This window comes from Ruegeria sp. BA2 (genome assembly GCF_056539605.1).
The window spans coordinates 1-56,222 of the sequence record NZ_JBQFVE010000018.1; the positions used below are offsets into that span (position 1 = coordinate 1).

The 56,222-nt window shown below is 57.5% G+C and carries 55 protein-coding genes and 2 tRNA genes (1 of these 57 running past the window's edge); 20 read left to right on the forward strand and 37 right to left on the reverse strand.

Going from position 1 to position 56,222, the window contains the following annotated elements:
• Positions 1–230 precede the first annotated feature (230 nt).
• The 3 genes from msrQ to ACR0NN_RS22920 all read right to left on the reverse strand — a co-directional run bounded on the left by msrQ (position 231) and on the right by ACR0NN_RS22920 (position 2,420).
• Positions 231–848: a protein-methionine-sulfoxide reductase heme-binding subunit MsrQ gene (gene msrQ / locus ACR0NN_RS22910; RefSeq protein ID WP_170727130.1), complete on the reverse strand. Its 618-nt coding sequence runs from the start codon at positions 846–848 to the stop codon at positions 231–233.
• Between the two features lies 1 nt (position 849).
• Positions 850–1,749: a protein-methionine-sulfoxide reductase catalytic subunit MsrP gene (gene msrP, locus ACR0NN_RS22915; RefSeq protein WP_170727134.1), complete on the reverse strand. Its 900-nt coding sequence runs from the start codon at positions 1,747–1,749 to the stop codon at positions 850–852.
• A gap of 131 nt (positions 1,750–1,880) precedes the next feature.
• On the reverse strand, positions 1,881–2,420 hold the full coding sequence (locus ACR0NN_RS22920; protein ID WP_170727141.1) for a winged helix-turn-helix transcriptional regulator: 540 nt from the start codon (positions 2,418–2,420) through the stop codon (positions 1,881–1,883).
• A 40-nt stretch (positions 2,421–2,460) separates the two neighbouring features.
• Between ACR0NN_RS22920 and ACR0NN_RS22925 the strand changes: the two genes are divergently transcribed.
• Positions 2,461–2,838: a VOC family protein gene (locus tag ACR0NN_RS22925; protein WP_170727144.1), complete on the forward strand. Its 378-nt coding sequence runs from the start codon at positions 2,461–2,463 to the stop codon at positions 2,836–2,838.
• Positions 2,839–2,913: 75 nt separating this feature from the next.
• Here the strand turns inward: ACR0NN_RS22925 and clpB are convergent, their stop codons facing one another.
• Both clpB and ACR0NN_RS22935 read right to left on the reverse strand, forming a co-directional pair.
• Positions 2,914–5,532, reverse strand: a complete 2,619-nt coding sequence (clpB, locus tag ACR0NN_RS22930) for an ATP-dependent chaperone ClpB (RefSeq protein WP_170727147.1) — start codon at positions 5,530–5,532, stop codon at positions 2,914–2,916.
• Between the two features lie 127 nt (positions 5,533–5,659).
• Positions 5,660–5,980: a hypothetical protein gene (locus ACR0NN_RS22935; protein WP_170727150.1), complete on the reverse strand. Its 321-nt coding sequence runs from the start codon at positions 5,978–5,980 to the stop codon at positions 5,660–5,662.
• Positions 5,981–6,112: 132 nt separating this feature from the next.
• Between ACR0NN_RS22935 and pyrF the strand changes: the two genes are divergently transcribed.
• Complete coding sequence (pyrF, locus tag ACR0NN_RS22940) at positions 6,113–6,817, forward strand: orotidine-5'-phosphate decarboxylase (protein ID WP_170727153.1); 705 nt, start codon at positions 6,113–6,115, stop codon at positions 6,815–6,817.
• A 256-nt stretch (positions 6,818–7,073) separates the two neighbouring features.
• Here the strand turns inward: pyrF and ACR0NN_RS22945 are convergent, their stop codons facing one another.
• Positions 7,074–7,481 carry an NUDIX hydrolase gene (locus ACR0NN_RS22945; protein WP_170727157.1) on the reverse strand — a complete coding sequence of 136 codons (408 nt, stop codon included), beginning with the start codon at positions 7,479–7,481 and terminating at the stop codon, positions 7,074–7,076.
• Between the two features lie 89 nt (positions 7,482–7,570).
• Here ACR0NN_RS22945 and ACR0NN_RS22950 point away from each other — a divergent pair, with 89 nt between their 5' ends.
• Positions 7,571–8,824 carry a DNA polymerase IV gene (locus ACR0NN_RS22950; protein ID WP_170727159.1) on the forward strand — a complete coding sequence of 418 codons (1,254 nt, stop codon included), beginning with the start codon at positions 7,571–7,573 and terminating at the stop codon, positions 8,822–8,824.
• A 1-nt stretch (position 8,825) separates the two neighbouring features.
• Here ACR0NN_RS22950 and ACR0NN_RS22955 read toward each other — a convergent pair whose 3' ends face one another.
• Positions 8,826–9,698: an N-formylglutamate amidohydrolase gene (locus ACR0NN_RS22955; protein ID WP_170727162.1), complete on the reverse strand. Its 873-nt coding sequence runs from the start codon at positions 9,696–9,698 to the stop codon at positions 8,826–8,828.
• Between the two features lie 149 nt (positions 9,699–9,847).
• On the opposite strand from ACR0NN_RS22955, the gene ACR0NN_RS22960 reads away from it, so the two are divergent.
• From ACR0NN_RS22960 to ACR0NN_RS23000, 9 genes are all read left to right on the forward strand, one after another.
• Positions 9,848–9,922: transfer RNA gene (locus ACR0NN_RS22960), tRNA-Val, on the forward strand.
• A 90-nt stretch (positions 9,923–10,012) separates the two neighbouring features.
• A complete protein-coding gene (gene ykgO / locus ACR0NN_RS22965; RefSeq protein ID WP_005648635.1) occupies positions 10,013–10,138 on the forward strand; it encodes a type B 50S ribosomal protein L36 in 126 nt (41 codons plus the stop codon).
• A 207-nt stretch (positions 10,139–10,345) separates the two neighbouring features.
• Positions 10,346–10,888 (forward strand): 3-hydroxyanthranilate 3,4-dioxygenase, encoded by a 543-nt coding sequence (locus ACR0NN_RS22970; protein ID WP_170727164.1) that lies wholly within the window; start codon positions 10,346–10,348, stop codon positions 10,886–10,888.
• A gap of 22 nt (positions 10,889–10,910) precedes the next feature.
• Complete coding sequence (locus ACR0NN_RS22975; protein ID WP_170727168.1) at positions 10,911–11,885, forward strand: TRAP transporter substrate-binding protein; 975 nt, start codon at positions 10,911–10,913, stop codon at positions 11,883–11,885.
• 63 nt (positions 11,886–11,948) lie between these two features.
• On the forward strand, positions 11,949–12,482 hold the full coding sequence (locus tag ACR0NN_RS22980) for a TRAP transporter small permease subunit (protein ID WP_170727171.1): 534 nt from the start codon (positions 11,949–11,951) through the stop codon (positions 12,480–12,482).
• Positions 12,479–13,741: a TRAP transporter large permease gene (locus ACR0NN_RS22985; RefSeq protein ID WP_170727173.1), complete on the forward strand. Its 1,263-nt coding sequence runs from the start codon at positions 12,479–12,481 to the stop codon at positions 13,739–13,741. Before ACR0NN_RS22980 ends, ACR0NN_RS22985 begins: the two co-directional genes overlap by 4 nt.
• 265 nt (positions 13,742–14,006) lie before the next feature.
• Positions 14,007–15,023, forward strand: a complete 1,017-nt coding sequence (locus ACR0NN_RS22990) for a Fe(3+) ABC transporter substrate-binding protein (RefSeq protein WP_170727175.1) — start codon at positions 14,007–14,009, stop codon at positions 15,021–15,023.
• A 118-nt stretch (positions 15,024–15,141) separates the two neighbouring features.
• Positions 15,142–15,696 carry a helix-turn-helix transcriptional regulator gene (locus ACR0NN_RS22995; RefSeq protein WP_170727178.1) on the forward strand — a complete coding sequence of 185 codons (555 nt, stop codon included), beginning with the start codon at positions 15,142–15,144 and terminating at the stop codon, positions 15,694–15,696.
• Positions 15,693–16,211 (forward strand): GNAT family N-acetyltransferase, encoded by a 519-nt coding sequence (locus ACR0NN_RS23000; protein WP_170727182.1) that lies wholly within the window; start codon positions 15,693–15,695, stop codon positions 16,209–16,211. The genes ACR0NN_RS22995 and ACR0NN_RS23000 overlap by 4 nt, the downstream gene beginning before the upstream one ends.
• Before the next feature lie 464 nt (positions 16,212–16,675).
• On the opposite strand, the gene ACR0NN_RS23005 is transcribed toward ACR0NN_RS23000, so the two are convergent.
• Positions 16,676–16,930 carry a BolA family protein gene (locus ACR0NN_RS23005; RefSeq protein WP_170727186.1) on the reverse strand — a complete coding sequence of 85 codons (255 nt, stop codon included), beginning with the start codon at positions 16,928–16,930 and terminating at the stop codon, positions 16,676–16,678.
• A 107-nt stretch (positions 16,931–17,037) separates the two neighbouring features.
• Between ACR0NN_RS23005 and ACR0NN_RS23010 the strand changes: the two genes are divergently transcribed.
• Positions 17,038–17,661 (forward strand): DnaJ domain-containing protein, encoded by a 624-nt coding sequence (locus tag ACR0NN_RS23010; protein WP_010441101.1) that lies wholly within the window; start codon positions 17,038–17,040, stop codon positions 17,659–17,661.
• 27 nt (positions 17,662–17,688) lie between these two features.
• Here the strand turns inward: ACR0NN_RS23010 and dld are convergent, their stop codons facing one another.
• The 3 genes from dld to ACR0NN_RS23025 form a co-directional block, all read right to left on the reverse strand.
• A complete protein-coding gene (gene dld, locus ACR0NN_RS23015) occupies positions 17,689–19,371 on the reverse strand; it encodes a D-lactate dehydrogenase (RefSeq protein ID WP_170727188.1) in 1,683 nt (560 codons plus the stop codon).
• A gap of 13 nt (positions 19,372–19,384) precedes the next feature.
• Positions 19,385–21,451, reverse strand: a complete 2,067-nt coding sequence (locus ACR0NN_RS23020; protein ID WP_170727190.1) for a TRAP transporter large permease subunit — start codon at positions 21,449–21,451, stop codon at positions 19,385–19,387.
• 128 nt (positions 21,452–21,579) lie between these two features.
• Entirely contained in the window at positions 21,580–22,632 is a 1,053-nt protein-coding gene (locus ACR0NN_RS23025; RefSeq protein ID WP_170727192.1) for a TRAP transporter substrate-binding protein, read from the reverse strand.
• A gap of 330 nt (positions 22,633–22,962) precedes the next feature.
• Between ACR0NN_RS23025 and ACR0NN_RS23030 the strand changes: the two genes are divergently transcribed.
• Complete coding sequence (locus tag ACR0NN_RS23030; protein ID WP_170727195.1) at positions 22,963–23,736, forward strand: FadR/GntR family transcriptional regulator; 774 nt, start codon at positions 22,963–22,965, stop codon at positions 23,734–23,736.
• 79 nt (positions 23,737–23,815) lie between these two features.
• Here ACR0NN_RS23030 and ACR0NN_RS23035 read toward each other — a convergent pair whose 3' ends face one another.
• The 10 genes from ACR0NN_RS23035 to ACR0NN_RS23080 form a co-directional block, all read right to left on the reverse strand.
• Complete coding sequence (locus tag ACR0NN_RS23035) at positions 23,816–24,559, reverse strand: hypothetical protein (RefSeq protein ID WP_170727197.1); 744 nt, start codon at positions 24,557–24,559, stop codon at positions 23,816–23,818.
• Between the two features lie 142 nt (positions 24,560–24,701).
• Positions 24,702–25,295: a GNAT family N-acetyltransferase gene (locus ACR0NN_RS23040; RefSeq protein WP_170727198.1), complete on the reverse strand. Its 594-nt coding sequence runs from the start codon at positions 25,293–25,295 to the stop codon at positions 24,702–24,704.
• The gene (locus tag ACR0NN_RS23045) at positions 25,288–25,686 is read right to left on the reverse strand and encodes a ketosteroid isomerase-related protein (RefSeq protein ID WP_170727199.1); all 399 of its coding nucleotides are present in this window, start codon (positions 25,684–25,686) and stop codon (positions 25,288–25,290) included. The genes ACR0NN_RS23040 and ACR0NN_RS23045 overlap by 8 nt, the downstream gene beginning before the upstream one ends.
• A gap of 2 nt (positions 25,687–25,688) precedes the next feature.
• Positions 25,689–26,141 carry an arsenate-mycothiol transferase ArsC gene (locus ACR0NN_RS23050; RefSeq protein ID WP_170727200.1) on the reverse strand — a complete coding sequence of 151 codons (453 nt, stop codon included), beginning with the start codon at positions 26,139–26,141 and terminating at the stop codon, positions 25,689–25,691.
• A gap of 3 nt (positions 26,142–26,144) precedes the next feature.
• A complete protein-coding gene (locus ACR0NN_RS23055) occupies positions 26,145–26,624 on the reverse strand; it encodes a UPF0262 family protein (RefSeq protein WP_170687483.1) in 480 nt (159 codons plus the stop codon).
• A 98-nt stretch (positions 26,625–26,722) separates the two neighbouring features.
• A complete protein-coding gene (gene hisD / locus ACR0NN_RS23060) occupies positions 26,723–28,024 on the reverse strand; it encodes a histidinol dehydrogenase (protein WP_170727201.1) in 1,302 nt (433 codons plus the stop codon).
• A 60-nt stretch (positions 28,025–28,084) separates the two neighbouring features.
• On the reverse strand, positions 28,085–28,606 hold the full coding sequence (locus ACR0NN_RS23065) for a GNAT family N-acetyltransferase (RefSeq protein ID WP_170727202.1): 522 nt from the start codon (positions 28,604–28,606) through the stop codon (positions 28,085–28,087).
• Positions 28,603–29,079, reverse strand: a complete 477-nt coding sequence (locus ACR0NN_RS23070) for a DUF2948 family protein (protein ID WP_170727229.1) — start codon at positions 29,077–29,079, stop codon at positions 28,603–28,605. Before ACR0NN_RS23070 ends, ACR0NN_RS23065 begins: the two co-directional genes overlap by 4 nt.
• Positions 29,076–30,344 carry a UDP-N-acetylglucosamine 1-carboxyvinyltransferase gene (gene murA / locus ACR0NN_RS23075; protein WP_170727235.1) on the reverse strand — a complete coding sequence of 423 codons (1,269 nt, stop codon included), beginning with the start codon at positions 30,342–30,344 and terminating at the stop codon, positions 29,076–29,078. The genes ACR0NN_RS23070 and murA overlap by 4 nt, the downstream gene beginning before the upstream one ends.
• Before the next feature lie 6 nt (positions 30,345–30,350).
• Entirely contained in the window at positions 30,351–30,506 is a 156-nt protein-coding gene (locus ACR0NN_RS23080; protein ID WP_170727239.1) for a hypothetical protein, read from the reverse strand.
• Between the two features lie 83 nt (positions 30,507–30,589).
• On the opposite strand from ACR0NN_RS23080, the gene ACR0NN_RS23085 reads away from it, so the two are divergent.
• Positions 30,590–30,664, forward strand: a tRNA-Thr gene (locus ACR0NN_RS23085).
• Between the two features lie 111 nt (positions 30,665–30,775).
• Here ACR0NN_RS23085 and ACR0NN_RS23090 read toward each other — a convergent pair.
• The 5 genes from ACR0NN_RS23090 to ACR0NN_RS23110 are packed head-to-tail and all read right to left on the reverse strand — an operon-like array spanning position 30,776 to position 36,527.
• On the reverse strand, positions 30,776–31,786 hold the full coding sequence (locus ACR0NN_RS23090; RefSeq protein ID WP_170727241.1) for an Ldh family oxidoreductase: 1,011 nt from the start codon (positions 31,784–31,786) through the stop codon (positions 30,776–30,778).
• Between the two features lie 13 nt (positions 31,787–31,799).
• Positions 31,800–32,429: a DUF3726 domain-containing protein gene (locus tag ACR0NN_RS23095; protein ID WP_170727244.1), complete on the reverse strand. Its 630-nt coding sequence runs from the start codon at positions 32,427–32,429 to the stop codon at positions 31,800–31,802.
• Entirely contained in the window at positions 32,426–34,063 is a 1,638-nt protein-coding gene (locus ACR0NN_RS23100; protein WP_170727407.1) for a hypothetical protein, read from the reverse strand. Before ACR0NN_RS23100 ends, ACR0NN_RS23095 begins: the two co-directional genes overlap by 4 nt.
• Positions 34,064–34,107: 44 nt before the next feature.
• Positions 34,108–35,085, reverse strand: a complete 978-nt coding sequence (locus ACR0NN_RS23105) for a membrane dipeptidase (RefSeq protein WP_170727247.1) — start codon at positions 35,083–35,085, stop codon at positions 34,108–34,110.
• Positions 35,085–36,527, reverse strand: coding sequence for an aldehyde dehydrogenase family protein (locus ACR0NN_RS23110; RefSeq protein WP_170727249.1), 1,443 nt, complete (start codon positions 36,525–36,527; stop codon positions 35,085–35,087). Before ACR0NN_RS23110 ends, ACR0NN_RS23105 begins: the two co-directional genes overlap by 1 nt.
• Positions 36,528–36,627: 100 nt before the next feature.
• Between ACR0NN_RS23110 and ACR0NN_RS23115 the strand changes: the two genes are divergently transcribed.
• On the forward strand, positions 36,628–37,500 hold the full coding sequence (locus ACR0NN_RS23115) for a LysR family transcriptional regulator (protein ID WP_170727252.1): 873 nt from the start codon (positions 36,628–36,630) through the stop codon (positions 37,498–37,500).
• Positions 37,501–37,518: 18 nt separating this feature from the next.
• Here the strand turns inward: ACR0NN_RS23115 and ACR0NN_RS23120 are convergent, their stop codons facing one another.
• The 5 genes from ACR0NN_RS23120 to ACR0NN_RS23140 all read right to left on the reverse strand — a co-directional run bounded on the left by ACR0NN_RS23120 (position 37,519) and on the right by ACR0NN_RS23140 (position 44,699).
• On the reverse strand, positions 37,519–37,764 hold the full coding sequence (locus tag ACR0NN_RS23120) for a MoaD/ThiS family protein (RefSeq protein ID WP_170727254.1): 246 nt from the start codon (positions 37,762–37,764) through the stop codon (positions 37,519–37,521).
• On the reverse strand, positions 37,757–40,015 hold the full coding sequence (locus ACR0NN_RS23125; RefSeq protein WP_170727265.1) for a xanthine dehydrogenase family protein molybdopterin-binding subunit: 2,259 nt from the start codon (positions 40,013–40,015) through the stop codon (positions 37,757–37,759). Before ACR0NN_RS23125 ends, ACR0NN_RS23120 begins: the two co-directional genes overlap by 8 nt.
• Complete coding sequence (locus ACR0NN_RS23130) at positions 40,015–40,494, reverse strand: (2Fe-2S)-binding protein (RefSeq protein WP_170687471.1); 480 nt, start codon at positions 40,492–40,494, stop codon at positions 40,015–40,017. Before ACR0NN_RS23130 ends, ACR0NN_RS23125 begins: the two co-directional genes overlap by 1 nt.
• Positions 40,491–41,357: an FAD binding domain-containing protein gene (locus tag ACR0NN_RS23135; protein ID WP_170727271.1), complete on the reverse strand. Its 867-nt coding sequence runs from the start codon at positions 41,355–41,357 to the stop codon at positions 40,491–40,493. The genes ACR0NN_RS23130 and ACR0NN_RS23135 overlap by 4 nt, the downstream gene beginning before the upstream one ends.
• Before the next feature lie 129 nt (positions 41,358–41,486).
• On the reverse strand, positions 41,487–44,699 hold the full coding sequence (locus ACR0NN_RS23140) for a reductive dehalogenase (RefSeq protein WP_170727274.1): 3,213 nt from the start codon (positions 44,697–44,699) through the stop codon (positions 41,487–41,489).
• Positions 44,700–44,776: 77 nt separating this feature from the next.
• On the opposite strand from ACR0NN_RS23140, the gene ACR0NN_RS23145 reads away from it, so the two are divergent.
• Positions 44,777–45,679, forward strand: a complete 903-nt coding sequence (locus ACR0NN_RS23145) for a LysR family transcriptional regulator (RefSeq protein ID WP_170727276.1) — start codon at positions 44,777–44,779, stop codon at positions 45,677–45,679.
• Here ACR0NN_RS23145 and ACR0NN_RS23150 read toward each other — a convergent pair.
• The gene (locus ACR0NN_RS23150; RefSeq protein WP_170727281.1) at positions 45,670–46,521 is read right to left on the reverse strand and encodes a LysR substrate-binding domain-containing protein; all 852 of its coding nucleotides are present in this window, start codon (positions 46,519–46,521) and stop codon (positions 45,670–45,672) included. The genes ACR0NN_RS23145 and ACR0NN_RS23150 overlap by 10 nt on opposite strands.
• Before the next feature lie 97 nt (positions 46,522–46,618).
• Between ACR0NN_RS23150 and ACR0NN_RS23155 the strand changes: the two genes are divergently transcribed.
• A complete protein-coding gene (locus ACR0NN_RS23155) occupies positions 46,619–47,326 on the forward strand; it encodes an SDR family oxidoreductase (RefSeq protein ID WP_170727304.1) in 708 nt (235 codons plus the stop codon).
• Between the two features lie 2 nt (positions 47,327–47,328).
• Here ACR0NN_RS23155 and ACR0NN_RS23160 read toward each other — a convergent pair whose 3' ends face one another.
• From ACR0NN_RS23160 to ACR0NN_RS23170, 3 genes are read right to left on the reverse strand one after another with little or no spacing between them, the layout of a single operon-like run.
• Positions 47,329–48,600: an NAD(P)/FAD-dependent oxidoreductase gene (locus tag ACR0NN_RS23160; protein WP_170727307.1), complete on the reverse strand. Its 1,272-nt coding sequence runs from the start codon at positions 48,598–48,600 to the stop codon at positions 47,329–47,331.
• 41 nt (positions 48,601–48,641) lie between these two features.
• A complete protein-coding gene (locus ACR0NN_RS23165) occupies positions 48,642–49,676 on the reverse strand; it encodes an ACP S-malonyltransferase (RefSeq protein ID WP_170727311.1) in 1,035 nt (344 codons plus the stop codon).
• Positions 49,673–51,865, reverse strand: coding sequence for a thiamine pyrophosphate-dependent enzyme (locus ACR0NN_RS23170; protein WP_170727312.1), 2,193 nt, complete (start codon positions 51,863–51,865; stop codon positions 49,673–49,675). The genes ACR0NN_RS23165 and ACR0NN_RS23170 overlap by 4 nt, the downstream gene beginning before the upstream one ends.
• 214 nt (positions 51,866–52,079) lie before the next feature.
• Between ACR0NN_RS23170 and ACR0NN_RS23175 the strand changes: the two genes are divergently transcribed.
• Positions 52,080–52,973, forward strand: coding sequence for a LysR substrate-binding domain-containing protein (locus ACR0NN_RS23175; RefSeq protein ID WP_170727315.1), 894 nt, complete (start codon positions 52,080–52,082; stop codon positions 52,971–52,973).
• 7 nt (positions 52,974–52,980) lie between these two features.
• Here the strand turns inward: ACR0NN_RS23175 and ACR0NN_RS23180 are convergent, their stop codons facing one another.
• A complete protein-coding gene (locus tag ACR0NN_RS23180) occupies positions 52,981–53,733 on the reverse strand; it encodes a nuclear transport factor 2 family protein (protein ID WP_170727321.1) in 753 nt (250 codons plus the stop codon).
• A 209-nt stretch (positions 53,734–53,942) separates the two neighbouring features.
• The gene (locus ACR0NN_RS23185) at positions 53,943–55,100 is read right to left on the reverse strand and encodes an acyl-CoA dehydrogenase family protein (RefSeq protein ID WP_170727324.1); all 1,158 of its coding nucleotides are present in this window, start codon (positions 55,098–55,100) and stop codon (positions 53,943–53,945) included.
• A 254-nt stretch (positions 55,101–55,354) separates the two neighbouring features.
• Here ACR0NN_RS23185 and ACR0NN_RS23190 point away from each other — a divergent pair, with 254 nt between their 5' ends.
• On the forward strand, positions 55,355–56,222 hold the 5' end (the start) of the coding sequence (locus ACR0NN_RS23190; protein ID WP_170727327.1) for a heavy metal translocating P-type ATPase. The gene runs 1,607 nt beyond the window's last position; 868 of the gene's 2,475 nt are visible here — the first part of the coding sequence; the start codon lies at positions 55,355–55,357; the stop codon falls past the right edge of the window.

Consider the following 56,222-nt stretch of genomic DNA (forward strand, 5'->3'; position numbering starts at 1 on the left):
CAACCGCCTCAGCAGCGCCGGTGAAGGGCGTTCTAAGTATAACCAATCATATCCGCAAGCAGAAAATTCAAGAAAACAAAGAAAAAATGGGAGAACTTCATTAAATCATTATTTAACAATCATTTACGTTAATATCCGCTGGCGAAATCCCCGCATTCGCGCGGATCCTCAACCATGATTTGATGCTTAATGCACCTATCCAGATGTTTACCCACAGACTCGGCTGCGGTTCAGGCGGAATCGACCCGCCGGGTACGGAACAGAATGGATGAGACTGGCAGGCGTACCACCAAAAGCCCGAGAATGATCGCAAGGTAAACCAAGGGCTCGATCTGAAAGCCCTTCGCCAACATCACATAATGCACAGCCCCAAGAATCGCGGCTGGGTAAACCAAGCGATGTAATTTGCGCCATCGAGGGCCAAGGCGGCGAACCGACCAGTTGTTGGACGTGATCGCAAGAGGCAGCATCAGGACAAACGCAGCCATGCCAACTGTGATGTAGGGCCGCTTGATGATGTCCGCCCAAATCTGACTGGGGATCTGAACATCCAGAATGAGCCAAACCAATAAATGAACAGCCACATACAAGAATGTCAGAACACCTATGGCACGGCGGAATTTCATCAGATTTATTCCACCGAACCGGCGCAAAGGTGAAATCGCGAGACCGAGAATCAATAGCTGTAATGCGAGCTCCCCAAATTCATGCTCCAGCGCCTCGATAGGTTCAACCCCAAGCCCACCAGTGATGCCCTGATAGAATAACCACGGCGCAGGCAAGGCCCCCAGAAGGTAGACGGCCCAGACAGGAACCCGTCGCAAGAGATCGTTGAGGCGCTGAATCATCTCAGTAGTTCTTTGCCAGGTCCATACCTTCGTAAAGGCTGGCAACCTCGTCCTCATAGCCGTTGAACATCAGCGTCGGAATTCGCTTTGCAAACAAACCTCCGCCGATTTGGCGTTCCGAGGCCTGGGACCAGCGCGGATGATCCACATTGGGGTTCACATTGCTGTAGAAACCATATTCCCGCGGACCTGCCATGTTCCAGCTGGTTGGGGGCTGCGTGTCCGTCAGAGTGATACGCACAATCGATTTGATCGATTTGAAACCGTATTTCCACGGAACAATCAGCCTCAACGGGGCACCATTCTGGTTAGGGATCGTTTTTCCATAGATACCAGTTGCCATAATGGTTAAAGGATGCATAGCCTCATCCAGCCGCAAGCCTTCGCGGTAGGGCCATTCGAGCACCGGATATGCAACACCCGGCATCTCATCCGGGCGATATGCGGTCTCGAAGGCGACGTATTTCGCGCCTTCCTGAACCCCGGCCATATCAAGCAAATCCGCCAGTTCGAACCCGTTCCATGGGATGACCATCGACCATGCCTCGACACAACGGAAACGATAGATTCGCTCCTCAACGGTCATTTCGGACATGATATCTTTGAAGTCATACTCTCCCGGACGATCCACCAGCCCATCGATGGTAACGCTCCAGGGCTCGGTCACCAGAGTGTGAGCATATTTGGCGGGATCGTCCTTACGAGTCCCGAACTCATAATAGTTGTTGTACGAGGTGATCTCTTCCCATGTGTTCGGCTCTAACGTCTCGGCCGTCGCAGGTCGCGCAAGGCCCGCCAGCCCAACACCCGCCAAACCGGCCATGACCTGCCGCCGGTTCAGGAACGCCGCCCTTGGGGTGACGTCTGCATGCGTCAGTTTGTTGGTCCAGCGATGCGCCATTTGGTTCTCCGTCGTTCGTTGTCCTCGAAAGTGAGGTAAGGCCTGATAACACAGAGCCAAGGAAACAGGCGTAACGATTGAGCGAACGGATTGTAACGTAAACCGGTCATGCTTTGGCGCGGGAATAGCAGTCACACGATATTCAAGCCGACAACACGGTTTATTTCGCAGCCTAGATTGACCGCCTGATAGGTCGGAAAAGGCAACCGGGCCGAAGTTTCGATATCGCGCCGCACCCAGTCCTGCGCTTCTAATTGCTTGAGCGAGGATGACAATGCACGATCAGTAATCACCCGGAGATCTGACCTAAGACCTGAAAAGCGCCGGGGTTGGCGAGTCAACGCCAGAATAGGAATCGTCCAACTGCGGCGCAGTAACTTCAATTCAGTATCATCTGGCACCAAAGCCACGATCTCTGCTGCTACTGCCGCCGCCTGAACCCCGATTTTGGTCAAACGGAATTCAGGTCGCAGAGGGTGGCCGTGGCCCGGGTTCCGTTCAAGCAAGCCAAGGCTGACCAGATGTTCAAGACTTGCCGCAAATGCTGTCCGGCTTGCGCCGATAGCGGCGAGCAATGGGGCCTGCCTGCCGGGAACCCCTTGGTGTAGCTGCGCGAGAATGTTCAGCGACCAGGCCCGAGAGGTAAGCTTGACAAGTAGCTTTATGTCCATAATGTATAGTTACTTTATTTTAGGACAAAAGGAAAGTTCCATGTCTCTCGTTTCCTTAGAAAACACCATCACACTCGCAATCTCGGTCAAAGACCGCCACGCAAGCGCGAAGTGGTATAATGAGAAGCTCGGGTTCGAATTGCTCCATCATTTTGATGAAGCTGGGTGGAGCGAGATGTTGACAAAAACCGACGGCGTGACCCTTGGCCTTGGCGAGCAAGCCGAGCCTGCGCCGGGCAATACCGTCCCTGTATTTGGTGTTTCAGATATCGTCATCGCACGCGGCGCCTTGGAAGGGGCTGGCGTCCGATTTGACGGAGACACCGAGACAATTGAAGGGATGGTCAGCACAGCGACGTTTTATGATCTTGATGGCAATGCCATGATGTTGGCTCAAGACTTGTCAGGGCAGGCTTGATCTATGGCATTTCAGCGTTGTGCTGTCATACAAAGAGACCCGCCAGTTTTGGCGGGTCTTTTCATTTTTAGCGCTTTAGTGAACCACTGCATCGTCCGGTCGCGGACGCTCAGAAGTTCCCAATCGGTCTCCGATGATTAAACCCTCAGTTCCGGCTGTCACTGGAACGGTTTCGCCATCCTTGATCTCGCCAGCCAGCAAGGCTTCGGCCAGCGGGTTCTGCAACGCGCGCTGGATCACCCGTTTCAGCGGACGCGCACCAAAGACCGGGTCATAGCCTTCGTTGGCCAGCCATTCCTTGGCGCCATCATCCAGCGCAAGCTCGATCTTGCGGGCGGCCAGACGTTTCTGCAGACGTGCCATCTGGATATCGACGATGCCATCCATATCGGCCCTCTTGAGACGGTCGAAGATGATGGTTTCGTCCAGACGGTTCAGGAATTCCGGCCGGAAATGCGCCCGGACCGCATCCATCACATCGCGACGCGCTTGCGCGCTGTCGGCACCTTCGGGCAGTTGGCTCAGCGCCTGAGACCCGAGGTTCGACGTCAGGATGATCAGCGTCTGTTTAAAGTCCACGGTGCGGCCTTGACCATCGGTCAGCACACCATCGTCGAGAACCTGCAGCAGCACGTTGAACACATCCGGGTGCGCCTTTTCGACCTCGTCAAACAGCACGACCTGATAGGGCCTGCGCCGCACGGCCTCGGTCAGCACGCCACCTTCGTCATACCCGACATAACCCGGAGGGGCACCGATCAGACGAGCAACCGCGTGTTTCTCCATGAACTCGGACATGTCGATGCGCACCATCGCATTGTCGTCATCGAAAAGGAAATTCGCCACGGCTTTGGTCAGTTCAGTTTTACCCACACCAGTCGGCCCGAGGAACAGGAATGAACCCAGCGGGCGGCCTTCGTCATTCAGGCCCGCACGCGCCCGGCGCACGGCGTTGGCGACAGCAGTCACTGCCGAATCCTGACCAATCACGCGGGAATGCAGCTCATCTTCCATGCGCAGCAATTTCTCGCGCTCGCCTTCCAGCATTTTTGAGGTCGGAATACCGGTCCAGCGTTCGACAACGCTGGCGATCTGTTCCGGACGCACCGTTTCCTCGGCCATCATGGAGTTGCTTTCGGCGTTCTCGGCCTCGGTCAGCTTTTTCTCAAGCTCGGGTATGACACCGTAAGACAGCTCACCCGCTTTGGCCAGATTGCCTTCGCGCTTGGCGATTTCCAGATCAGCGCGCGCCTTGTCGAGCTGCTCTTTCAGATCACGCGCACCCGCAAGTTTGTCGCGTTCGGCTTGCCATTGGGCGGTCATCTCGGCGGATTGCTCCTGCAGGTCGGCCAGATCCTTTTGCAAGGTCTCCAGTCGGTCCTTCGAGGCCGCGTCGTCCTCAAGCTTCAGCGCTTCTTCCTCGATCTGCATCTGCAGGATCTGGCGATCAAGCTGATCGAGTTCCTCGGGCTTGGAATCCACCTCCATCCGCAAACGCGACGCTGCTTCATCGACAAGGTCGATGGCTTTGTCAGGCAGGAAGCGGTCGGTGATGTAGCGATGCGACAGTGTTGCCGCCGATACCAGCGCCGAGTCGGAAATCCGCACGCCATGGTGCAACTCGTACTTTTCCTTGATGCCACGCAGGATACTGATCGTGTCCTCGACGGTGGGTTCAGCCACCACAACAGGTTGGAACCGGCGGGCGAGGGCCGCGTCCTTTTCCACGTATTTGCGGTACTCATCCAGCGTGGTCGCACCGATACAATGCAGCTCACCCCGGGCAAGCGCAGGCTTGATCAGGTTTGCTGCATCCATCGCGCCATCGGACTTACCGGCGCCAACCAGAGTGTGCATTTCGTCGATGAACAGGATGATCTCGCCGGCGGCCTCGGTCACCTCGGTCAAAACGGCCTTGAGGCGTTCTTCGAACTCACCACGGTATTTCGCGCCAGCGATCAGCGCACCCATGTCGAGCGCAAGCAGCTTCTTGTCTTTCAGCGACTCCGGCACGTCACCGTTGACGATGCGCAGGGCCATGCCCTCGGCGATTGCGGTTTTACCGACGCCGGGTTCCCCGATCAGAACCGGGTTATTTTTGGTCCGCCGCGATAGAACCTGCATCGAACGGCGGATTTCCTCATCGCGTCCGATGATTGGGTCGATCTTACCTTCGGCGGCGGCCTCGGTCAGATCGCGCGCGTATTTCTTGAGCGCATCATAGCCCTCTTCCGCCGATGCGGTGTCAGCGGTGCGACCCTTGCGGATATCGTTGATCGCTTCGTTCAGCTTCTGCGCAGATACGGCACCAGCTTCCAATGCTTCTTTGGCTTTGGATTTCACCATACACAGCGCCATCAACACACGCTCGACCGGCACAAAACTGTCGCCCGCCTTGGTGGCGATCTTTCCGGCCTCGTCCAGCACCTTGGCCGTCTGGCCATCCATATAAATCTGGCTCGCGTCACCGCTGACCTTTGGGATCTTGCCCATCGCGGCGTCCAGAGCCTCAACCACGCGGCTTGGCGCACCGCCCGCGCGTGTGATCAGGTTGCTCGCCAGCCCCTGATCGTCGTCCATCAATGCTTTCAGTATATGTGTGGGTTCCAGCCTCTGGTGCCCCTCACGCAGCGCAATGGTCTGCGCCGCTTGCACAAAGCCTCGTGCCCGCTCGGTGAACTTGTTCAAGTCCATAGCATTCTCCTTTTCTTAAGCGCCCGGTTTGGATGCGCCCGCTTGGCGGCACGTATCGGTCTGGGCCTCACATTCAATCTGGGAAATATCTTTGCCCATTCAAGGGGCTGCACGGAGAATTCCGCCGTTAGCCGCGCGGGATCGAATAGACCGAATATCCACCTGTTTCCGCCATCTTTTGGGCATTATACATCTCAAGCAGCGATTGCTCGGCGCTACTACCTGTAGGGCACGAGACAAGATCGGCGGTATGGTCCAGAAACTCGACGGTAAAGGCGCTTTCACCGGTGAGCTGACACCAATCATCTTCGGACCGGTAGCCTCGGACAAGTGGCAGGTTGTCATTGGTCGGGGCAGGGGCAGCGCCGGTTTCGGGCGGGGTGCTTGGTGGGGTTTCCTCGCAGGCGGCCAGCATCAGCACTGCGCCAATCGCAAACATCTTTTTCATAACTCTATCCCTCGGCTTGAATGACCGCACCATAGCACAATCGGGGAAATTCTGCGTGACATGCCTCACCCAGATGGACAGAGCGTGCCGAACCCGTTACGACGCAGACGTTTGCCAAAAAGGAGCGCCCCCATGTCCGATGACCGTTTGATTGTAGCCCTCGATGTCCCGAACGCCCTGCAGGGGCTGGCCATGGCCGAGCGGCTGGGCGATGCTGTGTCGTTTTACAAGATCGGGCTGGGCATGCTGACGGGTGGTGGGCTGGCGCTGGCCAATGAGCTGAAGCAGGATCACGGCAAGCGCATATTCTTGGACATGAAGCTGTTCGATATCGGCAATACGGTGGAAAATGCCGTGCGCGGGCTGGCGCAGTTCGATCTGGATTTTCTGACCGTGCATGGCGATCCGCATGTGGTGCACGCCGCGAAAGAAGGTGCTGCGGGCAAAGACCTGAAAATTCTGGCGGTGACGATCCTGACCTCGTTGAACCGGGACGATCTGGATGCCAGCCTGCTGAAATCGGGCGACGTGCAAGAGCTGGTGGTCGAACGGGCCGCCAAGGCATTCGAGGCCGGAGCGGATGGGGTCATCGCTAGCCCGCAAGAGGCTGCCTTGATCCGCGCTCTGCCCCAGTCCGAGGGCCGGTTGATCGTCACCCCAGGCGTCCGCCCGGCAGGTGCCGCTATGGGCGATCAGAAACGGGTCGCCACCCCGGCCAGCGCAATTGGGGATGGCGCGGATCATATCGTTGTGGGCCGTCCAATCTATCAGGCGGATGATCCCAAAGCAGCGGCTCAGGCCGTTTTGAATGAGTTAAATTCTTTGACACGTCACTAGCCAGCCTCCGGGAATCAGGCGGAAATTGTGGCAAGAACAACGCGCAAACAGTTGACGTTAGGTCAATTTCCCGACTGACCGCGCCATAATGCCCCTGTGCCCCAAAACACACATTCAAGATGTGAGTATTGACACGCCCGGCTTACACCTATCGAAACAAGCCGTTTTGCGCGATTCTGTGGGCGAGACACTCCCCAACGGATCGCGTCTTCCTGAGATCCGTTACTTCCCCCCGCAAGCGCGGGGGGTTTTCTTCTTAAACAGCGCTGAACGAATTTGCCTCGGACAAATAGTCTTGCAGGCGGTTTACGAAGTTCGGGATCGCCAGCGGATGAGACAGGTAATCTAGCGGAGATATCAGCTTCCACCCCTGCCCCTCATCGCCAAAGCGGATCAATTTGACGTCAGCTGATGGACGTCGCGTGACGAAGAACCAGTTTTGACCGTATTGCCGCGACCAGATGAGGTCGTTGGCGGACAGCTGCAATCCAAGCTCTTCCAAGGTCTCGCGCAGGGCGCATTCGATGGGTGTTTCGCCGGGTTCCCGCCCGCCGCCCGGGAAATCGAGATAGCCCGGGAACAGGATATCCGGTTTTTGGTCCCTCTCGATCACCAGAAGATCATCGCCCAGAAACACGGCGGTTTTGGCTCCGATGAAATCCATAGCTGCCCTTTTTATTCCACCACATTCAGGGTAAATTCTAGCCGATAGAATGACTGAGCCAAGCCGCATCTGGCCGGAAAGACCCAACAATGCCCGCCATCTGTCGCGATTGCCTGAGCCAATTAAAACACGGCCAGCGCTGCCCGTCCTGCGGCAGCCCGCGTGTGAAGGCACATCCCGAACTGTTTGATCTGACGATCGCGCATATGGATTGCGATGCGTTCTACGCTTCGGTCGAGAAACGCGACAATCCTGATTTGGCGGATAAGCCTGTGATCATCGGTGGTGGCAAGCGCGGGGTGGTGTCGACCGCCTGCTATGTGGCGCGCATCCGGGGCGTACGCTCGGCCATGCCTATGTTCAAGGCGCTGGCCCTGTGCCCTGATGCGGTAGTGATCCGGCCGCGCATGTCGCTTTATGCCAGCGTCTCGCGCGAGATTCGCGCAATGATGGATGAGCTCACTCCGGATGTGGAGCCTCTGTCACTGGACGAGGCGTTCATGGATCTGTCCGGCACCGAACGGCTGCACGGCGCGCCGCCAGCGGTGATGCTGGCACGGCTGGTGAAAAGGATGAAGGACGAACTGGGCCTGACCGGATCAATCGGTCTGAGCCACAACAAGTTTCTGGCGAAAGTGGCATCAGATCTGGACAAACCGCGCGGATTTTCGGTGATCGGCAAGGCAGAGACGGCAGAGTTTCTGCATGACAAACCCGTGCGGCTGATCTGGGGCATCGGACCTGCTGCGCAGGATTCGCTGGACCGCGCCGGGATTCGTACCTTCGCTGATCTTCTACGCTGGGATCAAGAAGCGCTGACAGCACGGTTCGGATCAATGGGCTATCGCCTGTGGCATCTCGCGCGCGGGCAGGACAAACGCCGGGTTTCGGCCCATACGCCGATGAAGTCGATCAGCAACGAGACCACCTTTTTCGAAGACACCGCCAGTATCGATGTTCTGGACGGCCACATATGGCGCCTGTCCGAGAAGGTGGCGGACCGGGCCAAGGCCAGAGGGTTGGCGGGTCGAGTGGTGACGCTAAAGCTGAAGCGCGCCAACCACAAGATTATCACGCGGCGGGTGTCTCTGCATGACGCGACCCAGATCGCCGACCGGATTTACCGCACTGCGCGCGGCTTATTTGATCAGGTCGGAGATCAGGGACCTTATCGCCTGCTGGGATGCGGATTGTCCGATTTGTGCTCGGAAGAACAAGCCGATATCTCTGGTGATCTTTTGGACCCCGGTGCCGCGCGCAGATCACAGGCAGAGCGCGCGACTGATGAAATCCGGCGTCGTTTCGGAAGCGATGCAATCGTAAAGGGGCGCGCGTTGCGCTAGGTTATTCGGCCGCCAGGGACATTGGATCAGACCCGATCCCGACAATCTGCGCCGTGACCTGCCGCAACACATCACGCAATGCTTCGAAATTCCCATTCGGCTGAATAGTCTCCTCATCCATATAGAGAGACCTATCAATTTCAATCTGGACAGCATGTTGGTGGCGGCTAGGCCGACCATATGTCTGGGTAACATAAGCGCCGGCAAAGGGCGTATTGCGCACCACGTTTAGACCGGCTTCGGCAAAGGCGGCCTCAATCTGATCGACAATCACTCCCGAGGCTGCGGCACCAAACCGATCACCCAGCACGATTTCGGGCTGCCCGCTGCGCGCACCACCGGCCATCGCCACCGCCTCATGCGGCATCGAATGGCAATCAATAAGGATCGCCTGCCCAAAATTCTGATGCGATTCGGCCAACAGAGATTTCAGGCGCGCATGATACGGACGCCAATAGGTATCGATCCGCAAACGCGCCTCATCCATCGTCAATTTGCCGCTGTATATCGCCCGGCCATTTGCCACCACGCGGGGGATCACTCCCAAACCGGACGTGACGCGTGGATTATGCCCATGGCGCCGCGCGCCTTGTATCAGCGCCGGGTCCAGCTCATCAGAGTTGCGATTAAGGTCCAGATAGGCACGTGACATGGAGGCCGCCAGCAATGGGGCACCAAATTCGGCCGCTGAAGAAAAAAGCTGATCAACATAAGCGTCCTCGGACGAACGAATCACATTGCGGCTCAGCACAGTTCGTTTCAACAACGACTCTGGGTAGGTTCTGCCGCTATGCGGTGACGCAAACACCACACAGGATGTACGCTCTGCTGGCATATCCAGAACATAGGCTGAATGTGGTGCGATATCGGACATGGGTTCTCCGTTGTTCGCACTCAACATAGACCGTAAAATAGTTCTGCCAAACCCCTTGATCCCCCTAACGACTCCTTTTATAGACCCCGCTACCGGCGCGGGGTTCCGCGCCCCATTTCGTTATGGGGCAGGTCACGCAACGGTTTCATGGGCGGTTAGCTCAGCGGTAGAGCACTTCGTTGACATCGAAGGGGTCACAAGTTCGATCCTTGTACCGCCCACCATGAATTCATTGTTCCGGTTTTCCGGGGCACCCGATTAACCCAGGCGCTGGCCACGTCTTTGATGAAGGCGCCGCAGATTGGAGACAGACCATGAAGGTCAAGAACTCGCTCCGCTCGCTCAAGAACCGGCATCGTGATTGCCGGGTTGTGCGTCGCAAAGGCCGCGTCTACGTGATCAACAAGACGCAGCGCAAGTTCAAAGCTCGCCAGGGCTGAGAACTGCACATAACCGTTTAAAGAAACCGCGCCTCTGAGCGCGGTTTTTTTGTGCCTTGATGAGCGCGGTCGACCTCAGGGCACGACATTAATGCGATCCAGGCTCCCACTGCGGCAGAGCTATAAGAAAACGAGATATCCAATTCCGGATAAATTCTTTGCAGTTATGGAAAAACAGGCCAAACTTTCCTGATCAGGGAGAGGGCCATGTCGAAGCTACGTGCATTCAATTTTCAGAAATGGATCGACGAACACCGTCACCTATTGAAACCACCTGTTGGAAATCAGCAAATCTGGGAAGATGCCGATCTCATGGTCACCGTGGTCGGCGGGCCGAACAAGCGGACCGATTATCATGACGACCCGGTTGAAGAGTTCTTTTACCAGCTCGAAGGCGACATGGTGTTGAAACTGTTCGACGGAGAGGACTTCTATGACGTTCCAATCCGCGAAGGTGAGATTTTCCTGCTGCCGCCACATGTGCGCCATTCGCCGCAGCGCCCGCAAGAGGGCTCGATCGGGCTGGTCATAGAACCCAAGCGGCAAACGGGCGAGTTGGATGCTATCGAGTGGTACTGTTTCGAATGCGGATCGCTGGTTCACCGGGCTGAGATGCAATTGCAATCAATCGTCAAAGACTTGCCGCCCGTCTACGAAAAATTCTATGCATCAGTAGAAGACCGAACATGCCCGAACTGCCAGACCGTGCATCCGGGAAAAGAGCCACCAGAGGGCTGGGTCACACTCTGACGCAATAACAACAGGGGAAGACATGAAACATCTTGCTAAGATCGCCGCATCTGCTGCCGTACTGGCTGCGACATCTCTTGCCGCTCAGGCTGAAGAATTTCGTCTGGGCTTGATCACGCCACCACCGCATATCTGGACAAAAGCTGCCGAGTCATTTGGCGCTGAGCTGAACGAGGCCAGTGGCGGAGCGCATTCCGTTTCGGTCTTCCCGGCGCGTCAGCTGGGCAATGAGGCCGAGATGCTGCAACAATTGCAGACCGGTGCGCTGGACATGGCGTTCATGACCGTCGCCGAGGTTTCGAACCGCGCCCCTGAACTAGGGGCTTTTTACGCGCCCTATCTGGCAGACGATATCGGCCATGCGGGGCGTATCCTGCGTTCGGACACAGCCAAAACGATGCTAGAGCCCCTGCCCGGACAGGTCGGCGTTGTTGGCGTTGGTTACGGAATGGCCGGGCTGCGCCAAATCGTTAGCCGGGGCGATGTGTCATCCGCCGACGACTTGTCGGGTCTGAAACTGCGCATCACGCCTTTCACGCCGATCCTCGATTTCTATAACGCGGTCGGGGCCGCGCCTACGCCTATGCCGTTGCCTGCGGTCTATGACGCGCTGGCCAATGGGCAGGTCGACGCCATTGATATGGACGCCGAACTGATCTGGGTGCTGAAATACTACGACCACGCCGACACGATCGTACAATCTGATCACATGATGTTCCCGATGGTCGGATTGGTTTCAGCCAAAGTCTGGGCCGGATTGTCCGACGAAGATCGCGCGATGATTGGCGATCTGATGGCCAAACATGTGGACAGCACCATCGATGCCTATGTCGCCAACGAAGCGAAGTGGCTGGAACAGATTGAGGGCACCGGCAAAGCCTACAAAAAAGTGGATGCCTCGTTCTTCGGCGATGCGATCGAAGAATGGAACGGCATCTGGTCGGAAAAGACCTCATCCCTTGACGCATTGCGCGCGACTGCGGCAGAAACCAAGTAGAATTGAACGTATCAGGGAAAGGGCGCGGGTCGATCCTGCGCCCTTTTGTTTAGGGGATCGGTGATGTTGTACCGGCTGTCAGCCGCATGGGCGCGGGTCGAGTTGTGGTGCGCGGCAGCGCTTGCGGTTTGCGTCACCCTGTTGATCTTGCTGAACGTGGTTACACGAAGCGCAGGAAATGCATTGTTCTGGGTCGATGAATTGGCAATCTATGCAATGGTCTGGATGACGTTTCTTGGCGCGTCGGCAGCACTGCATCATCGAAACTCGGTTTCGATTACAATCCTCTCCGATCAGGTGCCCGAACCGATCAAGCCGATCATCCGAAAAGCCGTTGATATCGTCGTGTTTGCGTTTGCTATTGCGATGCTGTGGTTCTGTTGGCGCTGGTTCCTACCGCTCGACATCGCGCAGGCCGGGTTTGACACGATGGCGTTCCAGGGGAGCACCTTCAACTTCATCTATGCCGAGCCAACCCTGACACTCGGGCTGCCGAAATTCCTGTTCTGGCTCGTCATGTGGCTGTTTGCGCTGGGTGCCACGCTACATTCCACGATGCACCTCTTGGCGCGTCCATCCGAGGGTGCACCCGTATGAGCCCGATTGTCTTTCTGGCGACGCTGCTATTGTCAGTTCCCGTTGCGGTCGTTCTGGCGATCACCGCGATCTGGTATATCTGGGAAAGCGGCAACACGGTTCTGTATGACAGTTTCGCGCAAAAGATGTTCGGTGGACTAGAGAACTACGGGCTATTGGCGATCCCTCTTTTCATGCTGACCGGAGAGCTGATGAACGAAGGAGGTATGACTCGTCGTCTGGTTTCATTGGCGCGTGTTTTTGTGGGCGGGTTTCGCGGAGGTTTGGCCTATATCAACCTGCTGGCCAATATGTTCATGGCGGCCATCATTGGCTCGGCCACCGCTCAGATCGCGGTGATGTCCCGCGCCATGGTCCCCGCGATGCAGGAAGAGGGCTATGACAAGGGCTTCGCCGCCGCGACGACTGCAGCTGGAGGCCTGCTGGCGCCGGTCATTCCTCCGTCGATGATGTTCGTCATCTTTGGTGTTTTGGCACAGATCCCCATCGGAGACATGTTCATTGCCGGGATCATTCCGGGGCTTCTATTGGCCGGAGCCTTTGCATTCGTGATAGCCCTAATCGGCTGGTCGCAGCAGTTTCCCAAGGGTGTCTGGATGTTGCGCGCTGATGCCATACAGGCCCTGATCTCGGCCCTGCCCGCGCTGCTGATTCCAGTGTCGATCATCGGGGGTATCCTGTTCGGGATCGCCACGCCCACCGAATCCGCCGCCATCGCATCGCTGATCGCCTTTCTGGTTGGATGGCTGATCTATGGTGACCTGAAGCCCCAAAATTTGGGTGAGATGTTCAAGCGTACCGCTTCGAACGCGTCGATGATCCTGTTCATGATTGCTGCGGCCAGCGTGTTTGGCTGGGTGATCATCTACGAAGAGATCCCGCAACAACTTGCAAGCCTCATCACATCGATTACCTCTGACCCATTCATGTTCCTGCTGATCGTGAATATCGCTTTGCTGCTGGTTGGTATGGTGATCGACGGTATCGCTGCCATCATTCTGATCACACCCATACTACTGCCAATTGCCACAGGGTCGTACGATATAAGCCCTTATCAGTTCGGGGTCGTGGTCTGCCTGAACCTTGTTCTTGGCCTGCTGACCCCACCCGTGGGCATCGGCCTTTACATCGCATCCTCGATGAGCGGCACGAGCCCCGGGACAATCTTGAAATCTCTCTGGCCCTTCTTGATCGCGGTTGCCACAGTCTTGGTCCTGCTGAGCTATGCTCCAAGATTATCGACATTCTTGATCCAGTAGTGCCGCGCCGGAGCAGAACGCCCTGACCTTAACGCCTTTTGCTAGGCGTTGGACTGATGCGTGATAAGGATTGATCCGATCCGGTTGCTTCAACTGCTACCGACTACCGCATGTTTCACTTTTGGCTATATTTCGCACCCAAACCCGTCGGCGACAATTTGACCAAGTAATTTTGTCGGAATTGCTTGCATCTCTCGTGAAATTGTCTAATTGACTATTTCAGTCGGGAAATCGCCCGCAAAGAATTCTAAAGCTGGGACACATCATGCTGAAATCCTCCACATGTATCGCCGCCGCGCTGACGGCTCTGATCGCCACATCGGCCGCCGCCGACGGAGAACTGAACCTGTATTCGTCGCGCCACTACGACACGGACGAGCGCCTGTATTCTGACTTTGAAGAGGCCACCGGCATCACCATCAACCGTATCGAAGGCAAAGCGGATGAGCTGATCGCGCGGATGGAGGCTGAAGGCGCAAACTCACCCGCTGACATTCTTCTGACAGTCGACACATCACGTCTTGCCCGTGCCAAGAACGCTGGCATCCTGCAGCCGGTCGAAAGCGCTGTTCTGGAAGAGCGTATCCCGGCGAACCTGCAGGACGAAGACAACCAGTGGTACGGCTTCTCGCAGCGCGCGCGGATCATCTTTTTCGACAAGGCCGAGGTTTCCAACCCGCCCGCAACCTATCTTGATCTGGCCAAGCCCGAATATGAGGGTCTGATCTGCATCCGCTCGTCCAGCAACACATATAACCAGACACTTTTGGCTTCGATCATCACCAATCACGGCGCTGAAGAAGCCGAGAATTGGGCCCAGGGTATTGTCGCCAACATGGCGCGCGAACCGCAAGGCGGCGACACTGACCAACTACGCGGCATCGTCTCGGGTGAGTGCGAGATCGCAGTGTCGAACTCATACTACTTTGCCCGCGCTATGCGCAAAGACGTCAAAGGCCTGAGCTCTGATATCGAAATGATCGGCGTGCAATTCCCGGCACAAGACGCAGAGGGCGCGCATATGAACCTGTCGGGTGCTGGTGTCGCAGCCAATGCGCCGAACAAAGAGAATGCCATCAAGTTCCTCGAGTATCTCGCAAGCGATCAGGCGCAGGTCTATTTCTCGAACGGGAACGATGAGTTCCCCGCGGTCGAAGGTGTCGCACTTGCCGATAACGTTGCAGCCCTGGGTGAATTCAAAGCGGATGAAGTGAACCTGTCCGAGGTCGCCAAGAACATCCCTGAAGCGCAGAAAATCTTTAACGAGGTTGGCTGGAAGTAAGGCTCCCAATCTATCGTGCAGTTGAGGGGCGTGGATTTTCTGCGCCCCTTTTTTTGTTGCTGACGAAACAGATTTAGTTAATGATCCCATATATGAGATTTATTCCCATATGTGATCAATGCTAGATACACTTTCAAACCGCCTCGCCAAACGCCTGAACGACCTGCGCCAACGTCGCGGCTGGTCGCTGGAACAACTTGCAGATCAAAGCAAGATCAGTCGGGCCACCCTATCACGATTGGAAAACGGCGACGTCAGCCCAACCGCTGAAACCCTTGGCCGTCTGTGCGCGGCCTACGGCTTGCCCATGTCGCGCCTGTTGATGATGGTCGAAGACAGCTTCGACCCGAAAGTTCCTTTTGAGAAACAGCCGGAATGGCATGATCCCGAAAGCGGCTTTACGCGCCGGTCGGTATCCCCGCCCGCAACCGGCCTCAGCGGAGAAGTGATAGAAGGGCATCTGCCCCCCGAAACCATCATCACCTATGACACCCCGCCCAAGCCCGGGCAAGAACATCACCTGATCATGTTGGACGGCGTTCTGACACTCACCGTAGACGGAGTTGATCACGTGCTGAGCGGTGGTGATTGCCTGCGCTATCATCTTTCGGGGCCCACGCGATTCGAGACCGGGCCCAAACGCGGCGCCCGCTATCTTCTGGTGTTGATATGATAACACGGCTGTCTGCGGCATATTTCGACGAGGCTCTGGAGGATCTGACCGACATCTTGCACAGCTGTGTCCATACCGGGGCCAGCATCGGTTTTATCCTTCCGTTTTCACAAAACGAAGCCCGCGCTTATTGGCAACACCGCGTGCAACCTGATCTCAAGGCGGGTGGCCTAGAGCTTTTCATCGCCTATGGCGAAGGGCGTATACTTGGCACGGTCCAACTGATCCCTGCGTTAATGCCAAATCAACCCCATCGCGCAGATGTGGCAAAGCTGTTGGTCCATCCGCAGGCGCGACGTCGTGGTTTGGGCCGTGCGCTAATGGAGGCGCTTGAAAACCGGGCGCGGGAATTGAAGCGAACAACACTTGTGCTGGATACCCGCAGCAGCGACCCCTCGCGCCTGCTCTATCAGTCCATGGGTTTTCAAATTGCCGGAGAAATCCCAAACTATTGCCGCAACCCGTTCGAGAACCGATTGGAACCCACCACCTACATGTTCAAGGAAGTGGTTTGACCGCCCAACTCTCATGCGTTCGTGGCCAAGCGGTATATGATCCCATGCGCAGTCTTGATAAAGGTTGGCGCCGAAGGATCAGGATCAATCTCTTTGAGCAGGCACTCAACAGGCATGTCAATTTTAAGCCCCCCAACAATCATTTAACTCCAACGTGCTTTGTCGCGCAAAGGTCACGTGAAAATGCATATGTGGGCTGATGTCTATCGCCTGCAGAACATCAGATTTCTATAATATTATTCCGGGTCAGTTTAGTCACCCTCGCAGTTGTCAGGCTGAGCTCAAGGCCTTTGCCGACTGGCTTGGTTGACAACGAGGCTTCGAACATATGTTGGTGCAACTCAATCAACATACCGGAACCGATATCCGCATTGTATGGTCTCGGACGAATAATTCTGCCGGGATTGTCGCGTTTCACCCCAGGCCCACCGGTTGCACCCCTTACGCACGCGGACCCTGCGACCTCAGGTATCGATATCCAGCGCCAGCGCATGAATGCGCGGCACGATATCGCCCAGCGCTTTGTGTACCATGCGATGGCGGGCAACGCGGGTCTGGCCTTCAAACGATGCGGCACGGATGCGCACGTTGAAATGGCTTTCACCACCTTCCTGATACCCGGCATGTCCTCGGTGACTTTCGCTATCGTCCACCACCTCCAGCTCACGCGGATCAAAGGCGGCCTGCAATCGGTCACGGATTTCGTTAGTCAGGCTCATTTTTGTGCTCAACGGCAAATAAATTGCCGTCCCCCTCTTCTACTTTCGGCTGCTTAGATTAAACTGCTGCCTCCGAGTCGAAAAGATGCGTTCGTGAGGTTGAGCAGATGGTAAAGTCAGATCCCTTTGGATTCGATATGTCCGTATCCAGCGCAAAGAAAAAGAAGCCGCGCGGGCGTCGGGGCATGTCTGGTGCGTCCGAAACCTCGGTGCGAATCTGTGACCATGAGGGTTGCGAAGAGGCTGGAAAATTTCGCGCACCCAAAGCGCCGGACGTGCTGGATGACTTTTTCTGGTTCTGTCAGCAGCATGTGCGTGAATATAACCAGAAATGGAACTTCTTCGACGGCACGACCGAGGCCGAGCTGAACGCGCAACGCTCGAAGGATAAGGTTTGGGAACGTGAAACCAAACCGATGGGCGATCCCGAAGCGCGCGCATGGGCACGTCTGGGCATTGAAGACCCCCATCAGGTGCTGGGGGAAAACGCCACCAAGAACCCGGGCCGTGCCAATTCCGGCGGCCGCCGCCTACCACCCACCGAGCGCCGCGCGATCGAGATTCTCGAAGCGCAGGACAGCTGGTCGAAAGCCGAGATTCGCAAGGCCTATAAAAAGCTGATCAAGGTGCTGCACCCGGATATGAACGGCGGCGACCGGTCACAGGAAGAGCAATTGCAAGAGGTCGTCTGGGCCTGGGATCAGATCAAGGACAGCCGCAGCTTTAAGTAAAGCCAAACGGCTGCCGCCCGACTCGGGTTACGAATAGTGTTTGTTACGGGACATCTTGCCAATGCCCGGATTCATGCTGTTCGTGGGATCGACCGACTTGTAAAACGCTGCCAGATCAGGTTTTGCCGCATAGAGATGGCCGACATTATGTTCGGCCGGGTATTCGGCACCGCGTTTATCCAGCAACTCTAGCATCGCGCTCTTCAACGCCTTAGGGTCCGCCCCTTTTTTTACGACGTAGTCCTGATGCAGCACATGGCACATGAAATGGCCATAGTAGAGCTTGCTGACCAAATGGTCCGCGATCTCGGCAGGCAGTTCCTCGAACCAGTCACTGTCATTTCGGCGCAGCGCGATATCCAGCGCGATGATATCTTCGACTTCTGAGGCATGAACATTCATATAACGGATGGCCGCACCCGCGGCGGCAAAGCGATGCAATCCGGCGATCTTGGCTTCGCGCGGGTCGCATTCAAAGAAATCCAGCTTGCCATCCGCTGTCATTTCATTGAGCAGCTCGCGCGTTTCGTCGATGCCTCCATCTCGCATCTTTAGGATCAGATGATGTGGGTACCGTTCCCGATAGGCGCGCATCCGGCGCGGCAGGATATCGGGCCAGAAACGCATCGCAAACTGCATGAACCGATCCGTGAAATTGCTAAGACCCGGTATGTTTTCCAACCGCGCATCTACTGCGCCTTTTAGCGCAAAGAAGGTGGGCAATCGGTCGGTGCCCAGCTTGTCGATCATCACCATGGTATCTTTGCCGTAGCGATCCGAGATATCAAAAATCTCTTCATGCATGTATTCGGCACTGACCGGCAAAGTCTTGAACCCAGAAAGGATACGGCGGCGCAGCTCGGTCAAGGCACTGGTGTTTTGGGCACCAACGTAGAAAGTGCGTTCGCTATCATTCTTGGGGTAGGTGTCCAGCCGGACGGCGAAGACAGCCAGTTTTCCTGCACATCCCGCGGCCTCGTACAGACGAGACTTGTCTGCATTGAAGCGGGCTGGCGTATTCGCGTCCACATCGCGCACCCGGCGCGCGTAGTCTGTATCCGAGGCCTTGCGGTTGTCCGTTTCGATATCAGCCGTCGAGAAATCACCGTTCTGGAGGCGGGTCAGAATTTCCTCAGGCGTATCCCCCAACTGCAAGCCCAGATGGTTGACCAACTCAAGCTGACCATCCAGCGTAATGCGCGCGTGCAGCGACAGCTCGGTATAGGAAGGGCCACGCTCGACCAGCGAGCCGCCCGAATTGTTGCACACGCCACCGACGACCGATGCGCCGATGCACGAGGATCCGATCACGGAATGGGGTTGCCGTCCGATGGGCGCCAGCAGTTTCTCCAGCGCAAACAGAGTGCTGCCGGGAAAACTGATCACTTGTTTGCCTTCATTGATTAGGTGAAGGTCATCCATCCGCCGTGTGTTGATCAGCACCACATCGCGATCATAGCGGCCTTTGGGTGTAGACCCCTCGGTCAGGCCGGTATTGGCGGCCTGCATGATGACGATTTTATCGGCGGCAACGCAGGCTTGCAGCACCTGCCATTGTTCAAGCAGCGTGGCGGGTTGAACAACTGCCAGCGCATCGCCTTCGCCCGATCGGAATCCCCGTCGAAACCGCCGGGTGCTGCGGGCCGAGGTCATTACGTGCCGCCGCCCGCAAATGGCCTGAAGACGCTTGATCAGATCGGCATCTGTCATCCCGCCATCCTCCTCAATAGGCGACCGAGGGCAACCACGTTGCCAGCTGCGGCCAGAGGAAGACAAAGAACAAACCGGTCAGCTGCAGGATCACAAATGGAATGATGCCTTTGTAGATATCGGTCAATTTGATCTCAGGCGGGCAGACACCTTTGAGGTAGAAGAGCGCAAAGCCAACCGGCGGCGTCAGGAATGACGTCTGCAAAGTTACCGCCACAAGAATCACGAACCACACCAGTGCCGGTTCATCGATGACGCCAAAGCCGTCGATGTCCAGACCCAGCCCATTCACAATGGGGCGCATCAGGGGCAGGACGATTAGCGTGATTTCGATCCAGTCAAGAACAAAGCCCAGCAGGAAGACAATGAATAGGATCATAAAGACGGTGCCATTAGGCCCAAGCCCAGTACCGTGGATCATATCCTCGATCAGCGCATCACCGCCCAGTTCACGCAGGACGTATGAGAACACGGTCGCACCCAGGAAGATCGCGAAGATATAGGCGGTGGTGTTGAACGTGGCTTTCAGCACGTTCACCAGCTTGGCCAGCGTCAGCTTGCGATATCCCAGCGCCAGCAGTGTGGCACCCAGCGCACCTACGCCCGAAGCTTCGGTCGGTGTGGTCAGGCCCGCAAAGATCGAACCCAGCACGGCAAGGATCAGAGCCAGCGTCGGCAGAACGGCGATCAGCACGTCCTTAACCGCGTTCCAGTCGGGGCGCTTAGCACCCTCGGGCACCGGGGCCACGTCGCGTTTGATCAGGGCGATGACGAAGATATAGGTCAAGTACAGCGCGCCAATGATCACACCGGGGAAGACGGCCGCCATGAACAGATCCCCAACCGACAGCGCCATTTGATCGGCCATGATTACCAGCATGATCGACGGCGGAATGAGGATGCCCAGCGTGCCTGACGCGCTGACCACACCAGCGGCCAAAGAGGGGCTGTATTTCTGCTCCATCATCGAGGGCAGCGACAGCACGCCCAGCAGCACCACCGAGGCTCCGATAATGCCAGTTGAGGCGGCCAGGATGATACCGATCATTGTCACCGTGATCGCCAGCCCGCCGCGCACCGTACCAAACAGGCGCTGCATTGAGGTCATCAGACGCTCGGCCACACCGGATTCGTCCAGCATCAGGCCCATGAAGATGAACATCGGCAGCGCGACCAGAACGGCGTTGGACATGGTGGCATAGACCCGGTTCACCACCGCGCCCAGCGTCAGATAATCCAGACCGGTGAGAGTTTCCTCAAGCCCGGTCCAGTTCATCATGCCATTGTCGAACAGATAGGCGAGCCCGCAATATGCGACCCCGACCCCCGCCAGCGTCCATGCCACGGGGAAGCCGGTGAAAAGCAGCGCGATGAAGGTCAGGAACATCGCGATGACCAGTTTTTCCTCGGTCGTTTCCACCAGGAAGGTCAGCGCGGTCGCCACCACGGCAAAGCCCACCAGCGCCCAGATAATCAGGCGCAGTCCCTTGCCCTGCCGCTCTTCCTCCAGATTAATGAACAGGGCGTGCACGTCGTGGATCAGCCGCGCCGCCGCAGCCAATGCCAGCAATACAAAACTGGCCGGGATCACACCTTTCAAGGCCCAACGCGCGGGCAGACCTGTGGGGCTGTCCGAGGATTCGTTGACGCGCCAGCTTTCGTAGAAATAGTCATACCCCTGATCGATCATCAGATAGATGAACGGAACCAGCAGTGTGAAGATGCCGATGATCTCAATGATCCGCCGCGCGCGCTGGCTGAGCTGCATGTGCAGCAGGTCGACCCGCACGTGGCTGTCAGTGACCAGCGCATAAGAAATGCCGATCATCGTCACCAGACCATAGAAATGCCACTGAATCTCATCCAGCTTGGGATAGTTCTGGTTCAGCAGATAGCGCATCGCCACTTGCGAAACGATGGCCGCAACCAGCAGCAGATTTGCCCACATGACCACATGACCCACCGCCTTGACGCCGTTGTCGATGGCAACGGCCAGTTTCTGGCGATCGGGCTCCCCATGCTCAAGGATGCTTTCATAGACTTCAATCGGGTCGTCCTGATGACGCTGTGTCTCGGCCATGGTCTCCTCCTCAAGAGTTTGGCGGTGGGGACGTGAATGCGCCCGGAATGTTTGGGAAAATGAAGAAAATCAGAGCTGTACGAGGGCGGCGGAAGGAAGCCGCCCCCGGACAATTGCAAGCAACTAGTTTACTTGCGGGGGAGGAACGCGTTCTCTTTCCAAACGGCGTAACCGTCGCGGAATTCGTTCATATCGGCCAGAACCTTGGCGAAGAATTCGTCGTTGGCAGCTTGCTCTTCAGCCACTTCTTCCCAAGTCGCGCGGAAGGTCGACAGCATTTCATCATTCCACTGCTTGATCTGGACGCCGTTGTTTTCGACGTTGTCCAACAGGGCCGCGTGCTGTATCGCTTCACCTTCGGCAAAGCTGTCGGCCATCGAGGCTTTGCAAGCATTTTCGATGATCGCTTTGTGCTGGTCGCTGGCTTCGTTCCAGACGTCCTTGTTGATCATCAGTTCGAACACGGTCGCTTGCTGGTGCCAGCCGGGGAAGTAGTTGTACTTGACCAGCTTGTGGAAGCCGAGACGCGCATCAATCGCAGGCATCGAGAATTCGGTCGCGTCAATCGCGCCTTTTTCCAGCGCCGGGAAAATCTCGCCGCCAGGCAGCAGCGAAGTCGCCACACCCAGCTTCTGCATCACTTCACCGCCCAGACCAAAGAAGCGCATCTTCAGACCATTCAGGTCTTCGGGGCTGTTGATCTCATTCGCGAACCAGCCCGAAGTTTCGGGGGCGATGATCGCGCAGGGGATGACGTGGACGTTGAAACCCGCCTGATCATACATCTCCTGATACAGGCTCATGCCATTGCCGTAATACAGCCACGCCATGTATTCGCCCGCTTCCGGACCAAACGGAACAGCCGAGAACAGCGGCGCGGCCGGTATTTTACCCGCCCAGTATCCGGCAGTGGTGTAGCCCGAGTTGATCTTGCCAGAAGACACCGCATCCAGAATTTCAAACGGCGGAACCAGCTTGCCGGGCTCATAAACCTTCATTTTCAATGTACCGCCGGACATCAGGTCCAGCTGTTCTGCCACGCGCGGGATCGGCGAGCCGAGGCCCGGCAGGGCGGTGGAAAATGCGATTGGTGTTTTCAGCAGCATCTTGTCTGCGGCATGGGCAACTGGGGCTGCCAACAGTGAGGCCGCAACGGCGAGCGATGTCAGTGTGGTCTTCATGAGGTCTCCTCCAAGGTAAAGATCAGCCAACGATCTGGCTGCAACTTTCGCCGTTTGCACGGCCTGAGTGGTAAATATTATTGACCGGATTAATCAGTCAACAATTTTATTTACCACTTTGTGAGAGGCGATTTAGCTGACCGCTAGACAGAGGGCGGGCGTTTTCAAAGGATAATTTCAACGGAATTTTCTGTAATCTATTTTTAACAATTAGTTACGTGAATTTTTGGCATCCGTATTATTGGGTAGAACTTCTTGCAATACTGAGATGAAGTGGTAAACTTTATAAACAACTCATTCACCCACCACATCAGCTCTCGGACAGGTATTATGAGCGAAAACAGCCTTTTTGACCCTGTAGGTCACGAATCAATTGCTGACGCCGTTGTTGCCCAGATCGAGACCATGATCGTGGACGGCATCTTGAAAGAAGGTCGAAAAATCCCCTCTGAAAGAGAGCTCGCCGAAGCACTAGGCGTATCGCGGCCGAAATTGCGCGAAGCGCTTCAAACACTCGAAAATCGCGGCCTAGTGACGGTGCGCCACGGTGAGGGCACATTCATCGCAGCGCTTACCGGTCGGGCGATGTCCCCTGCCCTGTTGTCGCTTTATGCGCGGCATGGCACTGCATTCTACGACTATCTTGAATATCGGCGCGAACAAGAGGCCTTTGCCAGCCGCCTGGCAGCGCAGCGGGCGACGCAATCAGACAAGGAGCGTATCGCAGAAATCATCGAGGATATGCAGAAAGCATGGGAACTTGACGATCAGGATGCAAGTGAAGAGGCTGATATCCGGCTCCATGCCGCCGTTGCCGATGCGAGCCAGAACACGACGCTGATCCATATGATGGCATCGATTTATGACCTCACCCGCCAGGGTGTGTTCTATAACCGCCGATTTCTGCGCATGATGGATGGCACCGGAGAGGTGCTTCTGGAGCAACACAAGGAAATTGCGCAAGCCATCATCGACGGTGACCCAGACCGCGCCGAAGCAGCCGCCCGACGCCATATGGATTTTGTCGAGTCGTCTTTCCGTATCGGTCAGGAACAGCAGGCCCGCGAAATCCGAGCGGCAAAACGGCGGCAGTTTTCGTCCTGAGGCATCGAGGGGAAAGTCACGGCAACCAATGAACCTCGGAGAGTCGCCACAAGCTCAGGATGCTGAGTCTTGACTATGCTCACTCAACTGGCTCGCGTCTAAGACATTTTTCCAAGTCTGCTTCCAACGCTTCAAGATCTACCCCGTCTGCGGTCGATTCGACTGATGCGCCTCCGGCACCCCCCTTTAGACCGAGATTTTCCAGCAACGTATCCCAATCTGGAACATCGCGTTTCAATGATGCGCGCAACAGGACCTCGATCTTCCGAATGTACCACAGCGTTAAGGAGGTCACTCGAATACTAGGTGGTGTATCTTTGGTCACATGAGCAGCGATAGCGGTGCTTGCACATGCCATTGACTCCGACGCGATATAGAATGCTTGCGCCGCGCTATTCGGGTTTACGTATTTGGCGCCCTCATTGATCAAAGCTCCTCCGGCTAACACTAGTGCCAGGTCTTTCCCCGAAATCGAAGCCGCACTTCCCAGCGCTGCACCACCGGCAACCGTGATCAGTGCCGCAGCGGTCAGATCCCGATTACGGGCTGCTTCATCGCCCAGCCGCTTGTAGGCATCAGAAAGCTGAAGGGCATAATACGCGGTGCGAATGGGATCGCGATCCAGCAAAACGCTGCTGGATTGAAACGTTTCAGGCGGTGATTGGAAGGCACCACCAACAGTTATCGCGTGCTTAACTTCATCGCCGGATGTATTCGCCAAAATGGCCTGTTCAGCATTGAAGGCTCTGTTTTCGTAGGCACAGCCAGAGATTAGGGCCAGCGGCACCAAGGCCAGCATCAGGCGGTTGAACGCAGGTTTCATCAAATTTCCCCAAGAATACGCGCTATTGAATATAGCCAAACCATACAATCATGGGGTGTTCTGGGCAAATTTGGCCAATTTGTCCCGATCAGAGCGCTACCTAAACAAAAGGCATCACCGTTTTTCACAAAGCGCGCGCGTCCTATAAATCGCGGATCCAGAATTGTAGCGGTTTCAAAGTCTCGCCATCATTGCCCCGATCTTTCCACGAGAATTGCGCCACGACGCCAGGCAGCGGCACATATCCGCGCGCGCGCCAAAAACCGTCCAATGGGCGATAATGATCGGGCCGCATGGGATGGTCATCAGGGCGTACTACGCTGCAAAACGAGCACTTGGAAAAACCCAATGCACGGGCGTGGGCTTCTCGTTGATCAAAGAACGCATGCCCCACGCCTTGTCCGCGATATTGCGGCAGCAGAACAGATTCCGCGCAATAGAATATATCGCTTAGCCTCAGGCCTGAGCCTTCAAACGCAGCGGCGAAATCCTCTGCGTGATCCTCAAGGGGGGCGCCGGTCGAAGCACCAACCAAGGTGTCTGCGTCAAACGCCCCAACGACAATTGCCCTGTCACTATCGATGTAAGACTGCAGGTATTTGCGCTCATACTCCAAATCACCATCATAGAGATATGGCCAGGCGTGAAACACATTGATCCGCAGGCACGCCACATCGTCCAGCGCATCGACCAACGCCGACCCGGAGAGCGCGCGGACCTGCGAAACCTCAGCCATTCGATACCTGTTTGGTCCAGTCAGCTAGATTGTAGAACGTCGTCACGCGGGTGATCTTGCCATCCTTGAGGTCAAAGAACGAACCCGCTGGCAGGCGATAGGTTTGACCACGCGCTTCCGGAAGGCCCTCGTCAGTCTCCAGATAGGTGCCGTTGACGATGAATTCGGCGGCAGCACGGGCGCCACCTTCGGCCTCGAAAACCACGATATCGGTCAGATTTTCACGGTAACAGCGGTTCATATGCGTGCAAAAGGCCGCAAATTTCTCTTTGCCCACCCGGATTTGACCTTCGTTCACGTGATGGGCCACATCGTCGGACAGACAGGCCAGCATGCCCTCCACATCACCCGCATTGAAGGCATCGAAATAGCTTTTGACGGTCGGGTTCATGATCACTCCGTTGGTTCGCCCCAGCGGTCCTTCAGATGCGAGATGATCTGATCGCGGGTTTGTCGATAGTGACGTAGCTTTTCTTCGCGCGTCTCGCCTAATCCAGTAGGGTCCATTATTGGCCAATAATCGACATCCAGGTGAAAAATCCGGGTCAGTTCCAACGCCCGACGTTGGCTTGCGGGCGAAAGTGCGACGATCAAGTCAAATGAGCTGAGGTCATCCCCCCATTCCTCCATTTCGTCGAATGACCGACTGCGGTGGCGGGACAATTCGACATCAATCTCGTGACAGACCGCGATGCAAAAGCCGTCAATCTCAAGATCGCTATGTACCCCGGCGGATTGGACATAAGTGCCGGTGCCATAGAATTTCTTCATGATGCCTTCGGCCATCGGGGACCGAACCGAATTATGGTCGCAACAGAACAGGATCGACTGCGGCAGAGGCGTCACCCGTTAGCCTCCGAAATGCAGCACGCAGATCAGCGTGAAGAGGCGGCGGGCGGTATCTGTATCAACCTCGGCTTTGCCTTCCAGCCGTTCCTGCAACACGCGGCTGCCTTCATTGTGAATACCGCGCCGTGCCATGTCGATGGTTTCGATCTGGCTGGGCGGTAGATTCTTCACCGCGTTGAAATAGCTCTCACAAATCTGGAAATAGTCTTTGACTACTTGACGGAACGGCCCCAGCGAAAGGTGAAACTCGGCCGCTTTTTCGCTGGCCTCAGTTTCGATGTCAAAGACCAGCCGTTTGTCACGGATCGACAGTTGCAGATGATAAGGACCGTCCGGGATTGCCCGGTCGTCGCGTACGGGCAAGGTGAACGAGTTCTCCTCAAGCAGATCATAGATGGCAACCTTACGCTCCTGCTCAATCTCCGGTGTTGGCGGAGGCAGGTTTCGGTCATCCAGTTCGATATGCGAGATACGGGTCATCTTAACGGTCACAATCCTTGCGTCTGCACAGACCTATAACAATGAATTTCAATGGGCAACGCACAGAAACGCCATGAAGCACAGGTCTTTGCGTCGCATCAGCCGTTCAGCCGTTTCAGACGGGCGGTCACCGACAGCCCGTGCGCCTCAAGGCTTTCGGATTGGGCCAACGTTTCAGCAGCCGGGCCGATGGCGCGCAGGGCCTCGGGTGTCATCTGACTGAGCGTTGTGCGTTTGAGGAAGTCCATCACGCTGAGGCCCGATGAAAACCGCGCCGAACGCGCCGTTGGCAATACGTGATTTGGTCCACCAACATAGTCGCCAATGGCCTCGGGCGTGTATTGCCCGAGGAAGATCGCACCTGCGTGGATGGTTTTCTGGCTGAGCGCTTCGGGGTCAGCAACGCAGAGTTCAAGGTGTTCGGGAGCGATCCGATTGGACAGCGCTGCGGCTTCGTCCAGGTCCTGTACAATGATGACGGCGCCAAAATCGCGCCAGCTTGCGCCTGCGATCGCGCGGCGCTCCAGCGTCTCAAGACGTTTGTCGACAGTTTGCGCTACGGCCTGACCGAAACCAGCATCATCAGTGATCAGGATGGATTGCGCACTTTCGTCATGTTCTGCTTGGCTGAGTAGATCCAGAGCGATCCAATCGGGATCATTGTTCTTATCGGCGATCACCAGAATCTCTGACGGTCCCGCGATCATGTCGATGCCGACCTTGCCAAAGACCCGGCGTTTAGCGGCAGCCACAAAGGCGTTGCCGGGGCCCGTAATTTTGTCGACAGGCGCGATGGTCTCGGTCCCATATGCAAGCGCGGCAACCGCTTGTGCACCACCGATGCGATAGACCTCATCCACACTAGACAGCTGTGCCGCCAGCAGAACCAGCGGGTTCACTTGCCCATCCGGCGTAGGCACCACGATCGCCAGCCGCTCGACGCCCGCAACCTTCGCCGGGATCGCGTTCATCAGCACCGAAGAGGGGTATGACGCCAACCCGCCTGGCACATAGAGCCCCGCCGCCGAGACCGCAGACCAACGCCAGCCAAGCGTCGCGCCGGTCTCATCCGTCCATTGGTGATCCTCGGGCATCTGCCTCTCGTGATAAGCCCGAATGCGCACGGCGGCCAGTTCCAGCGCGGCGCGATCCTCGGGCGAGACCTGCACGACAGCCTCAGCAATTTCTTCTGCCGAAAAGGCCATTGTCTCGGGCGTCAGCTGCAACCGGTCGAATTTCGACGTCAACTCGATCACAGCCGCATCGCCCCGGGCACGCACATCGTCGATGATCTGCGCGACGACCGCATCCACATCGGGGCTGTCCTCACGCTTGGCGGACAGCAGCGTTTGAAATGCAGGTTCAAATTCGGCGGAGGTCGTGTCGAGGAAAACAGGCATAGTGGGAACTCCGAGAGCGTTTCACCGGGTCTTATCGCCGGGACCGGGCGGCCTCAACCCTTAGCCAGAGAGGTGCAACGATTTGCGCATCGGAAATTGCGGGATGCCATGCCATTTGGTTGGGTCACCGTGTTCCTGCCAACCTTGTTTGCGATAGAACGCATGGGCTGTTTTGGTGGCGTGCAAATGTGCCTCAACGCAGCCTTGCGCGCGCAGTTCATCCTCCAACCGCTGCAGCAGGGCCGCTCCAAGCCCGCGCGCCGCGTGGTCGGGGTCCACATAGAGCAGCGAAATCTCCGCTTCGGCGCGCAAGCCGCCCACAGCGGCAACCTCATCACCTTCCGTAACCACCCAAAGCTCGGCCCCGGATTCGATCCAGGTGCGGATTGAGGCCGGATCCTTGTTGGCGGTCCATAGCCTCAGTTTTTCGGGGTCATCCAGATGATCCGCCTGGCACAAATCGCCAATCGAGCGGACCAACACGCGGCTCATGCCAAACACATCGAACACAGTCGCATGGCGTATCGTGATACCTTGCGCCAGGTTCGGGAAAGCCTGTGCAATGCCGCGCTTGTTCTTCACTCGGGGTGATGCGGCGCGTGGCCAGATGGCGCTTTGTAAGGGCGAGTGACATCCTTGAGCGTGGCATCAATAGCTTCAACCGACAGGCGGATCGCACCATCTCCGGCCAGCGTCAGCAGGATCTGGCCCGCGCCATCCTCGCCCGGCTCGAATTCGACAGCCAACAAGGACAGGATCATATCCTTGTCGCTGCGATCGATGCCCTGACTGGCCACTGACAGGACCGAACCGAACATCAACACGGCCTGCACCCGCTCAAAAGCACGGCCGCGCCGAGCGGCGGCATCCTTGTCTTCCCAACGAAAGCGGTTGAGCAACAGCGCAAAGCGGCGCTGTCCGGGCTGCCAGGTCATCTCGGTAACCGGGAATATCGCATCCTGTGTCAAGGTCGCTATGACCTGAAGGTCATCAGCATCCTCGGCCCCCAGGTTCAGCGGTGCCTCGCGGCCGTCTTTGAAACTCGCGTCTGTCATTGGCCCTTAATCCGTTCAATCTTTGCGCCCACGCCTTCCAGCTTGCGCACCACATGCTCATATCCGCGGTCCAGATGATAGACCCGGCTGACCGTTGTCTCACCCTCCGCCGCCATACCGGCCAGGATCAAAGAGACAGAGGCCCGAAGATCCGTTGCCATCACCGGAGCGCCTTTCAATCGTTCAACACCAGTGACGGTGGCGGTGCCGCCATGCACCTCGATATTTGCACCCATACGAACCAGTTCCGGCGCGTGCATAAAGCGATTCTCGAAAATACGCTCTTCCAGCACCGAGGTGCCTTCGGCCGTACACATCAACGCCATCATTTGCGCCTGCAGGTCGGTCGGAAAACCCGGAAAGGGTTCAGTGACCACATCCACCGAAGTTATACGCCCGTTCTTGCGAGTGACTTTCAAGCCCTTCTCGGTCTCGGAAACACTGATCCCCGCCGCGTCCAACTTGGCGGCAAAGCTTTCAACCAGCGCCATGCGCCCACCCAGCAGCTCGACCTCTCCTCCGCATATGGCTGGGGCCAGCATATAGGTGCCCAGCTCAATCCGGTCAGTCACGACCTGATGGGTCGCGCCATGTAATCGGTCAACACCCTGAATTTTGATCGTCGAGGTCCCCTCGCCCGAAATCTGAGCACCCATCTTGCGCAGGCATTCGACCAGATCAACGATCTCGGGCTCGCGCGCGGCGTTCTTCAGCACCGTGGTGCCCTTGGCCAGCGTAGCCGCCATGACGATATTCTCGGTCGCGCCAACGGAGGCAAAGCGCATCTCATGCACCGCACCCTTCAGCCCACCGGGGGCCTTGGCGTGCAGATACCCGTCTTTCAGTTCAATCTCGGCTCCCAGCGCCTCCAACCCTTCGACGTGCAGGTCCATCGGGCGTGCACCGATGGCACATCCACCGGGCAGCGACACAACCGCCTGCCCGAACCGCGCCAGCAAAGGCCCAAGCACCAGATTCGACGCGCGCATCTTCCGCACAATGTCATAATCTGCCACATGGCTGGTCAGGCTGTGGCTGGACATCGCAATCACCTGCCCATCCTGCAGCGCGGACACCTCTGCCCCCAGCGACTGCAGCAAAGCGGTCATTGTCTTAATATCGCTCAGCCGCGGCGCATTGGTCAGCGTCAGCGGTTCTTCGCTGAGCAATGTCGCGGGCATCAGCGTCAAACACGCGTTTTTCGCCCCCGCAATCGGAATCTGCCCATTCAGCGGGCCATTCCCCGTCACCAGAATCGAATCCATCTGCTCTTATCCCTCGTCCTTGCCGGCTTTGTCCCCGGAGGCCGCCCGCGCCTTGGCCTGCGCCTTACGCCGCGCCATGTTCGCTTTCAGCGCCGCCTTCAAACGGTCTTCGCGCGTTTCCCCGGATTTACCGTGTTTTTTGGGTGAATTTTTGTCTGCCATTGTCTTTCTCTACAGCAGTGGAAAAAAACCGTCCAGACACCCTTGCGCCGCGTTTCGTTTGAGTCTAATCACCCGCCCACAGCGCTGCTGTAGCTCAGAGGTAGAGCACTCCCTTGGTAAGGGAGAGGTCGAGAGTTCAATTCTCTCCAGCAGCACCATTAAATCAACTTAGTTTTGTAGTTGCCCTTGTCCCTAAGGGTTATGCTGTCGCTGTGTCCTGATTTCCAGAATTGAGTTCTGGAGGCGTTCCGAACCTTCGCCGCAAGGCCCTACGTCAGCAGAGCCTGGATTTTGTCGAGTGTCGCAATATTAACAGCGACACCATCTGTTTTGGCCGCCAAACGCTTTGCCCGGCGACCGTCACCGGGCAAATGTGCACCGTCCTGAGAACGGATCGCTTCGACAAGGTCGACAATACTGGACGAAAACGTGTCATCTGAGGTGGCAGAAGCGTCAATTGCGATAAAGAACTGACCCGTTTTTGGAGGACCGCCAGCGGTGCCGGAAAAGGGGGAAGCATGTATTCCCAGCGTAGCGCCAGCCAGCGCTGCGGCCAAAACTTCGGTCAGCAAAGCAACGCCGACGCCCTTGTAGCCACCTGACGGAGCCATTGATCCTTTGAGCCCGACATTTGGGTCCGTCGTGGGATTTCCGTCCACGTCCAGCGCCCAGCCAACTGGGATCGGCTTGCCTTCGCGGGCGTGTTTCATGACCTCGCTCTTAGCGATTGTGCTGGCGCTCTGGTCAATCAACAAAGCCGGCTGCCCGTCTGTGCTCGGCACTGCGATTGAGAACGGATTGGTGCCTACGACAGGCTTGGACCCTCCTGAAGGCGCGATTGAGGCTGGGGCGTTGGTGAACCCCAGCCCAACCAGACCCGCCTGCGCCAGACGATAGGTATGATAGCCAAGGACGCCGCAATTATAGCTGTTTCGAATTGCAAGCGCGGCGATCCCTTGTTCGCGGGCCGCAGGGATCAGGGCCTCGAACCCGACATCAATCGCCGCATGCGCAAAACCCGTTGCGGCGTCTAAAGTCACGACCCCTGGACGCGGCTGCGCCAGCTCGGGCTTTGCCTGCCCGTCCACCTTGCCGCATTGGACATGTTCGCAATAGATCGGGATATAAGCCAAACCATGGCTGCCAACTCCATCTGCCTCGGTCGCGGCGGTTGCGATTGCCAACGGGCGTGCGTTTTCCTCGCTCGTACCCGCCGCAACCAGCGCCCGGAATGACAGATCCTCGATTTCAGCAAGCGAGAGGGTGCGGGTTTCAACCATATCAATCTCTTTTTCAGTCGTTGTCGGAAAGCCCGGCACCCGCGCCGAGCAAGCGGGATTCTTCCGTTGCCGGGGCATAGGTGCGATGGGCAAAGCTGTTAATGATTTCCCAACCCTTGGGGTCGGGTGTTGCGCGGGTGTGTAACGCACATGGCGCGGTCAAAGTGCCTCTTAAGGCGACCTCAATCGAGTCCGCGACAGGTGGGCAGACATCTTTCATAACCAGTCGCACACCATCGGTTACAGCAGAAAAATCCCCCGATTGGACAGTCGCAATCTGACTCTGGACGCGTGCTACCTGCGCTGCAAATGGCAACAATATCATGGGCGACGCGAGATGCCTGATCCGGATCGGACCGGAGTGCAGCAGGTGTGCGCAATCCGAAAGCGAAGCCCCGGTCAATAATGGGCACAAATCGCTATCCCCGACCCAGTCACCCCTTAGTTGAGTTGGAACATGCGCCTCGCCGCTGTTGGCAAACCCGCGCTTCAGCAGGCTCGACAGTTCCAATACGCCGTCGAGACCTTGTGCACACAGCCAGCGCGTCGCCTTTGCGGCTTCTTCAGCGATACCCCATTGGTAGCCTGCACCACGTGCCGCCCGCTTGGCGACGGCTTCAATTTCGTTGAGAGACAAACTCATGTGGTAAGCTCCGGGTACACCCAAAGATCAGCGCAATCGGTACTCAGTTCATCTGGATAAGGCGCACCGGAATACATGCAGATGCGCACCCAACGGTCCGAGCGTGGATCAAAATGCGTGGCACCAAAAAACGACAGTTTCGCCCGCAACATGTCGATCGGTAATACACCCGCACTGATCGTATTGTCGCGGATTTCGCCGTAAGGCGCGGTACGGCTCATCTGCGCGCGGCGGATCGTGTGGCGGTGTTCCGGATGGCGCAACAGAAACTCAGCAATAGAGTCGTCATCCGCCCAATCTGATAGCGCCTTATGCGCCAGTGCCGCGTCTCGGGCCGGGGCAAGCGGCTGTTCGTATTCGCCAATCGGTTCGATAAACCGCTCACCCAGGCGGGGTTCAAGCTTTTCTTCGGATACATACCAGGCGCGCGCGCAGTGCTCTGGCTCGTCCCAGTCCAGATCTAATGCCCAGCCAAAGCTATCACGGATCAGATCACGTACTTCGCCAACCGGCATTGCTCCATCAATCACATGCGCCCTGCTATTGCTGTCAGCCATGCAGCTTGTCAGCCCGTCAACCAGATCGCCATACGGTTCCAGGATCAGCGAGGCCAGCAATTCCTGCCCCTCTTCGCTCAGCGCGTCTTGTGACCACAAGATCAACCGATTCCATGGATGATTTCGCGTCAAATCAGCCTGATCCAGATAGTCGGATATTTCACCCAGATCAGCGTTCAGCGCTGTCAGTTTCTCGATCTGAATGGGATGCTCAGAGCGCCACCACGAGGTTGACAATTTGCTGCGCTCGAACACATCGCGAAAGCAAGCAACCTCAGCTTCTGAGGCAGTTTCAACAGACCGGACGCGCGCGATGGCCTCTTCCCGGACCATGATCCAGTTGTTGAACAGGACAGGATGGTTGACGATAAACGGCGCCATGCCCAGCCCGGTTGAATTGCCGATGCCCAGCCACCGCGCGATATCCGGGTCCAGCTCTGCCGTCTGATCCCCACCCTTGGCGCGGGCCATGTGTTGCACCAGATCGCGCACGAATGTTCGGGTCAGATAGACTGATAGCATTTCGGCCTGAAACGGCGCGCTGACTTCATCGCGATCTGCGATTTTCTCACGGTCCGCTGCGCCGAATTTGCCCGAACCATATACCGCGGTGGTCCGCATCAGATAGCCAACCTTGTAAATCTGTTCGACGTCGGGTTGCTGACCGGCGGACAAACGATCCACCACATGCGCCCAAAGGCGAACTGAGCGGTTAGCGCGTGACAGCGACAGCTCGCGCTCGCTGACGCGCCCGGCCTCTTGCAGGGGCACATTTTGCGTAAGACGTTCAATATCTTCTGGGCCGGGGACACCATCGAACAGAGCAAAGGTCGCATCCCACGCCTCGGCAATCACTCGGTCCGAACGTTTTTCGGGCGGCAGGTCATGGGCGAAAGCAACCAGCGAATAGGCACGTTCCGGGCCTTGAGCCGTGTATACAGCATGGCCGACGCCTTTTTCGTTAATTTCGAAAACCGGGCGCGTGAAGCTCCAGTTCTCAGCGGCCATCCGGCGGGTCAGTTGCCGCATGAAGCTGAGGCGACATTGATGCAACGACCCCAATCGCGACAAGCGCATCACCACGGCCGGATCGCGGCGCACGATATGAGGGCCTTGATCAGTCACGCGCCTTGAGGCCCGAAGTTCTCAGCAAAGAAGCGGTACCAGTTCCCGCCCATGATCCCTGCGATCTCTTCCGCATTCATACCCGTTGCGCGCAGCCCGTCCTCAATATTTCCAAAATCGCGATTGTCCTGAAACCAGCCCGGCATTGGTGGGAAACCAGGGGCTGCTGCCGAGCCCTCGCCATAGTCGATCTCTTTGCTCCAGCGCCCCACACGCATCCATTCGACGACGCTGTCTGGTTGGTCCTGGCACAGGTCGGTACCAATCCCCAGATGCGAGGCGCCGTATTTATCAGCTGTGCGGGCGATCATCTCACAGAAACTCTCCAACGTGCAGTCGGACTTGTCTTTCAGATGATGAGGATAGACCGAAAAGCCGAGCATCCCACCATTTTGTGTAACCGCCCGGATCACCGCATCGCGCTTGTTGCGCAGCGCGGAGCACCATTCGTGCGGATTGGCGTGAGTGATGGCGATGGGACGCTCGGACAGTTCAGCGGCCTCAATAGTCGATCGATCTGCCGAATGGCTCATATCGACGACAAGACCGACGCGGTTCATTTCCTTGATCACCTGCTTGCCCATGCGGGTGATGCCGGTGTCTTCGGCCTCGTAACATCCGGTGGCCAGCAGCGACTGGTTGTTATAGGTCAGCTGCATAAACCGCGCGCCCAGATCATGCAGGATCTCGACCAGGCCAATATCGTCTTCGATGGGGCTGGGGTTCTGGAACCCAAAGAACACAGCAGTGCGCCCTGTATCACGCGCTGTGTCAATGTCGCTGGCCCACCGCCCCTTCAAGATCAGGTCCGGGTATTGTTCGAACCAGCGGTTCCATTTCTCAAAGTTCAGAACCGTTTCACGAAAGTTTTCATGATAAGCGATGGTGACGTGGATCGCGTCCACGCCGCCTTCGCGCAGTTGGCGGAATATCTTCTCGGACCAGTTGGCATATTGCAGGCCGTCGATCCGCATCAGACTGGACCCGCGCTGATATAAGCGGTTTTGACGGTCGTATAGAATTCTGCCGCTGCCTTGCCCTGTTCGCGCGGGCCATAAGAGCTGTCACCGCGTCCGCCAAAAGGAACGTGATAATCCGTGCCCGCAGTAGGCAGATTGACGGTGATAACACCGGTCCGCGCGTTGCGGCGGAAGTGAGTGGCGCGGGCCAGCGATTTGGTCACGATGCCCGACGTTAGGCCGAAATTCGTGTCATTCACGACGCTCAGCGCCTCGTCATAGCTGCTGACCATGATGACGCTGGTTAATGGCGCGAACATCTCCTCGCGGTTGATACGCATGTTATTGGTTGTGTTAAGAAATACGCCCGGCGACATGTAAAACCCGTCATGCGGCATCTCAAGCCGCTGACCCCCGCATGCCAACTCGGCACCTTCGGATTTGCCCAGATCGACATAGGCGAGATTTTCTGTCAGTTGCTGCTGACTGACTACCGGCCCCATCTGAACGCCCTCTTCAAGCGCATGACCGACTTTCATCGCCTGCGCACCTGCGACCAGCTTTTCGACAAAAGCATCATGGATACCGGCATGCACCACCAGCCGAGATGAGGCAGTGCATTTCTGTCCGGTCCCACCGAAGGCGCCACCCAGTGCCAAACTTACCGCCAAATCCAGATCAGCGTCGTCCATCACGGCCAATGCGTTCTTGGAGCCCATCTCCATCTGCACTTTGGTCAGATTCTGAATAGCGGCAGCTGCAATGCCCTTGCCCACTGGCACGGAACCGGTGAAGGAAATTGCTTTAACTTTCGGGCTTTCGACCAATCGCTGACCGATACTGCGTCCTGACCCCATGACAAGGCTGAACAGACCTTTGGGAATGTCCTGCCGCTCAATAATCTCGGTCAGAGCCACTGCCGAAGCCGGCGTAATGTTGGCAGGCTTCCAGACCACCGCGTTGCCATAGCAGAGAGCGGGTGCAATCTTCCACGACGCCGTCGCAGTGGGGAAGTTCCACGGGCTGATGATGGCGACCACGCCAACCGCCTCGCGCCGCACGTCAATCTCGATGTCGGGGCGCACGGAATCTGCGTTTTCACCGATCTGGCGCAGGCATTCAGCGGCGTAGTAGGTGAAGAACTGGCCGGCCCGGAACACCTCGCCCTTGCCTTCGGCTAGCGGCTTGCCTTCTTCGCGGGCCAACAGCGTGCCCAGCTCTTCGGCGCGGGCCATCAGTTCGTTGCCTATGGCGTTCAGCACAGCCTGCTTGCGCTCCAGCCCGTAAGCCGCCCACTCGGCCTGTGCGATACGCGCCTGATCCAGCGTCGCCTCAAGCTGATCGGCGTTGGCCTGAGCAAACATGCCGACCAGATCGCTCAGGTCCGATGGATTGCGGTTTTCAATTTCGCTTTCGCCCGCCAGCCATTCGCCAGCGATCAGGTTCAGTTTGGTCACGTTGCGCCCCAGAGTCAGAATTTGCCTGTCTCAGGATGGATTCCTGGACACGCATCAGTCAAACTCAAACAACTTAAACACACTTCAAGGAAACTGAAACTTGGCCATCAAGATCGAGATGCTGCGTTGTTTCTGTACCGTGGCGCAGACCGGCAATCTGGTTGAGGCCGCTGATCGGCTTGGTCGCACGCAATCCGCTGTGTCGATGACCTTGAAGCAATTGGAAGATCACCTTGACCAGAAATTGTTCGAGGGCGAGCGCAAGAACCGACTTTCGCCATTGGGCGAACACGTGTTTGAGATCGCGTTGCGGCAAGTGCGGCAGTTCGATCAAGCCGTCCAGAACATCGAAGCAGCAGCGCAGGCCGAACAAGGGCTGGTTCGAATCGTGTCGGTCCCGTCGGTTGGCGCGTTGATCTTCCCGCCGCTGCTCGAACATATGACGCGTAGGTTTCCAGGAGTGAAAATCGAATTGCGCGACTCTGACACGCAGCAGGTTTTGGATGCGATCGCACAAGATCAGGCGGATATCGGCATCGGTTCAGGATACCATGCGTTGAACGGGGTTCGAACCATCCCGCTGTTTCAGGATTCATTTGGTTTGGTCGCAGCGTCAGATCATCCCTTGATCATGCGTTCAGACCCGTTGGAAGTTGCCGATATTGGCAGCGCCCCTTTTGTGCGAAATACGCTCTGTGATCTGATCCAGACGCCGGCTTTCAAGGCTGTCACCGAAACGGCTGAGATCACAATTCACAATACGCATTCGCTCATCACTCTGGTTCGGACTGGAGACTGGATTACCGTTTTGCCGCAAACCGTCGCCGAATTCCTACCTGAAGCGGTCGCCTATCGCCCGATCACGGACCTGCCGGATCAGCGACAGGTTTACCTTTATATCCGCGAGCGGCTCCGGTTTCGGGACCAGACCGAGCAGTGCAGTACATTCATATTGTCGCGCAGTTTCGCTTAGTGGTGATGCCAGCGCCATTCAGCCCCCGCGAAGGCGTTGCATCAGGTACACCTCCGCACCCTCTGGGATGGGTTCGGTCAGACCGCTGGCAATAACGCGACCGTCAATGGCGATGGAAACGCCCGCATCGATTGGAGCCTGCAGCTGAGGATGTGATCGAACCAGTTCACGAAGCAGCTCACCGGTGGTTTTGGCTTCTACCTCCACCACCTCGCAACCCCCGGTCAATGACCGGAGGCCGGACCAGAGGTGGACCTCAACCATTGTCCTTCAGCGCGGCCAGAATACGCGGCGGCGACATCGGCAGCTGCTTCATGCGCACGCCCGCGGCATTTGAGACCGCGTTGGCGATGGCGGCCAAAGGCGGCACGATGCCGGTTTCGCCCACGCCCCGCACACCGAACGGGTGGCCGGGGTTGGGCACTTCGACAATCACCGTGTCGATCATTGGCAAGTCACTGGCAACCGGAATGCGATAATCGAGGAAGATCGAGTTTTGCAACCGGCCATCTTCGCCATAGATATATTCCTCGTTCAGCGCCCAGCCGATGCCTTGTGCGGCACCGCCCTGATACTGGCCTTCCACATAAGTCGGGTGGATTGCCTTTCCGGCGTCCTGAATGACGGTGTAGCGGATGATACTGGTCTTGCCGGTTTCCGGGTCGACCTCAGCATCGACTATATGGGTACCGAAGGACACACCTGCACCTTCCGGGGTCGCCTCGAAATGGCCGGAAATCGGCCCCCCCGTCGCGCCCATATTCGCGGTGATATCCGCCAAAGGCAGCGGATCGAAATCACCTGCGTTGGGTCCCGAGGGCACCGCGCAGCCATTTTCCCACTTCACTGCGTCTACCGGGATGCCCCATTTGGCTGCTGCGCGTTCGCACAGACGTTCGACCGCATGTTTGGCTGCCTTGATCGTGGCCAGGCCCGAGGCATAGGTCACGCGGCTTCCATGGCTTACATCATTGTAACCCAGCGTTGCGGTATCGGCGACGGTGACGCGTATGTTTTCGTAGGGAATGCCAAGCACTTCGGCCGCCATCAGCGCCATCGACGCACGCGAGCCGCCGATATCCGGCGTTCCAACCATGACCTGCGCCGAGCCGTCTTCGGACAAGGCCAGCGACACGGAGGTCTCGCCCCCATGGTTGAACCAGAACCCGCAAGAGATCCCGCGCCCTTGTCCGGGTTTCAGCGGGGCGGAATAGTGCGGGTGCTCTTTGGCCGCTTCAAGCGTTTCAACCAGTCCGATCCGCTCATATGTCGGACCATAGTTGGCCTTGGTCCCTTCATGCGCCGCATTCTTTAGGCGTACGTCGATTGGGTCCAGACCCAGCTTATTGCACAGCTCATCCAGCACAGATTCAACCGCAAAAGCACCCATTGGTGCGCCAGGTGCGCGGTAGGCGGCCTGTTTTGGGCGGTTGGCCATCACGTCATAGCCGACCTGACGCACATTGGTCAGGTTATATGGCGCAAAGGCACACATGGCGGTCATGTCGCCCGGAGCACCGGGGAAGGCACCACCCTGCAGGCGGAAGATGCCCTGAGCCGCCGTGATGGTTCCGTCCTTCTTCATGCCGATCTTGATATCCATCGACGCAGAAGAGGTCGGGCCGGTCGAACGGAACACCTCAGACCGGCTCATGACCAATTTGACGGGGCGGTTGGCCTTACGGCTCAGCGCCAGTGCGACCGGTTCGATGAACACTGTAGTCTTGCCGCCGAACCCGCCGCCGATTTCAGAGGCCGTCACGCGCAGTTGCGCGGTTTCGATCCCCAGAAGCGCGGCACAGTATTTCTGTGCGTACCAATGGCCTTGTGTCGTGCACCACAGTTCGCCTTTGCCGTCTGCGCCAAGCGACCCCAAACAGGCATGAGGTTCGATATAACCCTGATGCGTGGCTTCGGTCACAAAGCTGTCTTCGAGGACCAGATCAGCCTCGGCAAAGCCCGCTTCAACATCGCCATGACCACTTTCATGATAGCGCACGACGTTGGGATGCATCCCTTCCGGCACGGAGTAATCCGCAGCACCTTCACGAATCACAGGTGCGTCCGGCGCCATGGCTTTGTCTACATCGGTGACGTGGGGCAGAACCTCGTATTCAACTTCGATCAGTTTCAGCGCATCGCGCGCTGCCAGGGCAGACGTAGCGGCAACAGCGGCCACCGCATGACCGTCATAGAGCGCCTTTTCCCCCGCCATGACGTTTTCCAGCACATTCCAGAATTCACCTTCAAGGCCGGGCTTGAAGACTGGCTTGTCCGAGAAATCTGCACGGGTCACAACTGCTTTGACGTCCTTGTGGGCCTCGGCCTTTGACGTATCGATCTTGACGATCCGCGCGTGTGCATGGGGTGAACGCAGGACAGCGCCGTGAAGCATGCCGGGGGCTGAAATATCCGCGCCGAACTTGGCGCGACCCGTCACCTTATCCAGACCGTCAGGGCGATCCGGACGGGTACCAACAAAATTGAATTCAGATTTGCGATCGTCCAGTGCCATTACGAAGCCTCCCGCATCTCGGCCGCCGTATCCATGACGGCGCGAATGATTTTGTCATAGCCGGTGCAACGGCAGAGGTTTCCTGCCAACCAGTACCGGGTTTCTTCTTCGGTCGGGTTTGGGTTCTTCTCCAATAGCGATTTGGCCGCGACCAGAATGCCCGGGGTGCAGATGCCGCATTGCAGGGCCGCATATTCGACCATCTTCTTCTGCAGCGGATGCAGGACGTCCCCGTCCGCGATCCCTTCGACCGTTTCGATCTGTTTGCCTTCGGCCTCGACCCCCAGCATCAGACAGGAGCACACCAGTCGGCCATCGACAGTGACCGAGCAGGCCCCGCAATCGCCCGTGCCGCAACCCTCTTTCGCGCCCGTCAGGTTCAGTTTGTCGCGCAAACAATCCAGCAGGGTTTCGCGCGGATCACAGAGGTATTCGACCGCGTCGCCATTTACGGTGGTGGATACGTGGAGCTTGCTCATAAATCTTCTCCCTTCGCGCGGGCATATGCGATTTTCGCGGTACGCTTGGCCAGAACACCGGCCACTTCGGTGCGGAACGCAATGGTTCCGCGCTTATCGTCAATCGGGCTGCAAGCGGCAGAGGCAGCGGCGGCAAGCCTATCCAATGCTGCGTCATCCAGCGTGCTGCCGATCAGCGCCTTGGCGCAATCCTCAACCAACAGCACGGTTGGTGCCACAGCCCCCAGCGATACGCGGGCCTCAATTATGGTGTCCCCTTCCAGCCGTAGATTGACGCCAACGCCAACCACCGCGATGTCCATCTCGGTACGCGGGATAAAGCGCAGATAAGCATCACCCGCATTGTCTCCGCGCGCGGGGATGTTGATGGCCGAGATTAGCTCGCCCTTGGCCAGAGACGTTTTGCCAGGGCCGGTCGGGATGTCTTCGACGGCGACCTCGCGATCACCTTCCGGGCCGGTCACGATCACAGTGACACCCGCCGCAACCATCGCCGGAACCGAATCCGCGGCCGGCGAGCCATTGCACAGGTTCCCGGTCAGCGTTGCACGCCCCTGCACCTGTGTCGATCCGATCAGATCCATCGCCTCAACCACGCCGGGCCAGTCGCGGCCAAGCTCGGGATGCTCGCTCATCTCGGCACCGGTCGCGGCGACGCCCAGCGTCCAGCTGCCATCGGCGTTGCGGGTGATGTCACTGACACCGCCGATATTCTTGATGTCGATCAGCGTATCAGGCGTCACAAGATCTGAACGCAACTGCACCAACACATCGGTGCCGCCTGCCAGAAATCGTGTAGTGCCCGTCGCATTCGCGGCCAGAGCCGACGCCTCGGCAAAGCTGGCGGGGCTGTGATAATCCATGAAAATACCTCGCACCTGTTGATCAGGATAGACTGCGGTTCGTTGGGGACGTTAGTGCAGCAAATCGGCGGCGTCCATGGCTGGAACGACCAATTCTTGCGATTCAAAATGTCGTTTTCTTGCGATAGCTCACAGATCGATCTCGATCACCCCGTCAGGCTCAGCCGCGCGGCTCTGGCAAAGGATGATCGCCCCTTCACGCTGCTTGTTGGACAGCACAAAATCTCGATGCTCAATCTTACCTGAAATTACGCCACACTTGCAGACTCCGCATATCCCGTCCGAGCATTTTACGTCCACATGATATCCCGCCTCGTTCAACACTTGCGCCGCGTCCTTGTCGGTCGGGACATTCAGGTCCCGCCCTGACTTTGCCAGACGCAACGTGAATGGATGGCTTTCATATTCGGGCTGTTCGGGGACCGAGAAATATTCCAGATGCCGCGCCTGTTCGGGAAATCCCTGTGCCTCGGCAGCTTGCATCACACCATCCATGAACCGATCCGGGCCGCATGTGTAGACGTGCCAGCCATCCTGATAGCCGTGCAAAATAGCCTCCAAATCAGCACGCGTGCCTTCGTCTGAGAAGTGATAGTGCACGTGATCGGCCCAGGGCATAGCCGCCAGATCGTCCAGATATCCAGCGCCTGCACGTGTGCTGGCGGAATAATGCAATTCAAACGGCCCACCCATCGCATGCAATCGATGGGCGAAGGCAATCATCGGTGTGATACCGATACCGCCGCCCATCAGAAATGTCTTGGTTGCGGTCTCGTCCAATTCGAAATGGTTTATTGGTTTCGAGATGAAGACCTTGCGCCCTTCGTTGAAGATGCGATGCAGCAAGGCCGAGCCGCCGCGCCCTTCGTCCTCGCGCAGCACGCCGATCTGATATGTGGTGCGATCCGAAGGGTTACCCGACATCGAATATTGCCGCAGGAATTCGGGCGAAACCAGCACGTCCAGATGCGCACCGGCGGTCCATTCGGGCAGCGGTGCACCGTCCAGGGTTGAGAATTCGTACTTGGTGACGTCCGCAGTCATCTTGTCGACCTTGGTCAGCTCAACCCGCATGACCGGCGCATCCCCGGCGATCTGATATTGGTGGATGACCGACAAATCGCCAGCTGCTTTGCGCGCTTTGTAGTCATCGGCCGTGACCATCGCTTCGTATGCGGAAATCCCGGCCTCGCGATCCATATTGAATGGGTAAGGCCAAGGATGCGGCGCCAAGGGTGCGGGGTAAACAGCCAGCGTTTGGTCCTCGTATTTCAGATCGAGGTCTTTTTGCAGATCCCGCCGGTTCAAGGGGTGTTGCGACGGGCGATAGGCGCCGTCAGCCTCCAGCTCGATATCCCACCACCATTTCTTGGTGTCATTCAGACCACCATTACCCACAGCATCGTCAAGCTTGGCCAAGGCAGGCGCGGCTTGCGGGATGGTCATCGCAGCCCATCGGAATGGGCGTTCTTTGAATAGACCTTCCAGGTTCCAAGGGCAGGTCTTCATGCACCGTCCGCACATCGCGCCCCCGGGCGTAGTGATGCGGTAAGTGGCGCATTTCTGGCTGTCGGATTTCCAGATTTCGTAGCCGTTGAACATCAGCTTCGGCCCGGCGGTGATGGCACCCGAGGGGCATTCACGAGCGCATTTGTTGCAGCTTTCGCAAAATGTCTGCAGACCGAAATCTATGGGCTTGTCATGCGCTATCGGCATGTCGGTGGTTACCACTCCGGATTTCAGGCGCGGGCCGAGATAGGGGTTCAGGATCACCTCTCCGATCCGGCTGACCTCGCCCAACCCTGACAGCAAGAGCAGCGGAGGTTGGAGCACCTCGCCATCCATAACCGTATGCGCCTTGGCCTTGTAACCGAGGTTCCGGATTTGCTGCGCGATCACTCCGCCTAGCAGCGAGAACCTTAGATAAGCGCGCATCGATTGGGCAACGCTGATCCAGTCGTCACCGCTGGCACCTTCCATCGTTTCATAGCCCTGATCGATGATCATACTGATGGCCTGATCATGCGGCGGATTAATCTCTTCACCGGTGGCATCGTGGGAATACCAGCTCCACTCGGGGCACCGGCTGAGGCCGACCGCATCGACCCCAAGGAAATAGGTCGCGGCTTTGATATTCGCAGCATTACGGTCTGCATCTGTTGGACATTCAACCGCAGCGCTGTCGCCATCCTGCAGCAGAACAAACGCGCCCAGCGCGCGGCGTTGGGCAAAGCTGGGGGCGGATTTGCGCACATAGTGCCCGCCTTTGGTTGCATCCTGCAGCGATTTGCCCATATCGCCGAATTGGGCGCGGGCGAACATATCTGCGCGTTTGGGTACACGGGCGACGTTTTCCTCATCGATATAGGTGGAGGGGTTGTCGACGCGCTTGAGATTCTCAAACGGATGCGCCCCGTCCACATATCGCCGCTTGGCATAGGCATCGCGGTTCAGCGCGTTCTTGGCAAAGCCCGCCCCCAGCCACCATGCGGGCCCCTGCGTGCGAAACCACGGCTGTTCGGCCATGGGGCGCAAAGGGCGGTCATGCGCAATCTCCATCTCGGTGGTCACAGCAGCCAGCCCAAAGCGTTTGCCCAGCCAGGGCACAACCACAGCCCCATCTTCGACCGAGGCCAACCCGGCCGCAACCGCTAGTTTGCCCAGATCAACCTCGGACGACATCGCCGTATGCGCCCGCGCGTCAAAGCCCAAAAGGCGGATATAGTTAGCAATGACCACTGCATTTTCGGTCGCCAGCAGACATGCGCGATGGTCCTGAGCGTCCACGATCCAATCGGCCCCAGGTTCCGACGGATCCGGGTCACGATTGAATTCATATAGAAACACGATCGCATGACGATGGCTGCTCATCGGGCGCGGGGCGGCCTCCATGCTTTCCTTCAGGTCCGCCATGATCACGTCGATGCCCGAGGCCAGCGTTTTGGTCTGGCGGGTTTTCAGCGCATGGGCCAGCCGGTCGATATCCGGATTGCGTCGAGGCTCTGCCAGTATCGCCTCTGTAGGCAATGGCCCGCAGCCCATCATTGAGGCGTCGTTGAAATAACCAAACGCTTTCAGGTGATTGGCGCGATCCACCGGATCAGTTGGGATTTCCGAGGCAACCGGGTTCACGAACCCATCCCGAATGGCATCCATCATCGCCTGAAATTCACCCATCGCGTTGACGATGCTTTCAGGTTGATCCGGTCGATGAAAATTAAGCGATTGCATAGGGGTGACCTGCGCCAATTCGGGTATCCGGTCCTGCCGCGCCAACCGTTCCAGCGGGAATGGTCCCATATGAACGGGTCTGTTCTTGTCCGAGAAAAAGCGGATCCCCATCGCGCGCCTCCTGCTTGCTGCCTTCCCCCCTACCCCGGCATGGACACCAAATCCATTCATGAATAATCATATATGGTATGAGCAATATTGATTTCACTGATTTGGACGGCAAGGTCCTGCGGGTGTTCCTGACGATACTCGAGGAAAGCTCGGTCTCGAAAGCCGCTGACCTGCTTGGCGTCACGCAATCTGCGATCAGTCACACACTGAGCAAGCTGAGGCAGGTGCTGGGCGATCCGCTATTTGTCCGATCCGGTCAGGGGCTGACCCCAACCGAACGTGCTCTATCGCTGAAAGAGCCGGTGCAACAGGTGTTGGACAACATGCGCGCCCTGACCGAAGGCCGTCCGTTCGATCCGCTATCGGAACAGATGAACATTCAGATCGCCACCAACGATATGCCACGCGAGTTGATCTTTCCTGCGCTGCTAAGAAAGACACGCTCCGAAGGCGTGCGGTTGCGATTGGAATTCATCCCCTCAGGCGTTCCTGACCCAGACCTGTTACGCAGTGATCGGTGCCAACTGATGCTGACCCCGCTTCCGCCGGATGGGCCCGATATTTTCCAGAAACGTCTACTCACCAGCCCATTGATGATGTTCTACGACGCCGCACATTGTGAACCGCCCAAGGATTGGCAGGCCTATTGTAACAGCGACCATGTCGAGGTGCGATTTGCCGATGGGCGTAACGCCCGTGCCGTCATGCGTGGCGTGGATCAAAGCCAGATCAGACCACCCGTCGTGACCTTGCCGCATTTCAACGCGATCCCACCTTTCGTGAAAGGCAGCGACCTGATCTCGACCGACACGGCACTGATGAAACGCGGGCCGCTGGCCGCGCTGGACTGCGCGCCGCTGCCGTTCGAGTGTGAGCCCGTGTCGATCTACATGGTCTGGCATCAACGATCGGCCAATGATCCTGCGCATCGCTGGCTGCGGGATCAGATCGAAATGATTGCCGCCACGCTTCAGACCTGAGACAGAAGCCAGTCACGCATCTGTTGCACCAACTCTGGTTGGCGCGGCTTCTGCGGGATTACAATGAAAAAGCTAAGATCATCGACCAGCACCTCAGAAAGCGGCTGTACCAACCGACCCGAGGCAAGCTCAGCAGATACAAGTGGGGCGTTGGCCAACGCAAATCCCTGCCCCGCAATGGCCGCATCTATCGCCAGACTCGTCTGACTGAAATTCATCATCCGGGGGCGTCCTTCAACGCCGGCGCGCTCCAGAAACAGTGGCCACAATCCATGGGAATCGCTGAGAAGGACGTGCTGCATCAAATCTTCGGGACCGGAGATTTCCGAAGCCCGATCTGGGCTGCCCACAACCACAAACTCGGTTGAAAATAGTGGGGTGGCTTGCAGCCCCCGCGCTATGGGCGAACGGCTCTGACGCACCGCAATGTCAATTCCGTCCGACTGAAAATCGGCCAACCGTTCGCGCGCGTCGACCTGAACCTCCACATCTGGATGTCGGGACACAAAATCGTTCAACCGCGGGACCAGCCATTTTGATGCAAAGCTTGGTGTGACTGAAATCGTGATCTGCCGCTGTTCCGACAGATCAACGACTGCTTCATCGATCAGTCGAAAGGCCCGGCGCAAGGGGGTGTGAAATCGTCTCCCCGCCTCGGTCAAACGCAGCCCGCGTGGAATGCGATCGAACAATGTGACCCCCAATCGGGCCTCCAATCCGCGCACCTGTTGGGCAACGGCCCCTTGAGTCACGCCAATTTCTTCCGCAGCAAGACGAAAGTTCAGGTGACGGGCCGAGGCCTCAAAGGCGCGCAACGCGTTAAGAGGTGGGCGGGCAGACATGTTTTGACTGTAGATTTTCTACTGCCACAGCGCAACAGAACTGATTGGTCAAATGGGTCCCATAGCACCATCTTCAATTCAGACAACGCAAAGGAGTATGAAAATGGACAAAGTAGCTTTGATCACGGCAGGCGGCAGCGGCATGGGCGCGGATTCCGCGCGCAGATTGGCGGCAGATGGGTTCAAGGTTGGCATTCTGTCCTCGTCGGGCAAAGGCGAAGCGCTGGCGCATGAGTTGGGTGGCGTGGGTATCACAGGATCGAACCAATCAAATGAAGACCTGCAAAAGCTGGTCGACGCCGCGATGGCCCACTGGGGGCGGATCGATGTGCTGGTCAACTCGGCAGGCCACGGCCCCCGCGCACCGGTGCTGGAACTGACGGATGAGGACTGGCACACCGGATTGGATGTCTATTTCATGAACGCCGTGCGCCCCACCCGGCTGGTTGCGCCGATCATGCAGGCCCAAGGCGGTGGGGCGATCATCAACATCTCGACCTTTGCTGCATTTGAGCCTGATCCTGTGTTCCCCACCTCTGGCGTATTCCGCGCGGGGCTGGCGGCCTTTACCAAACTGTTTTCGGACCATTACGCCGCTGACAACATCCGTATGAACAACGTCTTGCCCGGTTTCATCGACAGCCTGCCCGAGAAAGAGGAGTTCCGCAGCCGTATCCCGTTGGGCCGTTACGGACGCAGCTATGATGAGATCGCCTCGGTCGTGGCTCTGCTGGCGTCGGAAGGGGGCGGATATATCACCGGTCAGAACATCCGCGTTGACGGCGGTATCACCCGGTCGGTTTGACGTCAGAACCGAGCCTTTACGAAATGCGTCAGCGCCGCGCCACTCTCAAAAAATGCGCGGCGCAGACCCGTCCAGCTTTCGCTATATTCCTGCACCGGCGGCACCGGCAGCAGGGATGGGTCATCCTTCAGCAGGCATTCAGCCATTAAGCGCCCAAAAACAGTACCCGGCCCGATCCCGCGCCCGGAAAACCCGTGCGCGGCCATCGCATTCGGCCCGATCTGAGTGATTTTGGGAATGTGGTCCGATGTCATGGCGATCCGTCCGTGCCACCCCTCTTCCAGCGGCTGATCCGCCAATTGTGGATAAAGCTCTGCCAGCTTCCGTTTGATCCAGGCTTTGTGGGCAAATCCCCCCGCGCTGCTAAGTTCTCCCATACCGCCAATCACCATGCGGCCTGCCTGATCTAACCGGAACGAGGTCATGATCAGACCGGTATCCCAGCACCCCTCGCCTTCGGGCAATATGTTGGCAAGCAGATTATGTGATAGCGGCGCTGTGGCGTATTGGAAGTAATAGACCGGAACGTAATCGGGCGCGGTCTCTGCAATGCCCTGATGATATGCATTTGTCGCCTGAATGACAGACGTGGCGTGCACAGTTCCGGTGTCCGAGCGCAAAACCCATCCCCCAGCCTCGTGCTGCTGAGATATAATTGGGCTCTGCGTATAAATCCGTGCGCCTGCATCTTGCGCAGCGCGGGCAAGGCCAACCGCATAGGCAAGCGGCTGGATCGTGCCCGCACGAGGATCGAACAACGCACCATGAACGGCGCGGCTGCCAGTCCGCTGACGTGACTCATTCGCGTCAAGCAATTCCACTGGCGCGCCCGAGGCGCTTAGCTGTGCATGACGTGTCTGCAAATCGCCAAAGCCCGCCGCGGAGTGGGCGCAATGCAACGTACCTTTCCTGACAGGTTCACATTCAATCTGTTGCGCGTCGATCAGTTCGAAAACCTCTGTCGGCGCATTCGCCAATAGATCGATCAGGCGACCCCCCGCCACTTGGCCCAAATGTGACCGGATTTGTTCCGGTGGCAACCAAAGCCCGGCATTGACCAGCCCGACGTTTCGGCCTGATCCGCCATGCCCGATCTGATGCGCCTCGAGCAGGCAAATCGACGCCCCGGCTTGTGCGGCGGTCAAAGCGGCTGAGCAGCCTGTGTAGCCGCCACCGATAATGGCGAGATCAACGCTCACGTCACCAGAAAGTTGTTGCGTGTCGACCCGTTCGCAACAGGTTTGCTGCCACAGCGAGTGATCATAGTCGCGCATGAACAAGCCCCATGAGTGTTTCGCTGATCATTAGACAGAGCTTAGCCAGTAACAAGGGCGCGCTGTTCATCCCGCCCCATGGCGATGAGGAACGGATCGTCGTTTTGCCGCGCCTGGAACGATGCCTTATCCGTCATTCCCCGCCAGCGCCCTAGGGCAAGGGATTGCGCCACCGCACCGCCCAGTGTCGCACCGGGTCCGGTCACAATGAACAAATCAGGTGCAAATTCGCGTGCGGCGGTCTGAATGGCGTGGGTGAAGTCATAGGTCTCGGTCACCTGATGCCCCAGCGTATAGTCCGATAGGTCCTGCGTGTCCGTGGCCCCCGGCCACCAGATTTTGCCACGACCGTCGATCATAGGACGCTCAGGCTGACCGAATAGATCGGGGCCAAGCTGTGCCCGCCCTTTTTCGGCCACGGGGGCCTGAAGCGCGGTGTGGAACGCGGCGTGGTTGGCAAGTCGCAACGGGAACCGGTCTTGAAGGGTGGGCTGAGTCGCCTCGAAGGCCGTCAACCCGGCGTCATTCCCTGCCAGAACCAGCATTCCACCCAGATCAATCGACAGCGCGAGCGCGTGGTCCTTCAGTGCGTTTATCCGCGCCACTTCATTCAGCAACGCGTCTTTGCGAGCGGGATCTGCCGTCCATTCTTCTTCCACGAACGGATAAACCAACTGACCGCCGATCAGATGCTCCTGCATCAAAGTGCCCATCGTGTTGACAACACGAAATCCGTTCTCGGGCGTCAATGCCCCTGCGGCAGCCAGTGCAATGTACCACCCCATCGAGTTGCCGGTGACCGCGACAACCTCGATATCATCATCAAGCGCCTGCGCATCAGCCAGCGCCGCCGCATAGATCAGAGGCGAAGCCACGTCACCGCGCGAGTATTTACCGATCGTATAGCGCTCTGCCCCATCCAATTCAGTTACGGCTTCTTGCGCGGTTTCAGCGCGGATTGCGTCAAAGCGGCTGAACATCTGCATACGGTTTGCGTGATGACGGTGCAGATAGCCCAATTCGGGCTTGTTATAGGTGCCCCGGCCAGGGCAGATCACAACGGCTGTGCGAGTCATGAGTGAACTCCGGTCAGGGTTAGCGCTGCAGCCACAATCCCGTCTTTCGAAGGAAGGGGTGCCGCATAGGCAGGGCCGGTTGCAATGAATGAATCCTCAGCGACAACCCGGGCCGTTGGGGTCGTGGGACTTTCTTCGACGAAGAAAGTCATCAACGCCTCGGATTGGCTGCCGGTTCTGCGGCACTCGTCGACGATCAAAACATGCGCGCATGTTTTGGTGGCTTCGCGCAGGGCTTCCATCGGCAGCGGTGCGAGCCAGCGCATGTCGATAATACGTGTTTTCAAGCCTGCCGCCTCAAGTTCAGGCAATGCTTGCTTCGACAGGTAATGCCCATTGCCATAGGTCACAATTGCCAGATCGGTACCGGCGCCGTGCACACCGACCTCGCCCAGCGCGATCCTCTGATCCCGAGCCGGATAAGTGGTCATCCACCCGCCATCCTGCGCCGCGTGCAGATCTCGCATCGGGTAAAGCGCGATTGGTTCAAGGAATACGACAACCCGCTGCTCTTCTCGTGCCAGCCGCACACATTCGCGCAGCATCTGCGCAGCGTCCGCCCCAGTTGAAGGGCAGGCGATAATCACGCCGGGAATGTCCCGCAAAACGGCCAGAGAGTTGTCGTTGTGAAAATGCCCGCCAAAGCCTTTCTGATATCCAAGTCCCGCGATGCGCAATACCATCGGGTTGGTGAATTGCCCGTTGGAAAAGAACGGCAGAGTCGCTGCTTCTCCTCGAATCTGATCCTCGGCGTTGTGCAGATAGGCAAGAAACTGGATTTCGGGGATCGGGACAAACCCGTTATGACCCATGCCAATCGCAAGACCCAAAATGGATTGCTCATCCAACAATGTATCGATCACCCGATCCGGACCAAAACGTTGTTGCAGCTTCTGTGTCACGCCATAGACGCCACCCTTGCGGCCTACATCCTCGCCCATGCAAACGATTTCGCCATGCTCAAGCATCAGATCGGTCAGTGCCCAGTTGATTAGCCGGCTCATGGGCTGGGGTTCGGCCATCGCGCGCATATCACCACCAAAGACGTTTGCACGCGCCTCGGCGCTTGGGCCATTTGTCGGCTTACAGGTCCGCTTTGGTGGGATCAGGCTGGCCATAACATCTGATGCTGTGGCGAGATGAGGGCGGCTGGACGCCTCCGCCGCCACACGATCCGTGCGCGCGCAGGTATCCTCATAAATTTTGAGAGCTTGATCCGGCGGCAACGCACTCGCTTGGTTCAGCAGACGAACGCTGTGCAGCAGCGGATCATTGGCCTCATCCGCCTCAACTTCGGATTTGGGTAGATAGGTCGTTGGCACATCCGCCCCAGCATGGCCATACAGGCGCACGGTTTTTAGATGCAAGAAGGCCGGTTTCCGGCGCGTACGGACATAGTCGGCCGCCTCTTTCGCCACTGCGTAGGTCTCATAGATGTCCAACCCGTTGGCCTGAAAATACTTGATCCCCGGACGATGCTCCATCGAGGCCTGTATCCAGCCTTTGGGCGTTTTCACCGAGATGCCAATCCCGTTGTCTTCACATACGAATAGCAGCGGCAGCGGCGTAGATTGCACGCTGGTCCAGCCTGCCGTATTGATCGCCCCTTGCGCTGTTGAGTGATTGGCCGAAGCATCCCCGAACGAACAGATTGCGATCCCGTCCTCTGGCAACGCACGATGCTCAGGAGCGTTACGGCGTGCGGCGCCAAGCGCATAGGCCGCCCCCACTGCCTTGGGCAAATGGCTGGCGATGGTCGACGTCTGAGGCGGGATCATCAGCGCCTTTGATCCAAGCACCTTATGCCGTCCGCCCGAGGTCGGGTCCTCGCTCGAGCACGCAAAGCTAAGCAGCATATCCCATGCGATCTGCTGACCCGGCACCTGTTCCGCCCTTGCGATCTGAAATGCTGCGTCCCGGTAATGCAAGAATGCAATGTCGGTGGGGCGCAGGGCGTGGGCGACAGCGGCCATCCCTTCGTGCCCGGACGAGCCGATCGTATAGAAGCCCTGACCCGCTTTCTGCATCGCCCGGCTGGTCCGGTCCAGGGCTCTGCTGAGGACCTGGGACCGAAACAACGAAACAGCATCGGCATTGCTCAAACCCGGGCGCGGCGATGCGCCGACAGGCAGGTCCGCGTTTGCGACACGGTTCAGGAAATTCTCATGTACGATCTGTGCGCGGTCCATGGCTCTCGCTTTGTCTGGTCATTGTCATCGGCTTGAGGTGACATCAGTACGTATCCGACCCACCTTCGTTTTGTCCCGCGCGCAGACGAGAATTTCAAGATCACGGATGTGCTGCGTCTGGACAGCCGCAAAGGGAATGTATTCGCGCAGTCATCGCTCTGGCGGTGCGAAAATACCAGTGCTATTACGTTTAGAAGGTATGAGGAATTATCATATGATTGCGCCGCGTCGGTTCCTGCCGTCAATCTCGTCGCTGCTTGCGCTTGAAGCCGTTGATCGGTTGGGAAGCGCTTCGGCTGCTGCGGCCGAGCTGTCCTTGACACAAAGCGCGATCAGTCGGCAACTCAAGACGATGGAGGATCAGCTTGGGGTTCAGTTGATTGAACGCACCCAGATGCGTTTGCACCTGACACCTGCCGCACAGGACTATGTGCAAACCGCAAGGTCTGCGGTGCAGGAATTGGCACAGGCAGCACTGAAGCTCAAAGCCAATCCGGCGGGCGGGGCACTGAACTTATCAATCCTTCCCGCATTCGGGATGCACTGGCTGGCCCCTCGCCTACAGGATTTTGCCCGGCGCCATCCTGAGGTCACGGTCAATCTAGGCACTCGATTGAAACCGTTTGATTTTGCCTCCGATCCGTTTGATGCCGCCATTCATTTCGGCCAGCAGGACTGGGCGGGTGTTCACTATCTGCCGATCATGCAGGAAGAGGTCTTGCCAGTCTGCGCTCCGGACTTTGCTGCCGCTAACATTGACAGTTTGGATGATCTCCGCGCCGCACCGCTGCTGCATCTAGAATCCCGGCCAGATGCGTGGGAGCGGTGGTTTGCGCTGCAAGGGAAGACAGTTGCGGGCCTGCCGGGCATGTTGTTCGATCAGTTTTCGACCATGATACAAGCGACTATCCATGGGTTGGGCGTGGCTCTGCTGCCATCATATCTGGTGCAGGATGATTTGCGCGCCGGGCGACTTGTTCAAGCGTGGGCGGGTCCGGGGACAAGCCTTGGCAGTTATTATCTGGTCTGGCCCAATGACCGCTCGGCACCCGAGCCTCTCAGGTCGTTCCGAGACTGGATCCAAGACCAGCTAGAGACTGAAGCATAGGGTTGCCTTAGAACTTACTGTTGTCGTTTTTCCACTCGCTACGTGGTGCAATGGTCTCAACCGTATCCCAATGCTCAACGATCTTGCCATCCGCGACACGGAAAAGATCATAAAATGAGGTGTGCTGGCCCTGAAGCTCCCCTTCGCACACGGTCAGCACAAAATCTCCTTCTGCCAATACGCGATGTAGATGCTGATAGTTCACGTCGCCTGTTTCCGCCAACGCCACCCGCAAAGCTGACAGGTCATCCGAAAAACGGGGGCTATGCTCAACAAAGACGGCAGCGTTCAGCCAAGCGTCCATCCGCCCCAGTTTTCCGGCAATCAACACCGTTTCGACAAATGCCCGAACGCTGGCTCGGTTCTCTTCGGTTTTTGCGGCATCCCGCACCTCGGTCGGGCCGTCGACCATACTGTGCCCCGATCCATTTGGCCCCTGCCGCTTCTGAATATTGTCCCAGTGTTCCACCGCCTGCCCGTCTTCAAAGCGGAACACCTCAAAACCGATGTTCCGGCGCGAGAAATCATATTCTGTATGTGCAAAGACAAAGTCACCATCCTCGAATGCACGCACGATATTCACGCGCGGAGAGGTTTCGGACAGCCGTTTAAACAACGCCGCGAGCCCTTCGCTGCCTTCGTGAGTTTGTGGATTGTGCTGAATATACCGCGCTTCGTTTACCACCGATACAGGCCCCGGATCGCCGGTTTCGATGCTTTTTAGCAGCGCGCATATGCGATCCTTGTTGGAGGCAGCCATGCTGTTGTTCCTTCCGATCTAAACGGCCCGCCGACACAATGGCAGGCGGAACGCATTGCATCAACGCCATTGCTTATCTGAAAGCCCTGCCCGGCCTACGCCTTGCGTCCTGCGGACGGCAGGGGGGCCGGGCAGGCGCGGGCATTGCCCGGCCCAACCGAAGGAGACGTTCCGCAAGGAAGGTCGACGACGGGCGGGGGCGATTTTGATCAGACGTCGATCGAGCGGGCGATGAGTTCTTTCATCACCTCATTGGTCCCGCCATAAATCATCTGAACCCGCGCATCCGCATAGAGCCGCGCGATTGGATACTCCATCATGAACCCGTAACCGCCAAACAGTTGCAGGCACTCGTGCATGATTTCGTTCTGCACTTCCGAGCCCCAATATTTCACCATCGAGGCGGTCGCCGCATCCAACTCCCCCGCTTCCAGCTTGCCGATACAATCATTGACGAAACTGCGCAGCACCTCGGCCTTGGTCTTGCATTCGGCCAATTTGAATCGGGTGTTCTGAAAATCCATTACGCGCTGGCCAAAGGCTTTGCGTTCCTGAGTGTACTTCACCGTCTCGGAAATCGCGAAATCGATCGCGCCCAGCGCCATGATCCCGATGGTCAGCCGCTCCCACGGCAACTGTTTCATCAACTGATAAAACCCCTGCCCCTCCTCCGGGCCCAGTAGGTTGGTCATTGGAACTTTGACATCTTCAAAGAACAACTCTGCTGTGTCGTTGCCCTTCATCCCAAGTTTCTTGAGGTTCCGGCCCCTCCGGAATCCATCAGTTCCGCCGGTTTCAACCGCGATCAGTGAAACGCCCTTTGCCCCCAAAGATTTGTCCGTTTTGGCCGCCACAATGACCAGATCAGCGGATTGCCCGTTGGTGATAAAAATCTTGGACCCGTTGAGGCGATAGGAATTGCCGTCCTTCTCAGCCGTCGTTTTCACCGCCTGTACATCCGACCCGGTGCCCGGTTCGGTCATGGCCAGAGCACCGATCATCTCACCCGAGGCCAGTTTCGGCAGCCACTTTTGCTTTTGATCATCACTGCCATAAGCGGTGATGTAATGGGTCACGATGGATTGGATACCATATCCCCAGCCCGCGTCACCCCGCGCCGACTGTTCGTAGAGGGTGACCGAGTCGAATCCCATCCCGCCACCGACGCCACCATATTCCTCAGCAATCGAGCCGGCCATCAGACCCGTCTCTCCTGCCTGTTGCCAGAACTCGCGGTCGACGACCCCATTCTCGGCCCATTTCTCGGTATTGGGCACCAACGCGTCATCCATGAAGCGGCCCGCCATTTCGGCAAACATCCGGTGTTCGTCAGTAACCCAAGCGGCTGTGCTGGTAAAAAGCGACATCGAAAAGCTCTCCAGATCAGGTGTTTGCCAAATGCTACCCGGGTGCGCGGGCAGTTCCAATCCGTGTGACGTGGCGTCCAAAGCAAATGCTACGCAACGTTTTCGGCAAAAATTTCGGCCTGAAGGAGGCCCCTATCGGTATGCACCCCGTCGGGACCCATGCGGCGATGGCGCGCATATGGATACCAGGCCTTGACCCTCCCGTCACTGGAACCCTTATATCAAGGGCGCAATCAATAGTTGGGATGCCTCGCATGGCCGAGTCACAACATATACAAATCAAGATCACGGGTATGAGCTGCGCTTCATGCGTGGGCCGGGTTGAAGGCGCGCTTCGCAAAGTACCGGGGGTCAGCGCGGCAGAGGTCAATTTCGCAACACATACCTTGGATGTCACGTATGAAGATTCATTTTCTGAGATTCTGAGCGCACTTGACGCGGCTGGTTATCCGGCTGAAACCCATCAAACCCGTTTGGATGTTGAAGGCATGAGTTGCGCATCCTGCGTAGGCCGGATCGAACGTGTGCTGCAAGCAACCCCGGGCGTGTTGGATGTTGGGGTCAATCTTGCAACCAAAACTGCCGCGGTCACGTATGCCGAGGGATCAACCAAGCCAGCGACGCTCGCCCAAATTCTGGCCGAAGCGGGGTATCCAGCGCACTCAATCAACGCGGATAAGTCAGACCGCAACACCAATGCGGAAGAGCTTGCAGCTTTGTGGCGCGCGACTTTGATCGCTGCTGCACTCGGTTTGCCGGTCTTTGTGTTGGAAATGGGCGGGCATATGATCCCTGCTTTTCACCACTGGATTCACGCAAATATCGGCCTGCAAACAAGCCATGTGATCCAATTTGCCTTAACCACGGCACTGCTCGTCGGTCCGGGGCGGGTCTTCTATGCCATGGGCATCCCTTCATTGCTGCGTGGCGCACCTGATATGAACGCGCTGGTCGCACTGGGAACAGGGGCTGCATATCTCTATTCGGTGCTCTCGACCTTTGCGCCACAGGCGTTGCCATCGGGCACAGCCAACGTCTATTTCGAAGCCGCTGCGGTCATCGTTGTTCTGATCCTGCTAGGCCGACTGCTGGAGGCCCGCGCCAAAGGACGAACAGGGGCGG

Excerpts from the sequence above, each read along its gene's own strand:
- ACR0NN_RS23100 (WP_170727407.1), bottom strand. The coding sequence starts at position 34,063 with ATGCGCTTGTCGCGATTGGGGTCGTTGCATCAATGTCGCCTCAGCTTC.
- ACR0NN_RS23185 (WP_170727324.1), bottom strand. The coding sequence starts at position 55,100 with ATGTCGCTTTTTACCAGCACAGCCGCTTGGGTTACTGACGAACACCGG.
- clpB (WP_170727147.1), bottom strand. The coding sequence starts at position 5,532 with ATGGACTTGAACAAGTTCACCGAGCGGGCACGAGGCTTTGTGCAAGCG.
- ACR0NN_RS23010 (WP_010441101.1), top strand. The coding sequence starts at position 17,038 with ATGGTAAAGTCAGATCCCTTTGGATTCGATATGTCCGTATCCAGCGCA.
- ACR0NN_RS22995 (WP_170727178.1), top strand. The coding sequence starts at position 15,142 with ATGCTAGATACACTTTCAAACCGCCTCGCCAAACGCCTGAACGACCTG.
- ACR0NN_RS23180 (WP_170727321.1), bottom strand. The coding sequence starts at position 53,733 with ATGGCTGCCTCCAACAAGGATCGCATATGCGCGCTGCTAAAAAGCATC.
- ACR0NN_RS23140 (WP_170727274.1), bottom strand. The coding sequence starts at position 44,699 with ATGGGGATCCGCTTTTTCTCGGACAAGAACAGACCCGTTCATATGGGA.
- ACR0NN_RS23035 (WP_170727197.1), bottom strand. The coding sequence starts at position 24,559 with ATGAAACCTGCGTTCAACCGCCTGATGCTGGCCTTGGTGCCGCTGGCC.
- ACR0NN_RS22935 (WP_170727150.1), bottom strand. The coding sequence starts at position 5,980 with ATGAAAAAGATGTTTGCGATTGGCGCAGTGCTGATGCTGGCCGCCTGC.
- ACR0NN_RS23150 (WP_170727281.1), bottom strand. The coding sequence starts at position 46,521 with ATGTCTGCCCGCCCACCTCTTAACGCGTTGCGCGCCTTTGAGGCCTCG.
- ACR0NN_RS22950 (WP_170727159.1), top strand. The coding sequence starts at position 7,571 with ATGCCCGCCATCTGTCGCGATTGCCTGAGCCAATTAAAACACGGCCAG.
- ACR0NN_RS22980 (WP_170727171.1), top strand. The coding sequence starts at position 11,949 with ATGTTGTACCGGCTGTCAGCCGCATGGGCGCGGGTCGAGTTGTGGTGC.
- pyrF (WP_170727153.1), top strand. The coding sequence starts at position 6,113 with ATGTCCGATGACCGTTTGATTGTAGCCCTCGATGTCCCGAACGCCCTG.
- ACR0NN_RS23130 (WP_170687471.1), bottom strand. The coding sequence starts at position 40,494 with ATGAGCAAGCTCCACGTATCCACCACCGTAAATGGCGACGCGGTCGAA.
- hisD (WP_170727201.1), bottom strand. The coding sequence starts at position 28,024 with ATGCCTGTTTTCCTCGACACGACCTCCGCCGAATTTGAACCTGCATTT.
- ACR0NN_RS23170 (WP_170727312.1), bottom strand. The coding sequence starts at position 51,865 with ATGGACCGCGCACAGATCGTACATGAGAATTTCCTGAACCGTGTCGCA.
- ACR0NN_RS22990 (WP_170727175.1), top strand. The coding sequence starts at position 14,007 with ATGCTGAAATCCTCCACATGTATCGCCGCCGCGCTGACGGCTCTGATC.
- ACR0NN_RS23025 (WP_170727192.1), bottom strand. The coding sequence starts at position 22,632 with ATGAAGACCACACTGACATCGCTCGCCGTTGCGGCCTCACTGTTGGCA.
- dld (WP_170727188.1), bottom strand. The coding sequence starts at position 19,371 with ATGACAGATGCCGATCTGATCAAGCGTCTTCAGGCCATTTGCGGGCGG.
- ACR0NN_RS23005 (WP_170727186.1), bottom strand. The coding sequence starts at position 16,930 with ATGAGCCTGACTAACGAAATCCGTGACCGATTGCAGGCCGCCTTTGAT.
- ACR0NN_RS23120 (WP_170727254.1), bottom strand. The coding sequence starts at position 37,764 with ATGGTTGAGGTCCACCTCTGGTCCGGCCTCCGGTCATTGACCGGGGGT.
- ACR0NN_RS23080 (WP_170727239.1), bottom strand. The coding sequence starts at position 30,506 with ATGGCAGACAAAAATTCACCCAAAAAACACGGTAAATCCGGGGAAACG.
- ACR0NN_RS23105 (WP_170727247.1), bottom strand. The coding sequence starts at position 35,085 with ATGCGGATCGACGGCCTGCAATATGCCAACTGGTCCGAGAAGATATTC.
- ACR0NN_RS22920 (WP_170727141.1), bottom strand. The coding sequence starts at position 2,420 with ATGGACATAAAGCTACTTGTCAAGCTTACCTCTCGGGCCTGGTCGCTG.
- ACR0NN_RS23095 (WP_170727244.1), bottom strand. The coding sequence starts at position 32,429 with ATGAGTTTGTCTCTCAACGAAATTGAAGCCGTCGCCAAGCGGGCGGCA.
- ACR0NN_RS23175 (WP_170727315.1), top strand. The coding sequence starts at position 52,080 with ATGATTGCGCCGCGTCGGTTCCTGCCGTCAATCTCGTCGCTGCTTGCG.
- ACR0NN_RS23145 (WP_170727276.1), top strand. The coding sequence starts at position 44,777 with ATGAGCAATATTGATTTCACTGATTTGGACGGCAAGGTCCTGCGGGTG.
- ACR0NN_RS22945 (WP_170727157.1), bottom strand. The coding sequence starts at position 7,481 with ATGGATTTCATCGGAGCCAAAACCGCCGTGTTTCTGGGCGATGATCTT.
- ACR0NN_RS23040 (WP_170727198.1), bottom strand. The coding sequence starts at position 25,295 with ATGGCTGAGGTTTCGCAGGTCCGCGCGCTCTCCGGGTCGGCGTTGGTC.
- ACR0NN_RS22925 (WP_170727144.1), top strand. The coding sequence starts at position 2,461 with ATGTCTCTCGTTTCCTTAGAAAACACCATCACACTCGCAATCTCGGTC.
- ykgO (WP_005648635.1), top strand. The coding sequence starts at position 10,013 with ATGAAGGTCAAGAACTCGCTCCGCTCGCTCAAGAACCGGCATCGTGAT.
- murA (WP_170727235.1), bottom strand. The coding sequence starts at position 30,344 with ATGGATTCGATTCTGGTGACGGGGAATGGCCCGCTGAATGGGCAGATT.
- ACR0NN_RS23160 (WP_170727307.1), bottom strand. The coding sequence starts at position 48,600 with ATGCGCGACTATGATCACTCGCTGTGGCAGCAAACCTGTTGCGAACGG.
- ACR0NN_RS23155 (WP_170727304.1), top strand. The coding sequence starts at position 46,619 with ATGAAAATGGACAAAGTAGCTTTGATCACGGCAGGCGGCAGCGGCATG.
- ACR0NN_RS23135 (WP_170727271.1), bottom strand. The coding sequence starts at position 41,357 with ATGGATTATCACAGCCCCGCCAGCTTTGCCGAGGCGTCGGCTCTGGCC.
- ACR0NN_RS23030 (WP_170727195.1), top strand. The coding sequence starts at position 22,963 with ATGAGCGAAAACAGCCTTTTTGACCCTGTAGGTCACGAATCAATTGCT.
- ACR0NN_RS22955 (WP_170727162.1), bottom strand. The coding sequence starts at position 9,698 with ATGTCCGATATCGCACCACATTCAGCCTATGTTCTGGATATGCCAGCA.
- ACR0NN_RS23055 (WP_170687483.1), bottom strand. The coding sequence starts at position 26,624 with ATGACCCGTATCTCGCATATCGAACTGGATGACCGAAACCTGCCTCCG.
- msrP (WP_170727134.1), bottom strand. The coding sequence starts at position 1,749 with ATGGCGCATCGCTGGACCAACAAACTGACGCATGCAGACGTCACCCCA.
- ACR0NN_RS23000 (WP_170727182.1), top strand. The coding sequence starts at position 15,693 with ATGATAACACGGCTGTCTGCGGCATATTTCGACGAGGCTCTGGAGGAT.
- ACR0NN_RS23090 (WP_170727241.1), bottom strand. The coding sequence starts at position 31,786 with ATGGTTGAAACCCGCACCCTCTCGCTTGCTGAAATCGAGGATCTGTCA.
- ACR0NN_RS22970 (WP_170727164.1), top strand. The coding sequence starts at position 10,346 with ATGTCGAAGCTACGTGCATTCAATTTTCAGAAATGGATCGACGAACAC.
- ACR0NN_RS23020 (WP_170727190.1), bottom strand. The coding sequence starts at position 21,451 with ATGGCCGAGACACAGCGTCATCAGGACGACCCGATTGAAGTCTATGAA.
- ACR0NN_RS23070 (WP_170727229.1), bottom strand. The coding sequence starts at position 29,079 with ATGACAGACGCGAGTTTCAAAGACGGCCGCGAGGCACCGCTGAACCTG.
- ACR0NN_RS22985 (WP_170727173.1), top strand. The coding sequence starts at position 12,479 with ATGAGCCCGATTGTCTTTCTGGCGACGCTGCTATTGTCAGTTCCCGTT.
- ACR0NN_RS23125 (WP_170727265.1), bottom strand. The coding sequence starts at position 40,015 with ATGGCACTGGACGATCGCAAATCTGAATTCAATTTTGTTGGTACCCGT.
- ACR0NN_RS23045 (WP_170727199.1), bottom strand. The coding sequence starts at position 25,686 with ATGAACCCGACCGTCAAAAGCTATTTCGATGCCTTCAATGCGGGTGAT.
- ACR0NN_RS22975 (WP_170727168.1), top strand. The coding sequence starts at position 10,911 with ATGAAACATCTTGCTAAGATCGCCGCATCTGCTGCCGTACTGGCTGCG.
- msrQ (WP_170727130.1), bottom strand. The coding sequence starts at position 848 with ATGATTCAGCGCCTCAACGATCTCTTGCGACGGGTTCCTGTCTGGGCC.
- ACR0NN_RS23165 (WP_170727311.1), bottom strand. The coding sequence starts at position 49,676 with ATGACTCGCACAGCCGTTGTGATCTGCCCTGGCCGGGGCACCTATAAC.